The organism is Streptomyces sp. NPDC000878 (genome assembly GCF_053599695.1).
In genome coordinates this window covers 1-55,753 of record NZ_JBSFMT010000065.1, presented here as the reverse complement: position 1 = coordinate 55,753, position 55,753 = coordinate 1, and the positions used below count along the sequence as shown (strand labels likewise).

The 55,753-nt window shown below is 70.3% G+C and carries 55 protein-coding genes and 4 tRNA genes (1 of these 59 cut by a window edge); 37 read left to right on the top strand and 22 right to left on the bottom strand.

What is annotated here, in order from left to right:
* Positions 1-1,021, top strand: partial view of a transcriptional regulator gene (locus tag ACWDR4_RS38690; RefSeq protein ID WP_450415476.1) — the 3' portion only. Its footprint begins 329 nt before the window's first position; only the last 1,021 of its 1,350 coding nucleotides appear in the window; its start codon lies beyond the left edge, outside the window; the stop codon is at positions 1,019-1,021.
* Positions 1,022-1,151: 130 nt separating this feature from the next.
* Positions 1,152-1,691, top strand: coding sequence for an NUDIX hydrolase (locus ACWDR4_RS38685; RefSeq protein ID WP_450415474.1), 540 nt, complete (start codon positions 1,152-1,154; stop codon positions 1,689-1,691).
* A 10-nt stretch (positions 1,692-1,701) separates the two neighbouring features.
* Here the strand turns inward: ACWDR4_RS38685 and ACWDR4_RS38680 are convergent, their stop codons facing one another.
* Positions 1,702-1,959, bottom strand: a complete 258-nt coding sequence (locus tag ACWDR4_RS38680) for a hypothetical protein (RefSeq protein WP_450415473.1) — start codon at positions 1,957-1,959, stop codon at positions 1,702-1,704.
* A 192-nt stretch (positions 1,960-2,151) separates the two neighbouring features.
* A complete protein-coding gene (locus ACWDR4_RS38675; RefSeq protein WP_450415491.1) occupies positions 2,152-3,033 on the bottom strand; it encodes a 3-hydroxybutyryl-CoA dehydrogenase in 882 nt (293 codons plus the stop codon).
* Positions 3,034-3,208: 175 nt separating this feature from the next.
* On the opposite strand from ACWDR4_RS38675, the gene ACWDR4_RS38670 reads away from it, so the two are divergent.
* Positions 3,209-4,456 (top strand): glycoside hydrolase family 10 protein, encoded by a 1,248-nt coding sequence (locus ACWDR4_RS38670; protein ID WP_450415490.1) that lies wholly within the window; start codon positions 3,209-3,211, stop codon positions 4,454-4,456.
* An 89-nt stretch (positions 4,457-4,545) separates the two neighbouring features.
* Here the strand turns inward: ACWDR4_RS38670 and ACWDR4_RS38665 are convergent, their stop codons facing one another.
* Complete coding sequence (locus tag ACWDR4_RS38665; RefSeq protein ID WP_389359070.1) at positions 4,546-4,740, bottom strand: DUF1918 domain-containing protein; 195 nt, start codon at positions 4,738-4,740, stop codon at positions 4,546-4,548.
* Between the two features lie 21 nt (positions 4,741-4,761).
* Complete coding sequence (locus tag ACWDR4_RS38660; protein ID WP_450415471.1) at positions 4,762-5,730, bottom strand: DMT family transporter; 969 nt, start codon at positions 5,728-5,730, stop codon at positions 4,762-4,764.
* On the opposite strand from ACWDR4_RS38660, the gene ACWDR4_RS38655 reads away from it, so the two are divergent.
* Both ACWDR4_RS38655 and ACWDR4_RS38650 read left to right on the top strand, forming a co-directional pair.
* Complete coding sequence (locus ACWDR4_RS38655) at positions 5,729-7,162, top strand: aminotransferase-like domain-containing protein (RefSeq protein WP_450415470.1); 1,434 nt, start codon at positions 5,729-5,731, stop codon at positions 7,160-7,162. The two genes, ACWDR4_RS38660 and ACWDR4_RS38655, sit on opposite strands and share 2 nt — an antisense overlap.
* Before the next feature lie 205 nt (positions 7,163-7,367).
* Positions 7,368-7,955, top strand: a complete 588-nt coding sequence (locus tag ACWDR4_RS38650) for a histidine phosphatase family protein (protein WP_450415469.1) — start codon at positions 7,368-7,370, stop codon at positions 7,953-7,955.
* Here ACWDR4_RS38650 and ACWDR4_RS38645 read toward each other — a convergent pair.
* Positions 7,937-8,401: a DUF6314 family protein gene (locus ACWDR4_RS38645; protein ID WP_450415488.1), complete on the bottom strand. Its 465-nt coding sequence runs from the start codon at positions 8,399-8,401 to the stop codon at positions 7,937-7,939. The two genes, ACWDR4_RS38650 and ACWDR4_RS38645, sit on opposite strands and share 19 nt — an antisense overlap.
* 134 nt (positions 8,402-8,535) lie before the next feature.
* Here ACWDR4_RS38645 and ACWDR4_RS38640 point away from each other — a divergent pair, with 134 nt between their 5' ends.
* Positions 8,536-11,010: an alpha-L-arabinofuranosidase C-terminal domain-containing protein gene (locus tag ACWDR4_RS38640; RefSeq protein ID WP_450415467.1), complete on the top strand. Its 2,475-nt coding sequence runs from the start codon at positions 8,536-8,538 to the stop codon at positions 11,008-11,010.
* A 61-nt stretch (positions 11,011-11,071) separates the two neighbouring features.
* Here the strand turns inward: ACWDR4_RS38640 and ACWDR4_RS38635 are convergent, their stop codons facing one another.
* Positions 11,072-11,731, bottom strand: a complete 660-nt coding sequence (locus ACWDR4_RS38635) for a TMEM175 family protein (RefSeq protein ID WP_450415466.1) — start codon at positions 11,729-11,731, stop codon at positions 11,072-11,074.
* A 144-nt stretch (positions 11,732-11,875) separates the two neighbouring features.
* Here ACWDR4_RS38635 and argC point away from each other — a divergent pair, with 144 nt between their 5' ends.
* From argC to ACWDR4_RS38610, 5 genes are read left to right on the top strand one after another with little or no spacing between them, the layout of a single operon-like run.
* The gene (argC, locus tag ACWDR4_RS38630) at positions 11,876-12,904 is read left to right on the top strand and encodes an N-acetyl-gamma-glutamyl-phosphate reductase (protein WP_450415464.1); all 1,029 of its coding nucleotides are present in this window, start codon (positions 11,876-11,878) and stop codon (positions 12,902-12,904) included.
* On the top strand, positions 12,901-14,052 hold the full coding sequence (gene argJ / locus ACWDR4_RS38625) for a bifunctional glutamate N-acetyltransferase/amino-acid acetyltransferase ArgJ (protein WP_450415462.1): 1,152 nt from the start codon (positions 12,901-12,903) through the stop codon (positions 14,050-14,052). The genes argC and argJ overlap by 4 nt, the downstream gene beginning before the upstream one ends.
* A complete protein-coding gene (argB, locus tag ACWDR4_RS38620; RefSeq protein ID WP_450415460.1) occupies positions 14,049-14,960 on the top strand; it encodes an acetylglutamate kinase in 912 nt (303 codons plus the stop codon). Before argJ ends, argB begins: the two co-directional genes overlap by 4 nt.
* On the top strand, positions 14,957-16,198 hold the full coding sequence (locus ACWDR4_RS38615; RefSeq protein WP_450415458.1) for an acetylornithine transaminase: 1,242 nt from the start codon (positions 14,957-14,959) through the stop codon (positions 16,196-16,198). Before argB ends, ACWDR4_RS38615 begins: the two co-directional genes overlap by 4 nt.
* Positions 16,199-16,219: 21 nt before the next feature.
* On the top strand, positions 16,220-16,756 hold the full coding sequence (locus ACWDR4_RS38610) for an arginine repressor (protein ID WP_389359087.1): 537 nt from the start codon (positions 16,220-16,222) through the stop codon (positions 16,754-16,756).
* An 80-nt stretch (positions 16,757-16,836) separates the two neighbouring features.
* Here ACWDR4_RS38610 and ACWDR4_RS38605 read toward each other — a convergent pair whose 3' ends face one another.
* From ACWDR4_RS38605 to ACWDR4_RS38580, 6 genes are all read right to left on the bottom strand, one after another.
* The gene (locus ACWDR4_RS38605) at positions 16,837-17,574 is read right to left on the bottom strand and encodes an FAD:protein FMN transferase (protein ID WP_450415457.1); all 738 of its coding nucleotides are present in this window, start codon (positions 17,572-17,574) and stop codon (positions 16,837-16,839) included.
* Between the two features lie 43 nt (positions 17,575-17,617).
* Complete coding sequence (locus ACWDR4_RS38600) at positions 17,618-18,751, bottom strand: FMN-binding protein (RefSeq protein ID WP_450415455.1); 1,134 nt, start codon at positions 18,749-18,751, stop codon at positions 17,618-17,620.
* Between the two features lie 19 nt (positions 18,752-18,770).
* Positions 18,771-20,153 carry a ferredoxin reductase family protein gene (locus ACWDR4_RS38595; protein ID WP_450415453.1) on the bottom strand — a complete coding sequence of 461 codons (1,383 nt, stop codon included), beginning with the start codon at positions 20,151-20,153 and terminating at the stop codon, positions 18,771-18,773.
* A 140-nt stretch (positions 20,154-20,293) separates the two neighbouring features.
* The gene (locus ACWDR4_RS38590) at positions 20,294-20,998 is read right to left on the bottom strand and encodes a L,D-transpeptidase family protein (RefSeq protein ID WP_450415451.1); all 705 of its coding nucleotides are present in this window, start codon (positions 20,996-20,998) and stop codon (positions 20,294-20,296) included.
* A gap of 3 nt (positions 20,999-21,001) precedes the next feature.
* The gene (locus ACWDR4_RS38585; RefSeq protein ID WP_450415450.1) at positions 21,002-21,589 is read right to left on the bottom strand and encodes a pyridoxamine 5'-phosphate oxidase family protein; all 588 of its coding nucleotides are present in this window, start codon (positions 21,587-21,589) and stop codon (positions 21,002-21,004) included.
* 144 nt (positions 21,590-21,733) lie between these two features.
* Positions 21,734-22,618, bottom strand: coding sequence for a hypothetical protein (locus ACWDR4_RS38580; RefSeq protein WP_450415449.1), 885 nt, complete (start codon positions 22,616-22,618; stop codon positions 21,734-21,736).
* A gap of 194 nt (positions 22,619-22,812) precedes the next feature.
* On the opposite strand from ACWDR4_RS38580, the gene ACWDR4_RS38575 reads away from it, so the two are divergent.
* The 5 genes from ACWDR4_RS38575 to ACWDR4_RS38555 all read left to right on the top strand — a co-directional run bounded on the left by ACWDR4_RS38575 (position 22,813) and on the right by ACWDR4_RS38555 (position 28,829).
* Positions 22,813-24,006 carry an argininosuccinate synthase gene (locus ACWDR4_RS38575; protein ID WP_450415448.1) on the top strand — a complete coding sequence of 398 codons (1,194 nt, stop codon included), beginning with the start codon at positions 22,813-22,815 and terminating at the stop codon, positions 24,004-24,006.
* A 109-nt stretch (positions 24,007-24,115) separates the two neighbouring features.
* Positions 24,116-25,543, top strand: coding sequence for an argininosuccinate lyase (gene argH / locus ACWDR4_RS38570; RefSeq protein WP_450415446.1), 1,428 nt, complete (start codon positions 24,116-24,118; stop codon positions 25,541-25,543).
* Between the two features lie 157 nt (positions 25,544-25,700).
* The gene (locus ACWDR4_RS38565; protein ID WP_450415445.1) at positions 25,701-26,672 is read left to right on the top strand and encodes an aldo/keto reductase; all 972 of its coding nucleotides are present in this window, start codon (positions 25,701-25,703) and stop codon (positions 26,670-26,672) included.
* Positions 26,673-26,754: 82 nt separating this feature from the next.
* Entirely contained in the window at positions 26,755-27,306 is a 552-nt protein-coding gene (locus ACWDR4_RS38560; protein ID WP_450415444.1) for a TetR/AcrR family transcriptional regulator, read from the top strand.
* Positions 27,303-28,829, top strand: coding sequence for an MFS transporter (locus tag ACWDR4_RS38555; RefSeq protein ID WP_450415443.1), 1,527 nt, complete (start codon positions 27,303-27,305; stop codon positions 28,827-28,829). Before ACWDR4_RS38560 ends, ACWDR4_RS38555 begins: the two co-directional genes overlap by 4 nt.
* Before the next feature lie 65 nt (positions 28,830-28,894).
* Here ACWDR4_RS38555 and ACWDR4_RS38550 read toward each other — a convergent pair whose 3' ends face one another.
* Positions 28,895-29,566, bottom strand: coding sequence for a lysophospholipid acyltransferase family protein (locus tag ACWDR4_RS38550; protein WP_450415486.1), 672 nt, complete (start codon positions 29,564-29,566; stop codon positions 28,895-28,897).
* A 353-nt stretch (positions 29,567-29,919) separates the two neighbouring features.
* Here ACWDR4_RS38550 and ACWDR4_RS38545 point away from each other — a divergent pair, with 353 nt between their 5' ends.
* The 3 genes from ACWDR4_RS38545 to ACWDR4_RS38535 all read left to right on the top strand — a co-directional run bounded on the left by ACWDR4_RS38545 (position 29,920) and on the right by ACWDR4_RS38535 (position 32,322).
* Complete coding sequence (locus ACWDR4_RS38545; protein ID WP_450415441.1) at positions 29,920-31,116, top strand: glycerophosphodiester phosphodiesterase; 1,197 nt, start codon at positions 29,920-29,922, stop codon at positions 31,114-31,116.
* 155 nt (positions 31,117-31,271) lie between these two features.
* Complete coding sequence (locus ACWDR4_RS38540) at positions 31,272-31,778, top strand: RNA polymerase sigma factor (RefSeq protein ID WP_450415485.1); 507 nt, start codon at positions 31,272-31,274, stop codon at positions 31,776-31,778.
* A 46-nt stretch (positions 31,779-31,824) separates the two neighbouring features.
* Entirely contained in the window at positions 31,825-32,322 is a 498-nt protein-coding gene (locus ACWDR4_RS38535) for a GNAT family N-acetyltransferase (RefSeq protein WP_450415439.1), read from the top strand.
* 80 nt (positions 32,323-32,402) lie between these two features.
* On the opposite strand, the gene ACWDR4_RS38530 is transcribed toward ACWDR4_RS38535, so the two are convergent.
* A complete protein-coding gene (locus ACWDR4_RS38530) occupies positions 32,403-32,843 on the bottom strand; it encodes a hypothetical protein (RefSeq protein WP_450415438.1) in 441 nt (146 codons plus the stop codon).
* On the bottom strand, positions 32,824-33,183 hold the full coding sequence (locus tag ACWDR4_RS38525) for a hypothetical protein (RefSeq protein ID WP_450415436.1): 360 nt from the start codon (positions 33,181-33,183) through the stop codon (positions 32,824-32,826). The genes ACWDR4_RS38530 and ACWDR4_RS38525 overlap by 20 nt, the downstream gene beginning before the upstream one ends.
* A gap of 60 nt (positions 33,184-33,243) precedes the next feature.
* Here ACWDR4_RS38525 and ACWDR4_RS38520 point away from each other — a divergent pair, with 60 nt between their 5' ends.
* The 9 genes from ACWDR4_RS38520 (at position 33,244) to ACWDR4_RS38480 (ending at position 45,576) form a co-directional block, all read left to right on the top strand.
* Entirely contained in the window at positions 33,244-33,894 is a 651-nt protein-coding gene (locus ACWDR4_RS38520; RefSeq protein ID WP_450415434.1) for an HAD family hydrolase, read from the top strand.
* Positions 33,895-34,256: 362 nt separating this feature from the next.
* Positions 34,257-35,312 carry a methionine ABC transporter ATP-binding protein gene (locus ACWDR4_RS38515; protein WP_450415432.1) on the top strand — a complete coding sequence of 352 codons (1,056 nt, stop codon included), beginning with the start codon at positions 34,257-34,259 and terminating at the stop codon, positions 35,310-35,312.
* Positions 35,309-36,034, top strand: a complete 726-nt coding sequence (locus ACWDR4_RS38510; RefSeq protein ID WP_450415431.1) for a methionine ABC transporter permease — start codon at positions 35,309-35,311, stop codon at positions 36,032-36,034. Before ACWDR4_RS38515 ends, ACWDR4_RS38510 begins: the two co-directional genes overlap by 4 nt.
* 113 nt (positions 36,035-36,147) lie before the next feature.
* On the top strand, positions 36,148-36,975 hold the full coding sequence (locus ACWDR4_RS38505; RefSeq protein ID WP_450415430.1) for a MetQ/NlpA family ABC transporter substrate-binding protein: 828 nt from the start codon (positions 36,148-36,150) through the stop codon (positions 36,973-36,975).
* Between the two features lie 174 nt (positions 36,976-37,149).
* Positions 37,150-37,788 carry a GNAT family N-acetyltransferase gene (locus ACWDR4_RS38500; RefSeq protein ID WP_450415428.1) on the top strand — a complete coding sequence of 213 codons (639 nt, stop codon included), beginning with the start codon at positions 37,150-37,152 and terminating at the stop codon, positions 37,786-37,788.
* Between the two features lie 129 nt (positions 37,789-37,917).
* A complete protein-coding gene (gene cbiE / locus ACWDR4_RS38495; RefSeq protein ID WP_450415427.1) occupies positions 37,918-39,135 on the top strand; it encodes a precorrin-6y C5,15-methyltransferase (decarboxylating) subunit CbiE in 1,218 nt (405 codons plus the stop codon).
* Between the two features lie 386 nt (positions 39,136-39,521).
* Entirely contained in the window at positions 39,522-43,202 is a 3,681-nt protein-coding gene (gene cobT, locus ACWDR4_RS38490) for a nicotinate-nucleotide--dimethylbenzimidazole phosphoribosyltransferase (protein WP_450415425.1), read from the top strand.
* 257 nt (positions 43,203-43,459) lie between these two features.
* Positions 43,460-44,692, top strand: a complete 1,233-nt coding sequence (cobA, locus tag ACWDR4_RS38485) for a uroporphyrinogen-III C-methyltransferase (RefSeq protein WP_450415423.1) — start codon at positions 43,460-43,462, stop codon at positions 44,690-44,692.
* 65 nt (positions 44,693-44,757) lie between these two features.
* Entirely contained in the window at positions 44,758-45,576 is an 819-nt protein-coding gene (locus ACWDR4_RS38480) for a TrmH family RNA methyltransferase (protein ID WP_105974197.1), read from the top strand.
* Positions 45,577-45,664: 88 nt separating this feature from the next.
* On the opposite strand, the gene ACWDR4_RS38475 is transcribed toward ACWDR4_RS38480, so the two are convergent.
* Positions 45,665-47,074 (bottom strand): protein kinase domain-containing protein, encoded by a 1,410-nt coding sequence (locus ACWDR4_RS38475; protein WP_450415422.1) that lies wholly within the window; start codon positions 47,072-47,074, stop codon positions 45,665-45,667.
* A gap of 196 nt (positions 47,075-47,270) precedes the next feature.
* Here ACWDR4_RS38475 and ACWDR4_RS38470 point away from each other — a divergent pair, with 196 nt between their 5' ends.
* The 4 genes from ACWDR4_RS38470 to ACWDR4_RS38455 all read left to right on the top strand — a co-directional run bounded on the left by ACWDR4_RS38470 (position 47,271) and on the right by ACWDR4_RS38455 (position 49,891).
* Positions 47,271-47,504 (top strand): hypothetical protein, encoded by a 234-nt coding sequence (locus ACWDR4_RS38470; protein WP_081223398.1) that lies wholly within the window; start codon positions 47,271-47,273, stop codon positions 47,502-47,504.
* Positions 47,505-47,744: 240 nt separating this feature from the next.
* The gene (locus ACWDR4_RS38465) at positions 47,745-47,954 is read left to right on the top strand and encodes a hypothetical protein (protein ID WP_053740242.1); all 210 of its coding nucleotides are present in this window, start codon (positions 47,745-47,747) and stop codon (positions 47,952-47,954) included.
* Positions 47,955-48,477: 523 nt separating this feature from the next.
* Positions 48,478-49,464 carry a phosphotransferase gene (locus ACWDR4_RS38460; protein ID WP_450415421.1) on the top strand — a complete coding sequence of 329 codons (987 nt, stop codon included), beginning with the start codon at positions 48,478-48,480 and terminating at the stop codon, positions 49,462-49,464.
* A 130-nt stretch (positions 49,465-49,594) separates the two neighbouring features.
* A complete protein-coding gene (locus tag ACWDR4_RS38455) occupies positions 49,595-49,891 on the top strand; it encodes a TFIIB-type zinc ribbon-containing protein (protein ID WP_450415420.1) in 297 nt (98 codons plus the stop codon).
* Between the two features lie 67 nt (positions 49,892-49,958).
* Here ACWDR4_RS38455 and ACWDR4_RS38450 read toward each other — a convergent pair.
* From ACWDR4_RS38450 to ACWDR4_RS38435, 4 genes are all read right to left on the bottom strand, one after another.
* Positions 49,959-50,027: transfer RNA gene (locus ACWDR4_RS38450), tRNA-Val, on the bottom strand.
* Positions 50,028-50,065: 38 nt separating this feature from the next.
* Positions 50,066-50,137, bottom strand: a tRNA-Val gene (locus tag ACWDR4_RS38445).
* A gap of 1 nt (position 50,138) precedes the next feature.
* Positions 50,139-50,212 (bottom strand) — tRNA-Cys (locus ACWDR4_RS38440).
* 39 nt (positions 50,213-50,251) lie between these two features.
* Positions 50,252-50,324 (bottom strand) — tRNA-Gly (locus tag ACWDR4_RS38435).
* Between the two features lie 155 nt (positions 50,325-50,479).
* On the opposite strand from ACWDR4_RS38435, the gene ACWDR4_RS38430 reads away from it, so the two are divergent.
* The 3 genes from ACWDR4_RS38430 (at position 50,480) to ACWDR4_RS38420 (ending at position 53,278) form a co-directional block, all read left to right on the top strand.
* On the top strand, positions 50,480-51,562 hold the full coding sequence (locus tag ACWDR4_RS38430; protein ID WP_450415419.1) for a chorismate-binding protein: 1,083 nt from the start codon (positions 50,480-50,482) through the stop codon (positions 51,560-51,562).
* Complete coding sequence (locus ACWDR4_RS38425) at positions 51,559-52,380, top strand: aminotransferase class IV (RefSeq protein ID WP_450415417.1); 822 nt, start codon at positions 51,559-51,561, stop codon at positions 52,378-52,380. Before ACWDR4_RS38430 ends, ACWDR4_RS38425 begins: the two co-directional genes overlap by 4 nt.
* A 73-nt stretch (positions 52,381-52,453) precedes the next feature.
* The gene (locus tag ACWDR4_RS38420; RefSeq protein WP_450415415.1) at positions 52,454-53,278 is read left to right on the top strand and encodes a GNAT family N-acetyltransferase; all 825 of its coding nucleotides are present in this window, start codon (positions 52,454-52,456) and stop codon (positions 53,276-53,278) included.
* A gap of 40 nt (positions 53,279-53,318) precedes the next feature.
* Here the strand turns inward: ACWDR4_RS38420 and ACWDR4_RS38415 are convergent, their stop codons facing one another.
* On the bottom strand, positions 53,319-53,864 hold the full coding sequence (locus ACWDR4_RS38415; RefSeq protein WP_450415414.1) for a DsbA family protein: 546 nt from the start codon (positions 53,862-53,864) through the stop codon (positions 53,319-53,321).
* A gap of 127 nt (positions 53,865-53,991) precedes the next feature.
* Here ACWDR4_RS38415 and ACWDR4_RS38410 point away from each other — a divergent pair, with 127 nt between their 5' ends.
* Together ACWDR4_RS38410 and ACWDR4_RS38405 are read left to right on the top strand one after the other, a co-directional pair.
* Entirely contained in the window at positions 53,992-54,519 is a 528-nt protein-coding gene (locus tag ACWDR4_RS38410; RefSeq protein WP_450415413.1) for a hypothetical protein, read from the top strand.
* 220 nt (positions 54,520-54,739) lie between these two features.
* On the top strand, positions 54,740-54,892 hold the full coding sequence (locus ACWDR4_RS38405) for a hypothetical protein (RefSeq protein WP_369034270.1): 153 nt from the start codon (positions 54,740-54,742) through the stop codon (positions 54,890-54,892).
* A 78-nt stretch (positions 54,893-54,970) separates the two neighbouring features.
* Here the strand turns inward: ACWDR4_RS38405 and ACWDR4_RS38400 are convergent, their stop codons facing one another.
* A complete protein-coding gene (locus ACWDR4_RS38400; RefSeq protein ID WP_450415412.1) occupies positions 54,971-55,528 on the bottom strand; it encodes a CGNR zinc finger domain-containing protein in 558 nt (185 codons plus the stop codon).
* Between the last annotated feature and the right edge of the window lie 225 nt (positions 55,529-55,753).

Sequence of the window (55,753 nt, the reverse complement as noted above, 5' to 3'; positions counted from 1 at the left end):
CGAACAGCAGCGCCCGCACATCCTCGGCGCCCCCGCCGTCACCGGCACGCCCGCCGTGATGCCCGTGTGGGAGTGGGAGAACCCGCCCGAGGACGTGGACGTGTCGCGCGGCGGGCGGCACCGGGTCAGCATGGCCGACATCGAGATGCTCCGCTCCGCCCGCGCCCACTACGAGCAGATGTACCGCAAGGCCGGCGGCATAGCGACCCGCACCCGGATCGTCGGCTTCCTGAACGCCGAGACCGCGCCCCTGCTGCGCGGCAGCTACACCGACGCCACCGGCCGCCAACTGCACCGGGCCACGGGCGGGTTGGTGGCCATCGCCGGGATCTGCGCGTACGACTCCGATGCCCATGGGCTCGCCCAGCGCTACTTCCACCAGGCCCTGCGGCTCGCGAAGGCCAGTGGGGACCAGGGACTTGGGGCCTACGTCATCGCACTGCTCGTCAACCAGGCCTTGTTCATGCGGGAGTACCGGCAGGCCGTCGCCTTCGCGGAGGCCGCGCTGCGCGCCGCGGGCAAGCACATCACGCCGGCGCTCGCCTCCGACCTCTACGCGATGCAGGCCAAGGCGTACGCGCACCTGGGCGACGGCAGCAGCGCGCTCTCCTGCATCCGGCGGGCCGAGCAGGCCGCCGAACGCATCCGGCGCGGTTACGAGCCCGACGAGACCGGCTATGTCCAGCCGGGGTTGGTCAACGTCCAGGTGGCTGAGGCGCTGCTGAGCCTCGGTGATCTGACGGCGGCGGGGGAGCACGCGACGGCCGCGGTGGACAACCCGGCGCACGACCGGGGCAGAGTGCACCGGCTCGCGATGCTCAGCCAGATCGAACTGCGCCGGGGCAACGCCGACAAGGCGGTGGCCACCGCGGTGCAGATGGCCGAGCAGGCACGCGGAATGGAGTCCCAGCGGCTGCGCGACAGACTCCGGGCGGTACGCGAACACCTGGTGCGCAACGGCTGCGCGGGCACGGCCGAGGCAGCCGAACTGATCGACGGGGCACTGCGCGTACCGCTCTAGACACTCCTCGCGGAACACCCTTGGCGCGCGGCTTCGTGGGTAGTCGCGCGGTGAGTCGCATTCTGTGCGCCTGCTGTCAGGAGGCTCCTGCTGCCATATTGCCATCTACTCGGCGGAAGGTGGCAGAACCGTGCAGTGGATGAAACAGAACGAACAAACTGTGTATGAAAATCGCTGGTTCCAGGTCAATCTCGCAGATGTCGAGCTGCCGGACGGGCGGCATCTCGACCACTTCCTGATACGGCTGAGGCCCGTCGCCGTGGCCACGGTGGTGAACGAGGCCAACGAGGTACTCCTGCTGTGGCGGCACCGGTTCATCACCGACAGCTGGGGGTGGGAACTCGCGGCCGGGGTCGTGGAGGACGGCGAGGACATCGCCTTCGCGGCGGCCAGGGAGTTGGAGGAGGAGACGGGCTGGCGACCGGGACCCCTGCGGCACCTCATGAGCGTCGAGCCGTCCAACGGGCTCACCGACGCCCGGCACCACATCTACTGGGCCGAGGAGGGTGAGTACATCGGGCACCCCGTGGACGACTTCGAGTCGGACCGCAGGGAGTGGATCCCTCTCAAGCTCGTCCCCGACATGGTCGCCCGCGGGGAGGTCCCGGCCGCCAACATGGCGGCCGCGCTACTGCTGTTGCACCATCTCAGGCTCGGGCAGGACACCTAGATGGCCTTGTTCAGCGTCCTAGTGCCTGCCAGACCGTCACGGCCAGTGCCCCGAGGGCCGTGAGGGCCGCGACGCCCCGCAACGGCCATCGGGCGTGTTCGAGGTGGACGACCCGGTTGGTCAGATCGTCGACTTCCTTGTCCGTCTCCTTCGTGCGATGACTGAGCAGGGCCAGCCCTCCCTCGACGCGCGCGTACGCGACATCGAGGCGGCGGCGTAACTCTGCGAGTTCTCCATGAGCCACGGGATGCTCGGGGTCGGCGGTCACGTGTCCGCTCCTTTCCGTAGTCGTCACATCCCTTGCATGCGCATGATGAGTCAACTCGCCTGGTGGGCGCGTGGGGAGAGTGTGCGAGGGGCATATGCGTGTCCGGCGCGCACACGGTGTGTGAATGCCGCGGGCCCGGCACCTCGAAGGGTGCCGGGCCCGTGCATGCCCAAGTGTGACGCTGGGTGATATTTACGCGTACGTGTAGAAGCCCGAGCCCGACTTCCGGCCCAGCCGGCCCGCGTCGACCATGCGCTGGAGCAGCGGGGGAGCGGCGTACAGGGGCTCCTTGTACTCCTCGTACATCGAGAAGGCGACCGAGGCGACCGTGTCCAGGCCGATCAGGTCGGACAGCTTCAGGGGGCCCATCGGGTGGGCGCAGCCCATCTCCATGCCGTTGTCGATGTCCTCGCGGCTGGCCATGCCCGACTCGAACATCCGGATCGCGGAGAGCAGATACGGGATCAGCAGGGCGTTCACCACGAAGCCCGAGCGGTCCTGGGCGCGGATCGCGTGCTTGCCGAGGGCCTTCTCGGCGAACAGCTGGGCGCGGCCGAGGGTGCCCTCGGAGGTGGTGAGGGCCGGGATCAGCTCGACGAGCTTCTGCACCGGGGCCGGGTTGAAGAAGTGGATGCCGACGACCTGGTCGGGCCGGGAGGTGGCGACGGCCAGCCTCACCAGGGGGATCGAGGAGGTGTTGGAGGCGAGGATCGCGTCCGGGCGGGTCACCACCTGGTCGAGGACCTGGAAGATCTCGGTCTTCACCTGCTCGTTCTCGACGACGGCCTCGATCACCAGGTCGCGGTCCGCGAACTCGCCCAGGTCGGTGGTGAAGCTGAGCCGCGCCAGCGTCTCGTCCCGCTCCTCCTCGGAGATCTTGCCGCGCTCGGCCGCCTTGGAGAGGGAGTTGAACAGCCGGGTGCGGCCGAACTCCAGGGCTTCGCCGGTGGTCTCGGCGACCTTCACGTCCAGTCCGGAGCGGGCGCACACCTCGGCGATGCCCGCCCCCATCTGGCCGCAGCCCACGACTCCGACCCGCTCGATGTCGGTCACATCGTCCCTTTCACTGATCATCTTGACCGGCCGTCCGGCCTGCGCCAAACCTGCACGTTACCTTCGGCGGCGATTGCTCAATTGTCCGGGCCTCCCATGGGAGTCTGACCCGGGACGGGTGCGGACGGTCTGTGACTTGTCCGACACGGCGCATACCGGAGGTACGGAAATGAGTGGGAAGGCGCGGCACGCGCGCATGTCACGGCGGGCGTTCGCGGTGACCGCCCTGTCGACGCTCGTGGTGGGCGGGGCGGTGACGGGAGCCGCGCTGGCCGGTGCGGAGCCGAGCGCGTCGAAGCGTGGCCGCAGGCGGGCGACGGGCGAACTGCGGGGCATGTGGCTGGCCACGGTCACCAACCGCGACTGGCCGTCGAAGCAGGGCCTGACCGCCTCCCAGCAGCGCGCCGAGCTGATCACCCACCTCGACACGGCGGTGAACCGGCGCCTCAACGCGGTGTTCTTCCAGGTCCGCCCCACCGCCGACGCCCTGTGGCCCTCACCGTACGAGCCCTGGTCGCAGGTCCTCACCGGAACCCAGGGCAAGGACCCCGGCTGGGACCCACTGGGCACGGCGGTCGAGGAGGCCCACGCCCGAGGTCTCGAACTGCACGCCTGGTTCAACCCGTACCGCATCGCCAACAACACCGACCCGAGCAAGCTCGTCGCCTCCCACCCGGCGCGCAGGAACCCGGACTGGGTGGTGCCGTACGGCGGCAAGCTGTACTACAACCCCGGGCTGCCGGAGGTCCGCCGCTTCGTCCAGGACGCGATGCTCGACGCGGTGGCGAAGTACGACGTCGACGGCGTCCACTGGGACGACTACTTCTACCCGTACCCGGTCGCCGGCCAGACCTTCGACGACGACGCCGAGTACGCGAAGTGCGGCGGGTCCTTCCCCGACCGGGCCTCCTGGCGGCGCGACAACATCGACAGACTCGTACTGGAGACGGCCGCCCGCATCAAGGCCGTACGCCCCGGCGCCGACTTCGGGATCAGCCCCTTCGGCGTGTGGCGCAACGTGGCGACCGACCCGCTCGGCTCGGACACGAAGGCGGGTGTGCAGACGTACGACGACCTGTTCGCGGACACCAGGAAATGGGTGCGGCAGAACTGGATCGACTACATCTGCCCGCAGATCTACTGGAACATCGGCTTCGCCGCCGCCGACTACGCCAAGCTGCTGCCCTGGTGGGCCGAGACCGCGAAGGGCACGGGCACGAAGCTGTACGTCGGTGAGGCGCTGTACAAAGCGGGCGACCCGGCGCAGCCCGCGGCCTGGCAGGACCCGGCCGAGCTGTCCAGGCATCTGACCCTCGCCCAGGACTACCCCGAGGCGCGCGGGCACGTCTTCTTCTCGGCGAAGGAGGTCGGCGTCGACAAGATCGGCGCCATGGCACGGGTGGTCGCCGACCACTACCAGCAGCCGGCGACGCCACCGCGCTGAGCGCCCCAAAGGGGCGCGGGGAACTGCGCGACCAGCCACGAAGGCGCCGCAGACGACCGACGACCCATCACGGCACTTCAAGCGGAGCGCTAAGCGTCCTTGTCCTTGTGGCGGACCTCGCAGTCGGGGCCGGGGGACATCACTGCCTCGTGGCCGTCCGGGAAGCGGACGCGGTACGGGGGAGTGCCCTCCTGGCCCATGACCTCGACGACTTCCGATACCTGGTCGTGCTGGCCGACCACCCTGCCGTGCTGGACAAGCTGGTCGCCCACGGTTGCGCGCATCTGCGGGTCTCCTCTCGGTTCTCAGCCGCGGGCCCGCTGGGTGACGGCGATACAGACGAGGACGGCCGCCGCCGTCAGCGGAGCGGCCGGCGTCAGCTGCTCGCCCAGCAGCAGGACCGACCACACCAGTGTGAGCAGGGGCTGCGCCAACTGCAACTGGCTGGCCTTCGGAATGCCGATCGCCGCCATGCCCCGGTACCAGACGACCAGGCCGAGGAACTGCGACCCCGCCGCCACCCAGAGCAGCCCGATCACACTGTGCGCGGTGAGGTGCACGGGCTCGTACGTCAGCGCCAGCGCGGCGGTGGGCGCGGTGAGCGGCAGGCTCAGCACCAGCGCCCAGCCGATGACCTGCCAGCCCGGCATGACCCGGGCCAGCCGGCCGCCCTCCGTGTAGCCGGCCGCGCACACCAGCAGGGCGCCGAAGAGATAGGCGTCGGCGCCGGCCAGAGCGCCGCCACTCTGCTGGACGGTGAACGCGAGAACGGCCGCCGCGCCCGCCAGGGCCGCCGCCCAGAAGGCGCGCGAGGGGCGGGAGCCCATGCGCAGCGCCGAGCAGAGGGCCGTCGTCAGCGGCAGCAGACCGATCACGACGGCGGCATGCGAGGTGGTCGAGGTCTGCAGAGCGAGCGTGGTGAGCAGCGGAAAGCCGAGGACGACTCCGGCCGCGACGACCGCGAGCCCCGCCCAGTGCGGGCGGGCCGGCAGCGGCACGCGCAGCGCCAGCAGACAGCCACCGGCGATCAGCGCCGCGAGCACGGTCCGAACGGCCACCAGCGACCACGGGCCGAATCCCTCCAGGCCCCAGGCGGTGGCCGGGAAGGTGAGCGAGAAGGCGAAGACGCCGAGGGCGGCCTGCAGGGTGCCGACGCGGCGGGCGCTGGACTTCTCGGACGGGGGACCCGTGTGGGCACCCGGGGTCTCCGGGGCCCTCGTGCGTCCGTTGACCGCTATCGGAGTCGGTGCGGTAGCGCTATCCTGTGCTCTCATGCAAGAGCGTAGCAGTGTCGGTGAACTGGCGAACAGGCTGCGAGAGGAGCTGAACCGCTACTCTCCTGGTGGAAAGCTGCCGTCTAGTCGCGTCCTGGTAGAGCGCTACCGCGTGAGCCCGGTGACCGTCTCCCGGGCGCTCGCGCAACTGGCCGCCGAGGGCCTGGTCGTGACCCGCCCGGGAGCGGGCGCGTACCGCGCCGGGCCACGCCCCGCCTCCACCCCCGCCGGGGACGCCTCCTGGCAGGAGGTCGCCCTGAGCGCGGACGGCGCCGCCGACCTCGTACCGCGCACGGTGAACGCCTCAGGTGTCGTCATCTCGCTCGCCGCGCCGCCGCCCGGGGTGATCGAGTTCAACGGCGGCTATCTGCACCCCTCGCTCCAGCCCGAGCGGGCGATGGCGGCGGCCCTCTCGCGGGCCGGACGCCGACCCGGGGCGTGGGGCCGGCCGCACCTGGACGGGCTGCCGGAGCTGCGCGAATGGTTCGCGCGGGGCATCGGCGGGGCCGTCACGGCGGCCGAGGTACTGATCACGGCGGGCGGCCAGGCGGCCCTGACGACGGCCCTGCGCGCCCTCGCCCCGCCCGGCGCTCCGGTACTGGTCGAGTCGCCCACCTACCCCGGCATGCTGGCCATCGCCCGCGCGGCCGGTCTGCGCCCGGTGCCGGTCCCGGTGGACGCGGACGGCGTACGCCCGCCGCTGCTGGCCGACGCGTTCCGGGCCACCGGCGCCCGGGTGTTCGTCTGCCAGCCCCTGTTCCAGAACCCGACCGGGGCCGTGCTGGCGCCCGAGCGGCGCGGAGAGGTGCTGCGGATCGCCCGCGCGGCCGGCGCCTTCGTGATCGAGGACGACTTCGTACGGCGGCTGGTGCACGAGGACGCGGCCCCGCTGCCGCGTCCGCTCGCGGCGGAGGACCCCGACGGTGTGGTCGTCCACGTCGGCTCGCTCACCAAGGCGACCTCACCGAGCTTCCGGGTGAGCGCGCTCGCGGCCCGGGGCCCGGTACTGGAACGGCTGCGCGCCATCCAGATCGTCGACACCTTCTTCGTCCCGCGCCCCTTGCAGGAGGCGGCCCTCGAACTCGTCGGCTCCCCGGCCTGGCCGCGTCATCTGCGGGCGTTGTCAAGGGAGTTGAGGGTCCGCCGGGACGCCATGACAACCGCGCTGCTGACGATCCTCCCCCAACTGTCCCTGCCCCACATCCCGTCGGGGGGCTACCACCTCTGGCTCCGCCTTCCCGACGGCACGGACGAGGACGCCCTCGTCGCCGCCGCCCTGCGCGCGGGCGTCGCGATCACCCCGGGCCGCCCCTACTTCAGCGCCGAACCCCCGGCGGCCCACGTGCGGTTGAGCTTCGCGGCGGTCGCGGGGGTGGGGGAGATCGAGGAGGGGGTACGGAGGCTGCGCGGGGCCCGTGACGAGGTGCTCTGAGGAGGCGCTTCGGGGAGGTGCTCCGACGGCGTGCTCTGACGGTGTGCTCCGACGGCGTGTTCTGACGCGGGGCGAGCCGGGAGTGAAGCCCTCGTGGAGTCGACGTAAAGCCTCTGTGGGGATCGGGCGGTGGTCGGCGCGTACCCTCGATAACTCCTGCGTAACGCCCCTTGACCTGCGTTCTTTCCCGGCAGACCATCGCCGCATGCAACTTCGGGTCACGTTCGTCGCCGCTGCGCGCAGCTCCCCGTTGCTCGCCGAGCGCTTCGACGACGACCGGCCGCTGGACCAGGCCGGCTGGGACGAGGTGCAGCGCGCCGCCCACGACCTGGTGCCGCTGGCGGCGGCCGAGCTGCGCTACTGCTCCCCGACGCCCCGCAGCCGGGCCACCGGGGACGCCCTCGGCTACGGGCCGCTCGTCCAACTCGCCCTGCGCGACTGCGACATGGGCCGCTGGCACGGGCTCACCCTCGGCGAGGCGATGGCCCGGGAGCCCGAGGCCGTTGACGCCTGGCTCGCCGACCCGCGCGCCACGCCCCACGGCGGCGAGTCGCTGCTGGACTTCATCTCGCGCGTCGGCGGCTGGCTCGACACCCGGCCCGTCGACGACGGCGGCCGGATCGTCGCCGTGGCCGAGCCCTCGGTCATCAGGGCGGCCCTCGTCTACGCCCTGAAGGCACCGCCCTCGACCTACTGGAACCTCGACGTCCGCCCCTTGTCCACGACCGTCGTCACGGGCCGTGCGGGCCGCTGGAACCTTCGCTTCGAGTTCCCTCAGTCGGCGCGAGCGTAGTCGGTCGTGAGGACCAGGTCCTTGGCCGGGCCCGCCACCCGCCACACCGTCCGCCAGTGGTCCGAGTCCAGAACCGTGAACTCGCCGCGGTAGAGATCGGCCGAGCAGGGGTGGTCGGTGACCCATCGGCCCGAGGTCAGGTCCAGGTCGTGGAACGGGCGGCCGTCCGCGAAGCGTACGTCCGCCGTGCCGGGGGCGGTGCCCGGGAGGAAGCGGAGCGTCCGCTCGGCGGGGCGGGCGACACCCTGCCAGACGAACGTGCCGGACTCGTGGTGGAGCAGGCCCCCTTCGTCCAGCGGGCTGAACGTCGTGGTCCCGGTGAAGGTCCCCTCGTCCGTGTCGTCTGCCGTGTCGTCCGTGCCCGCGAGGTCCCGCACCGTCCGCTCCGCTCGCCAGCTTCCCGCCAGATAGAGCAGTGCATCGGCTACTGGCCGGAACTCGCCCATGTCGCCGCCCTCCCCGAGAGTTTCGAGTTCCGTGCGATCCATTGACGCACTTCAGTCACATACCTATCTTGCCGTTCGAAGTGCTGATCGTTGTCCGATATCCCGAACTGTATCGACAGAGCCGCGGAGTATCCATGTCACGCACACGCACCCGCTGGAGACTAGGTCTCACGGCCACCGCACTCCTGGTGGTCTCGGCGGTCGTCCCCGCCCCGGCCAACGCCGAGGACGTCACCGACTACGCCATCACCGTGGACCCGGCGGCCAAGGGCGCCAAGATCGACGACACGATGTACGGCGTCTTCTTCGAGGACATCAACCGCGCCGCCGACGGCGGTCTGTACGCCGAACTCGTGCAGAACCGATCCTTCGAGTACTCCACCGCCGACAACCGCTCCTACACGCCCCTCACCTCCTGGGCGGTCGGCGGTACGGCCACGGCGGTCGGCGACGACGGGCGCCTGAACGCCCGTAACCGCACCTACCTCTCCCTGGGCGCAGGCTCCTCCGTCACCAACTCCGGCTACAACACCGGGATCAGGGTCGAGGACGGCAAGAAGTACGACTTCTCCGTCTGGGCCCGTGCCGACCAGGCCGGCACGCTCACCGTGTCCCTCACCGACGCCGGGGGCGTCCTCGCCGAGGCCCGCCAGGTCGAGGTGAAGGGCGGCTGGGCCAAGTACCGGGCGCGGTTCACGGCCACCCGCTCCAGCACGACCGGGCGGCTGACGGTCGCGACGGACAACTCCGTTGCCCTGGACATGATTTCGCTGCTGCCCCGGGACACGTACAAGGGGCACGGGCTGCGCAAGGACCTCGCCTCGAAGATCGCCGCGCTCGACCCCGGCTTCGTGCGCTTCCCGGGTGGCTGTCTGGTCAACACCGGGTCCATGCAGGACTACAGCGAGGCGTCCAACTGGGAGCGCAAGCGTTCGTACCAGTGGAAGGACACCGTCGGCCCGGTCGAGCAGCGCGCGACCAACTCCAACTTCTGGGGATACAACCAGAGTTACGGGCTCGGCTACTACGAGTACTTCCAGTTCTCGGAGGACATCGGCGCGATGCCGCTGCCCGTCGTCCCGGCGCTGGTCACCGGCTGCGGGCAGAACAAGGCCGTCGTCGACGAGGCGCTGCTGAAGCGGCACGTCCAGGACACGCTCGACCTCATCGAGTTCGCCAACGGCCCGGTGACCAGTGAGTGGGGGCGGAAGCGGGCGCAGATGGGCCACCCGAAGCCCTTCCACCTCACCCACATCGAGGTGGGCAACGAGGAGAACCTGCCGAACGAGTTCTTCGCCCGCTTCACCGAGTTCCGGACCGCCATCGAGGCCAAGTACCCGGACATCACGATCATCTCCAACTCCGGTCCGGACGACAGCGGTTCGACCTTCGACACCGCCTGGAAGCTCAACCGGGACGCCGACGTCGACATGGTCGACGAGCACTACTACAACAGCACCGACTGGTTCCTCCAGAACAACGACCGCTACGACTCCTACGACAGGAACGGCCCCAAGGTCTTCCTCGGCGAGTACGCCTCCGGCGGCAACACCTTCAAGAACGCCCTCTCCGAGGCCGCGTTCATGACCGGCCTGGAGCGCAACGCGGACGTCGTCAAGCTCGCCTCGTACGCCCCGCTGCTCGCCAACGAGGACGCGGTGCAGTGGCGCCCGGACATGATCTGGTTCAACAACCACGCGTCCTGGGGATCGGCCTCGTACGAGGTGCAGAAGCTGTTCATGACCAACGTCGGCGACCGTGTCGTCCCCACCACCGCGACCGGCACGCCCTCGGTGAGCGGCCCGATCTCGGGCGCCGTCGGCCTGTCGACGTGGGCGACCACGGCGGCGTACGACGACGTGAAGGTCACCGGCGCGGACGGCACGGCGCTGCTGAGCGACGACTTCTCGGGTGACGCCGCCCAGTGGACCCACACCGGGGGCGGCAGTTGGACGGTCGAGGACGGGCAGTACGTCCAGACGGATGTCGCCGCCGAGAACACCATGGTCTCCGCGGGCGACCCCGCCTGGCACGACTACGACCTCCATGTGAAGGCCACCAAGAAGTCCGGCAGGGAGGGCTTCCTCGTCGCCTTCGGCGTCAAGGACACCGGGAACTACTACTGGTGGAACCTGGGCGGCTGGAACAACACCCTGTCCGCCGTCGAACAGGCCACGGACGGCGGCAAGTCGACGCTCGTGTCCAAGGCAGGCTCGATCGAGACGGGACGTGCGTACGACATCGACGTCAAGGTGCGCGGCCGTCAGGTCACCCTCTCCCTCGACGGCCAGGAGTGGGGCAGCTTCACCGACGACAAGCCGGCCGAGCCGTTCCGTCAGATCGTCACGAAGGACGCGAAGACGGGTGACCTGATCGTCAAGGTCGTCAACGCCCAGGCGGCGCAGGCCCGTACGACGATCGACCTCGGCCGTACGAAGGTGAAGTCCAAGGCGGCGGTGACGACGCTGGCCGCCGCGCCGGACGCGGTGAACAGTGAGACGGCTACTCCGGTCGCGCCGGTGAGGTCGACCCTCACGGGCGTCGCGAGGAAGTTCACGTACACGTTCCCGGCGAACTCGGTCACGTTCCTGCGGATCAGGAAGGGGTGAGGAAGGGGTTGTTTGTCGGGCGCGGGCGCGTTGTGGCTTGTCGCGCAGTTCCCCGCGCCCCTTAAGGACGCCCCTCGCACCCGGCGATATCAGGGCCTCGCTGGGAGTGGTGGCCGAGGACGTAGTGGGCCGGGATGAGTGTGAGCCAGGACCACATGGCTGCTTCCGTGTTGACGAAGGCCAGGGGAATGGACAGGCCGAAGATCAGAACGCTGGAGCCGAGTTGGGCGGTGAAGCGGCGGCGGGCCACCGCGGCGGATGATGCGGGCGACGGGTGCACTCGGCGTTGAGTGAGCAGCAGCAGGGTCGCGTGCACCGCGTGGATCGCGGCCATGGCACCCGCGTACAGGGCGACGGCTTCGGGTTGGGAGGCGTACGCGGCCAGGAGTCCGGTGGGGAAGGGCAGCAGCGCGACCAGGCCGAGGCCGAGCAGGATCAGACGGGTGACCATGACCGTCTCGACGGGCAGGCCGACGAGGATACGTCGGTGGTCACGCCAGAATCCGGCGATGAGGGTGAAGCTGAGCGCGAAGGCGCCGAGGCTGGGCATCGCATCGCGCAGGGCCTGGTGGAACGCGGCGTCGTCGAGATGAGCGGGGACCGCCACGTCGATGACGAGCAGGGTCATGGCGATGGCGTATATGCCGTCGGACAGGGCGATCAGGCGTGCCGCGCCCGGGGCGTTCTCGGGTGTGTGCGCATCTGCCACTGGCTGCGTCATGTCGACGACAGTAGGGCGTTCTGCCCTTGCCGTAACGGAACCGATTCCGCTCTCGCTGCCTCCGGGCCGGCTCGCATACTGATCCACGGTATTGCATAAACGTGCAGCGAAACGTATAGTCATGCCATCTAGGAGGAGGGTTTCATGGCAGTACGTGTGGCGGTGGCCGGAGCGAGTGGGTACGCGGGCGGGGAACTGCTGCGTCTGCTCCTCGTGCACCCCGAGGTGGAGATCGGCGCCCTGACCGGTAACTCCAACGCCGGGCAGCGGCTCGGCGCACTGCAGCCGCACCTGCTGCCGCTGGCCGACCGGGTGCTCCAGGAGACCACCCCCGACGTGCTTGCCGGGCATGACGTCGTTTTTCTTGCCCTTCCCCACGGGCAGTCCGCCGCTGTCGCCGAGCAGCTCGGCCCGGACGTCCTCGTCGTCGACATGGGCGCCGACTTCCGGCTCCATGACGCGGCCGACTGGGAGCGGTTCTACGGCTCCGCGCACGCCGGGACCTGGCCCTACGGCCTTCCCGAACTGCCGGGTGCCCGCGCCGCGCTGGAGGGGTCCAAGCGCGTCGCGGTGCCCGGTTGCTACCCGACCGCCGTCTCGCTCGCCCTCTTCCCGGCGTACGCCGCCGGGATCGCCGAGGCCGAGGCCGTGATCGTCGCCGCCTCCGGGACCTCCGGCGCGGGCAAGGCCGCCAAGACGCATCTGCTGGGCAGTGAGGTCATGGGGTCCATGTCGCCGTACGGCGTCGGCGGCGGGCATCGGCACACGCCCGAGATCGTCCAGAACCTCAGTGGCGCCTCCGGTGAACCCGTCGCCGTCTCCTTCACGCCCACCCTCGCCCCGATGTCCCGCGGCATCCTCGCCACCTGCACCGCAGCCGCCAAGCCCGGTGTGACCGCCGAGTCCGTGCGTGCCGTCTACGAGAAGGCGTTCTCCGACGAACCGTTTGTGCACCTCCTCCCAGAGGGGCAGTGGCCCGCCACGGCGTCCGTCTACGGTTCCAACGCCGTTCAGGTGCAGGTCGCGTACGACGAGTCCGTGCGCCGCATCATCGCGATCAGCGCCATCGACAACCTGACCAAGGGCACCGCGGGCGGTGCCGTCCAGAGCATGAACATCGCCCTCGGGCTCGACGAGACCACCGGGCTTTCCACGATCGGAGTCGCACCGTGAGTGTCACGGCAGCCAAGGGATTCACGGCGGCTGGTATCGCCGCCGGGATCAAGGAGAACGGCAACCCGGACCTGGCCCTCGTGGTCAACAACGGGCCCCGCCTCGCCGCCGCCGGCGTCTTCACCTCCAACCGCGTCAAGGCCGCGCCGGTGCTGTGGTCCGAGCAGGTGCTGAAGGGCGGGATCGTCTCCGCCGTGGTGCTCAACTCCGGTGGTGCCAACGCCTGTACGGGTCCCAAGGGGTTCCAGGACACCCACGCCACCGCCGAGAAGGTCGCGGACACTCTCGGGCTGAACGCCGGAGAGGTCGCCGTCGCCTCCACCGGACTCATCGGGCTGCTCCTGCCAATGGACAAGCTGCTCCCCGGAGTTGAGGCCGCCGCCGGTCAACTCTCCGAGCACGGTGGTGAGAAGGCCGCCATCGCCATCAAGACCACCGACTCCGTCCACAAGACGGCCGTCGTCAGTAAGGACGGCTGGACCGTGGGTGGCATGGCCAAGGGCGCGGGCATGCTCGCCCCCGGTCTCGCCACCATGCTCGTCGTCCTCACCACGGACGCGGACGTCGACAGCGAGCAACTGGACAGCGCGCTTCGCGCCGCCACCCGCACCACCTTCGACCGCGTCGACTCCGACGGCTGCATGTCCACCAACGACACCGTGCTGCTGCTCGCCTCCGGCGCCTCCCAAGTCACCCCCGCCCACGAGGAGTTCGCGGAGGCCGTACGCGCCGTCTGCGACGACCTCGGGCAGCAGCTGATCCGGGACGCCGAGGGCGCCAGCAAGGACATCAAGGTCGAGGTCGTGGGCGCGGCCAGCGAGGACGACGCCGTCGAGGTCGGGCGCTCCATCGCCCGCAACAACCTCCTCAAGTGCGCCATCCACGGCGAGGACCCCAACTGGGGCCGCGTCCTCTCCGCCATCGGCACGACCCGAGCCGCCTTCGAGCCGGACCAGTTGAACGTCGCCATCAACGGCGTGTGGGTCTGCAAGAACGGTGGCGTCGGTGAGGACCGCGACCTCGTCGACATGCGCTACCGCGAGGTCCACATCGTCGCCGACCTCGCCGCCGGCACCGAGACCGCCACCATCTGGACCAACGACCTCACCGCGGACTACGTCCACGAGAACAGCGCGTACTCGTCATGAGCACCACGCGGAAGCACACCGCCCTCCCCAAGGCCAGGATCCTCATCGAAGCGCTGCCCTGGCTGACCCGCCACAACGGCCGCGTCGTCGTCATCAAGTTCGGCGGAAACGCCATGGTGGACGAGGAGTTGAAGGCCGCCTTCGCCCAGGACGTCGTCTTCCTGCGCCAGGCGGGCCTCAAGCCCGTCGTCGTGCACGGCGGCGGCCCGCAGATCAGCGCCGCCCTCGACAAGCACGGCATCGTCAGCGAGTTCAAGGCGGGCCTCAGGGTCACCACCGAGGACGCCATGGACGTCGTACGCATGGTGCTGGCCGGGCAGGTCCAGCGGGAGCTGGTCGGGCTGCTCAACCAACACGGGCCGCTCGCCGTCGGGTTGACCGGCGAGGACGCGCACACCATCACCGCCACCAAGCACCAGCCCGAGATCGACGGGGAGTTGGTCGACATCGGGCGGGTGGGCGAGATCACCGCGATCGACACGGGCGCGATCGAGGCACTGCTCGCCGACGGCCGTATCCCGGTCGTCTCGTCGATCGCCCGTAGCCAGGACGACGGACATGTCTACAACGTCAATGCTGATACGGCGGCTGCGGCACTCGCTGCTGCGCTGGGCGCCGAGACTCTCATGGTCCTCACGGACGTCGAAGGTCTCTATGAGGACTGGCCCAACAGCGACGAGGTGATCAGCCGCCTCACCGCTTCCCAACTGGAGAAGCTGCTGCCGGAGTTGAGTTCCGGCATGGTGCCGAAGATGGAGGGCTGTCTGCACGCCGTGCGCAACGGCGTCACCACCGCCCGGGTCATCGACGGCCGGGTCCAGCACTCGATCCTGCTGGAGATCTTCACGGACGAAGGCATCGGCACGATGGTCGTGCCCGATGCGGAAGAAGAGGGGGATGTCGTATGAACGCCGGCCAGGAGCTGGATGCCAGTCAGGAACTGAGCGCCAATCAGGAACTGACCGCGCGCTGGCAGGGCGCGCTCATGAACAACTACGGCACCCCCCGGCTGCCCCTCGTCCGTGGCGCCGGCAGCACCGTGTGGGACGCCGACGGCAAGGCGTACGTCGACTTTGTCGGCGGTATCGCCGTCAACGCGCTCGGCCACGCCCACCCGGCGATCGTCGAGGCCGTCTCCACCCAGATCGCCTCCCTCGGCCATGTCTCCAACCTCTTCGTCGCCGAACCGCCCGTCGCGCTCGCCGAACAGCTGATCCAGCGCTTCGGCCGGGACGGCAAGGTGTTCTTCTGCAACTCGGGCGCCGAGGCCAACGAGGGCGCCTTCAAGATCGGCCGGCTGACCGGACGCACACACATGGTCGCCACCGAGGGCGGCTTCCACGGGCGGACCATGGGCGCCCTCTCGCTCACCGGCCAGCCCGGAAAGCGGGAGCCGTTCGTGCCGCTGCCCGGTGACGTCACGTACGTCCCGTACGGCGACGCGCAGGCGCTGGCCGCCGCCGTCACCGACGAGACGGCCCTCGTCATCATCGAGCCGATCCAGGGCGAGAACGGCGTCGTGGTCCCGCCCGTCGGCTATCTCAAGGCCGCGCGCGCCATCACCGCCGCCACCGGCGCCCTGCTCGTCCTCGACGAGGTGCAGACCGGCATCGGCCGTACCGGGCACTGGTTCGAGTACCAGGCCCACGAGGGCGTCCTGCCCGACGTCGTGACGCTGGCGAAGGGCCTCGGCGGCGGGCTGCCGCTGGGCGCGACGGTCGCCTTCGGCCGCGCCGCCGACCTGCTCCAGCCGGGCCAGCACGGTACGACGTTCGGCGGCAACCCGGTCGCCTGCGCCGCCGGACTCGCCGTACTGGAGACCATCCAGGCCGAGGGTCTGCTCGACAACGTCAAGCGGCAGAGCGAGAAGCTGCGCGTCGGAATCGAGGGCACCGACGGCAGTTCGTGCCACCCGATGATCGACTATGTCCGAGGCGCGGGCCTCCTCCTGGGTATCGTGCTCAAGGAGCCCCTCGCGCCCCAGGTGCAGCAGGCGGCTCAGGACGCCGGGTTCCTGGTGAACGCGCCCGCTCCCGATGTCGTACGGCTCATGCCGCCGTTGAACATCGGTGACGCCGAGGTGGACGCGTTCCTCCAGGCACTTCCCGGGGTTCTCGACGCGGTTGCCGTTGACGGGAAGGACTAGTCGGGGAATGAGACGACGACGATGACGCAGGCGCAGGATCACGACCACGCGGGGCCTGCCGTACCGCAGACCCGCACCGCACGCCACCGCCGGATCGTGGACATCCTCAACCGGCAACCGGTGCGGTCGCAGAGTCAGTTGGCGAAGCTGCTTGCCGATGACGGGCTGACCGTCACTCAGGCGACGCTGTCCAGGGACCTGGACGAACTGAACGCGGTGAAGATCCGCAACAACGACGGCGATCTCATCTACGCGGTGCCCAGTGAGGGCGGGTTTCGTACGCCTCGGGCGCCGCTGGGGGAGTCGGCGAAGGAGGAGCGGATGCGGAGGCTGTCCGCGGAGTTGCTGATCTCCGCGGAGGTTTCTGCGAATCTCGTGGTTCTGCGGACCCCTCCGGGGGCTGCGCAGTTCTTGGCCTCGGCGATTGATCAGGCCGAGCTACACGACATTCTGGGGACTATTGCCGGGGACGACACGTTGCTGTTGATCAGTCGGGATCCCCTGGGGGGACAGGCGTTGGCTGATCATTTGTTGGCGTTGGCTCAGAAGAACCACTGAGGGGCCATTAACTGTTGTGTGTTGGGTGCGGGTTCGCTGTGGCTTGTCGCGCAGTTCCCCGCGCCCCTAGGTGGGACCCCTCAGCCCAGTCTTCTTGCCAGGCCCCCTGTGCATCTGACCTCGTCGCCCGCCGTTATCAGTAGCGCCTCTACGTCCGGCAGGGACTCCAGCCAGCGCAGTGCCTGCCGTGAGCCCATGGCGAAAGCCGCCGTCGCCCAGGCGTCCGCCCACGTCAGTTTCGGGGCCACCACCGTCACCGCCACCAGGTCCGTCACCGCCGACTTGCCGGTGCGGGGGTCGACTATGTGGGCGCCGCGCTCGGCGGTGCCGGAGGTGGCCACCGCCAGCTCGTCGGTGCCCGCCGCCGAGACCACGGCCGCCAGGCCGCCCGGGCGGAGGGGGTCCGACACGCCTACGCGCCAAGGGCGTTGGGGGCCCGGCGCGCCGCACAGCTGGACGTCTCCGGCGCCGTTGACGCTGACGCCGCTCACCCCGGCCGCCATCAGGCTTCTGGCCGCGCGTTCCGCCGCCCAGCCCTTGACCAGGCCGGTCGGGTCGATCTGGCCCCGGTAGGTGTGGCTGAACCACCCCTCGCTGACCCGCTCCGCCTCGGCGCACAGGTCGAGCACCTCGGCGACCTCCGGATCGCAGTCGGCGACGGAGATCTCACCGCGGGCGAGCCGGGAGATCTGGCTGTTCTCCCGGTAGGTGCTGAACACTTCGTTGACCTTGTGCAGCCCGGCCACGGCCGAAGCCAGCGCCAGCTCGACCGCACGGGGGTCCCCGCCGCGGACGTCGAAAGAGAAGACGGTCCCCATGACCTCCTCCGCATGACGCACCGCGGCGGGAGCTTCGGCAGGATCAACCACCGGCCTGGTCCAGGGCCGACTGCAGGGACTCCTTGTAGCCCGCGCTCGTGTAGCTGGCGCCCGACACCGCGTCGATGTCGCCGTCGCCCGCGGCCAGCGCCGCGTCGTTGAGCTTCGGGATCGCGTCGCCGGAGATCTGGTCGCTCCGGCCGCCGCTGGGCGCCTGCACCGCCGACGCCGACGTGATCTTGCCGTCGGTCAGCGTGACCCGGACCTGGACCGGGCCGTACTCGGTCTGGACGACGCTTCCGGTGAACGTACCGCCGCCGTTGGAGGTCGCTCCGCCTTCCGCAGCGGCGTCCGCGGGCGGGGCACTGGTCTCGGCCGGCGGGGCACTGCTCTCCGCCGCGCCCGCTCCCGCGTCCGATTCCGCGGGGACCTTGTCCAGGGCGGACTGGAGGGACGTCTTGTACCCGGCGCTGGTGTAGGAGGCGCCCGAGATCGCGTCGATGTCCGCGGTGCCGGCGGCCACCGCAGCCGCGTTGAGCTTGGGGATGGCGTTGCCGGAGATCGTGGTGCTCTGGCCACCGCTCGGAGCCTTGACGGCCTCCGCCTTGGTGATCTTGCCGCCGGCGACCGTGATGCGGACCTGGACCTGGCCGTACTGCGTGTCGACCGCGTCGCCGATGACCGTGGCGGCCTGGGCCGTGCCACCGCCCGCGGCGGCGCCCGTGCCCGCGCTGGCCTTGTCCAGGGCGGACTGGAGCGACTTCCCGTAGCCCGCGCTGGTGTAGCTGGCGCCCGAGATCGCGTCGATGTCGGCGGTGCTCGCGGCGACCGCTTCCGCGTTGAGCTTGGGGATCGCGTTGCCGGAGATCGCGGTGCTCTGACCGCCGCTGGGGGCCTTGAGGGCCTCCGCCTTGGTGATCTTGCCGCCGGCGACCGTGATGCGGACCTGGACCTCGCCGTACTGCGTGTCGACCACGTCGCCGGTGAAGGTGCCGTCCTTGGCGGTCGCACCGCCCTGGGCCGATTCCTGGGCCGCCGACGTCTGCTGGGGCAGAGCGCCGGCCGCCTGCGCGGACCCTGGGTCCGACGACGGCTTCAGCGTCAGCAGCAGCACGATTCCGGAGACTGTGGCGGCGCTCGCGAGCATGACACGCCGAAAGGGGTGACTCTTCTTCATCGCTCCTGGCTCCCGTCGCTCACATCTCGAACGACTCGTGGTGGATACGGCGCGCCGGAACACCCGCGCCGCGCAGTGCCTCGTAGACCCCCTGCGCGAAGCCGGGCGGCCCGCACATGAAGACGTCGTGCTCGTCGATGTCCGGCAGCTTCCGGCGCAGCGACTCCGGCGAGATGTCCGGGCGCTCTCCGTCGGGGCTGTTGACGGCGTACATGAGACGGGCGCCGCGCTCGTTGGCGATGGTCGCCAGCTCGTCCCACAGGGCCAGGTCCTGGGTGCTGTTGGCCCGGTAGAGAAGGGTGAGGTCGCCCGCCGCGCCGGGCAGGGTCTCGAACAGGGCGCGCATCGGGGTGATGCCGACGCCGCCCGCGACCAGCAGCACCTTGCCCTTGCTGCGCTTGGACGCGGTCAGGGCGCCGTACGGACCCTCGGCCCACACGCGGGTGCCGGGCTCCAGGTCGCGCAGGGCCGAGCTGTGGTCGCCGATCGCCTTCACGGTGATCCGCAGCATGTTGGGGCGGGGTGCCGCCGACAGCGAGTACGGGTGCGAGCTGAACCGCATCCCGGGGGCCAGGAAGCGCCAGCGGAAGAACTGGCCCGACTCCGCGCCCATCCGGTGCAGCTTCTTGCCGCTCATCAGCACGGACACGATGCCCGGGGTCTCCTCGATGACCGCCTCGACCCGCAGCCGGTGCCGCATGTTCAGCCGGATCGGCGTGAGGACGCGGTACCAGACGACCAGCGCGGTCACCGAGCCGTACAGCGCGTACCAGGCGGTCTTCGCGGCCGGCTCCACGACGAACTCGTTGCCCGTGGACAGCTGGTGCCAGAACGTCAGGAACGTCGCCGCGTACGTCAGCAGGTGCACGTGGTACCAGAGGTCGTACGGGATCATCCGCCGGACCGGGCCGATCGAGATGAGCCCGATGAACACCAGCACGCCCGTGCCGATCGCCGCTTTGCCCATGTCGGGCAGCTGGTTCACCGAGTCGACCGTCTGCTGGACGATGTCGCCGAACGTGTTCCCGGCCTGGAGGGCGTACCCGTACATGATGAGGACGACGTGCGCCACGACCAGACAGAGCGTGTACCGGCCGCTCATCGAGTGCCAGCGCGCCACCCGGTCCGAGCCGACCCGGCGCTCCAGCGCGGGCACCCGGGCCATCTGCAGCACAACCAGTGCCATCAGATAGCCGCCGAGCAGACCGGTGATCCGGCCCGCCGCGATGACCTGGGCGGTGGTGTCGGCGAGGGAGGGGGTGTTGCTCCACCACAGCCAGATCACTCCGGCCGCGCCCGCCGCCACGGCGAGCAGCAGCGGGACGGCGGGGGAGCGGCGGGGTCGGATGCGGCGCATCGTCTGGCGCCGCGCGGCACGTCCGCCTTGGATCGTGGTGGTCACGGTTCCTCCGTGGGACGGGGTCTAGTCGAGAGGCTTGGCCCCTTGGCCCTTCCATACGTGCCACGACCGCTGAGTGTTCAGTGACGCACGGAGTCCACAGACAACAGGTGTGACGGCCGGTAACATCCGCCCGGTGAAGCTCAGTAGCGGGTGATCGCCGTCGGCCCGCTCGCCGTGCCGATCGCGATGTGCGGCCGGCGGCCCGGCTCGGCCCACGCCAGGATCGTCCGCATCGCCGCCACGGACACGGACACACAACCGGCGGTCGCCCCACGCCCGTTGACGTGCAGGAAGATCCCCGCACCACGCTTCCGCACCGGCTTGGCGTAGTTGAAACCGATGACGTACGCGTGCGCGTACTGCTGCGTGTACGAGATCAGGTGCTCGGACTCGGTGGCACGGCAGTGGGCGGGGCGGGGCTCGGTCCAGCGGTTGTAGGAGCGCGAGTCGTTGTCCTGGCACCACCAGGAGTTCTGCCGCACGGGCCGGTACGTCACCTCGGTACCGCCCGGCGCCGGCTTGATGCCGAAGGCGTACGGGAGGTCGTACAGCCCGGTGGGAGTGGTGTTCGTGCCCTGCTTGCGGGAGCCGCCCTCGACGAGCCCGTTCGCACCGAAGCGGGCGGTCGCGGAACCGGCCTTCGTCCATGTCCCGTCGCGCAGGTCCCACCAGGTGACCGTGCCCGAGGTCGCGTCGGCGCGCGGCGCCTGAGCCGTGATCAGCTGCGTGCCGCCGCCGGTGTCGGCCATCCGCGCGGGCAGCGGCGGCGCGGCCGTGGGAGGGACACCGGCGGCGAGCACGAGAAGGGACGCGGACGCGAGGACGACGGCGGCTCCGGGACGCATGGCTCAGACGGTACTGGGCGGGAGCGGCAACGGCAGCCCCGGTAGTCCGTCCAGGCTCGTCGCGATGTGGTCCTTCTTCTCGAAGTAGGCGCTCAGCGAGGCGTCGTCCTCGCGCGCGAACCGCCTGCCGTGCAGATCGCGGTCGCCGTCGTACGACATGAGGGGCACCGCGTAGCCGCAGCTGTCCCGGACGACCTCGGCCCGTACGACGATGACCGCCCGCAGCCCGTGATCGGTGGGGTCGATGTCCGGGAAGCGGGCGAGGAGTTCGGGGAAACGCGGGTCGTCACGGAAGACGGGCTCACCGCGGCCGTGCACCCGGACGATGTTCGGCGGGCCCTGGAACGCACACCACATGAGGGTGATCCGGCCGTTCTCGCGCAGGTGGGCGACGGTCTCGGCGTTGCTGCCCGCGAAGTCGAGATACGCGACGGTCAGCTCGTCGAGGATCACGAAGGAGCCCTTGAGGCCCTTGGGGGAGAGGTTGACCGTGCCGTCGCCGGAGAGCGGGGCGGTCGCCGTGAAGAAGAGGGGCTGCGCCTCGATGAACGTACGCAGCCGGCCGTCTATGCGCTCGTAAGTCTTTCCCATGACTAACTATTGTCGGGGAAAGTCGTTCGTCTGTCTAAGGGTTATGTCCGGCCGAGAGTTCTGGTGATGATGTCTCTGCGGCTGAACAGGACCACGGCCGCCCCGGCCGGCGCTTGCAACGGGGCGGCCGTGGTCCCTGTCACGTCACTTGGTGAGCGTGCAGGCAGCCAGGGAGTCGAGGCCGGCGGGCTTCTCGGCGGTGCGGCCGATGGCGGTGGCGATGCGGTTGACGACGGCGATGCGCTTGTCCTCCAGCGGGCCGAGGATGGCGTTCTGGACGAAGTTGGCGCCGCCCTGGCCGACGGTGTCGATGAGGCGCTGGTTGGCTTCGTCGATCTGGGTCTGGAGGAGCGTGAGGTTGCGGTCGACCTCGGCCTGCGCGGTGGCCGGGATCGCGGGCAGCTGCGACGCGACGTCCGGGCAGCTGATGGTCCCGACGCCGGCCGCGTCCTCGCCGGTGTCGCCCGCGCCGGCCTCCTCGCCCGCGCCCGCCTCTTCCGTGGCTTCGTCGGTCGGCTCCACCGTGGCCTCTTCGCCCGCGCCCGCTTCCTCGCCGGCGCCCGCTTCCTCCTCCGCGGCGCCGCCCGCGCCGAGGGTGCAGGGGGCGAGCGCTTCGAGGCCGGCGGGCTTCTCGGCGGTGCGGCCGATGGCGGTGGCGATGCGGTTGACGACGGCGATGCGCTTGTCCTCCAGCGGGCCGAGGATGGCGTTCTGGACGAAGTTGGCGCCGCCCTGGCCGACGGTGTCGATGAGGCGCTGGTTGGCTTCGTCGATCTGGGTCTGGAGGAGGGTGAGGTTGCGGTCGACCTCGGCCTGCGCGGAGGCGGGGATCGCGGGCAGCTGCGACGCCACGTCCGGGCAGCTGATCGTGCCAGGATCCGCCAGCGTCTTGGCGCTCGTGGTGTTGCTCTTGGACGTTTCCCCGGCGAGGGCCGAGCCCGCGACGATCGCGCCGGACAGTGCCACTGCGGCGGCGCCACCGATGAACGCGACGCGACGCTTGTTGTACTTCGGAAGAGCCCTGGACATGCGGATGCCTCACTCGGGTCGGGGGTTCGTCGTTTACAAACGCGGCGCCTGCGTCCGGCGAGAGGTACGGGTAAGCGGTTTCGCGCGTTCAAAGACTCGTCAAACATCGATGGGAAAATTTTCCGAGATTGACGAATCATGCAGAGTCCTGCATACTCATGCATGTCAGCGAATGCACTGTGAGGAGAAAACCCGTGACCGAGCGCGTCGTACTCGCCTACTCAGGCGGACTGGACACCTCCGTCGCCATCGGCTGGATCGCCGAGGAGACGGGCGCCGAGGTCATCGCCGTCGCGGTCGACGTCGGCCAGGGCGGCGAGGACCTGGACGTCATCCGCAAGCGCGCCCTCGCGTGCGGCGCCGTCGAGGCCGAGGTCGCGGACGCCAAGGACGAGTTCGCCGAGGAGTACTGCCTCCCGGCGATCAAGGCCAACGCCCTCTACATGGACCGCTACCCGCTGGTCTCCGCCCTCTCCCGGCCGACGATCGTCAAGCACCTCGTCGCCGCCGCCCAGAAGCACGGCGCGACCACGGTCGCCCACGGCTGCACGGGCAAGGGCAACGACCAGGTGCGGTTCGAGGCCGGCATCGTGGCCCTCGCCCCCGACCTCAAGTGCATCGCCCCGGTCCGTGACTACGCGATGACCCGCGACAAGGCGATCGCCTTCTGCGAGGACAAGCAGCTCCCGATCGCCACCACCAAGAAGTCCCCGTACTCCATCGACCAGAACGTCTTCGGGCGCGCGGTCGAGACGGGCTTCCTGGAGGACATCTGGAACGCCCCGATCGAGGACATCTACGAGTACACCTCGAACCCGGCCGAGCAGCGTGACGCCGACGAGGTCATCGTCTCCTTCAAGGAGGGCGTCCCGGTCGCGATCGACGGCAAGCCCGTCTCCGTCCTCCAGGCGATCCAGCAGCTCAACGAGCGGGCTGGCGCCCAGGGCATCGGCCGGATCGACATGGTCGAGGACCGTCTCGTCGGCATTAAGTCCCGTGAGGTGTACGAGGCTCCGGGCGCGATCGCCCTGATCACGGCCCACCAGGAGCTGGAGAACGTCACGGTCGAGCGTGAACTGGCCCGCTACAAGCGGCAGGTCGAGCAGCGCTGGGGCGAGCTGGTCTACGACGGCCAGTGGTTCTCCCCGCTCAAGCGCGCCCTGGACGGCTTCATCAACGAGGCCAACCAGCACGTCAACGGCGATGTCCGGATGACCCTGCACGGCGGTCGCGCGGTCGTCACCGGTCGGCGCTCGGACACGTCCCTCTACGACTTCAACCTCGCCACGTACGACACGGGCGACACCTTCGACCAGGCCGCGGCCAAGGGCTTCATCGACATCTACAGCCTGTCGTCGAAGATCGCGGCGAAGCGGGACCAGGCGTAACCGATACCGTTGTTGCCACCGCCTCCCCTCCGTACGGGTGGGGAGGCGGTCGCACATCCGGAACGTCCATCCGGAACCCGAGAGCGACACCCTTCGAGGAGCAACGCAAGTGAGCAGCAACAGCGGTGACGTACGGCTCTGGGGCGGCCGTTTCGCCGACGGTCCCGCCGAGGCCCTGGCCAAGCTGTCCGCGTCCGTCCACTTCGACTGGCGGCTCGCGCCCTACGACATCGCCGGATCGCGTGCCCACGCGCGCGTGCTGCACAAGGCGGGCCTGCTCACGGACGACGAGCTGACCCGCATGCTGGCCGGCCTCGACCAGCTCGAAGCGAACCTCGCCGACGGCACCCTCGTCCCCACGATGGCCGACGAGGACATCCACACGGCCCTGGAACGCGGTCTGCTGGAGATCCTCGGCCCCGACCTCGGCGGCAAGCTCCGCGCCGGCCGCTCACGCAACGACCAGGTCGCGACCCTCTTCCGCATGTACCTGAGGGACCACGCCCGGACGATCGGCGGCCTGATCGCCGACCTCCAGGACGCGCTGATCGGCCTCGCGGAGGCCCACCCGGACGTGGCGATGCCGGGCCGCACCCACCTCCAGCACGCCCAGCCGGTCCTGTTCGCCCACCACGTCCTGGCCCACGTACAGCCCCTGTCCCGGGACGCGGAGCGCCTGCGCCAGTGGGACGAGCGCACGGCGGTGTCCCCGTATGGCTCGGGAGCCCTGGCGGGCAGCAGCCTCGGCCTGGACCCGGAGTCGGTGGCGAAGGACCTGGGCTTCGAGCACGGCAGCGTGGCGAACTCGATCGACGGCACGGCGTCGCGCGACTTCGTGGCGGAGTTCGCGTTCATCACGGCGATGATCGGGATCAACCTCTCCCGAATCGCCGAGGAGATCATCATCTGGAACACGAAGGAGTTCTCCTTCGTGACCCTGCACGACGCGTTCTCGACGGGTTCGTCGATCATGCCGCAGAAGAAGAACCCGGACATCGCGGAGTTGGCACGCGGCAAGAGTGGCCGCCTGATCGGCAACCTGACGGGCCTCCTGGCCACCCTCAAGGCCCTCCCGCTCGCGTACAACCGCGACCTCCAGGAGGACAAGGAGCCGGTCTTCGACTCCTGCGACCAGCTGGAGGTCCTGCTCCCGGCGTTCACCGGCATGATGGCGACGTTGACCGTCCACCGCGACCGCATGGAGGAACTGGCCCCGGCCGGCTTCTCCCTCGCCACGGACATCGCCGAGTGGCTGGTCAAGCAGGGCGTCCCGTTCCGGGTGGCCCACGAGGTAGCGGGCGAGTGCGTCAAGGCGGCCGAGGCGGACGGCGTGGAACTGGACGGCCTCACCGACGACCAGTTCGCCAAGATCAGCGCCCACCTCACCCCCGAGGTCCGCACGGTCCTGAACGTCCCCGGCGCCCTGGCCTCCCGCAACGGCAGGGGCGGCACGGCCCCGAGCGCGGTGGCGATCCAACTGGCAGAGGTGAAGAAGAACGTGGCGGCACAGCACGAATGGGCAACAGCGAAGCACTGAAGGGCCGCAGGCCCCTTCAGGGGCGCGGGGAACTGCGCGAGCAACCACAACGCACCCGCACCCGCCGTACTACCGCACAACCCACCCCATGAGGCGAAGGTCATCAAGGGTTACGTTGGTCAGGAACCGTACCGGATCCGACCGAACGGAGCCCGCGATGCCCTTCGCCCGACTGGCCACAGCGACAACCCCCACCTGCCACCTCGGACTGGGCCTCGCCGCAGTAGCCCGCCCCGGCTACATCACCCTCAACCGAGACGAAGACCTCGGAGAGAACCGCAGCGTAGACACCCTCCGCACCCGCACCCACGAACTCCTCGACGCCGCCTACGCCCAGGGCGTCCGCTACTTCGACGTGGCCCGCTCCTACGGCCGCTCGGAGGAGTTCCTCGCGGACTGGCTCAACAAGACCCCCGGCCGAAACGACGTAGTCATCGGCAGCAAGTGGGGCTACACCTACACCGCCGGCTGGACCACAGACGCCGAACAGCACGAGGTCAAGGACCACAGCCTCCGGACGTACGAGCGTCAGCGCGCCGAAACCGACCACCTGCTCGGCGCCCGTCTGGATCTCTACCAGATCCACTCGCTGACCCCCGAGAGCCCGGCCCTGTCCGACAAGGAACTCCACGCGCGCCTAGCGGAGGCCGCCGCGCAGGGACTGACCGTCGGCTTCTCCACCAGCGGCCCCGCCCAGGCCGACACGATCCGCGCCGCCCTGGCGGTCACGGTCGACGGCGAGCCCCTCTTCCGCACGGTCCAGTCGACGTACAACGTCCTGGAGACCTCCGCCGGGCCCGCCCTGGCCGAGGCCCACGACGCCGGACTGACGGTGATCGTCAAGGAGGGCATGGCCAACGGCCGCCTCGCCGCCGGACAGGCACCGGACACCGTACGGACGATCGCCGAGGAGACAGGCCTGGGCGCGGACGCCGTAGCCCTCGCACTGGTGCTGAGGCAGCCGTGGGCAGGAGTCGTACTCTCCGGCGCGGCCACGGCCCCCCAGCTCGCCTCGAATCTGCACGCGGCGGTCGTCGACCTCGACGAGGACCAGCTGACGCGCCTGGCCGCGCTGGTGGAGGAGCCGCGCGCGTACTGGGAGCGACGCGGACAGCTGCCCTGGCACTGAAAACCCCTGGTCGGCAGGGCAACCCTGATACACACGCGCTTCTGATGAGACAAAGATGTCTCATATGGCCTATGATTGTCTCATGGCCTTCGACCGCGAACACCTGCTGCGCAGCGCAGCCGCCCTGCTCACCCGGAAGTCCACGTCCACCATGGACGAGGTCGCCAAGGCGGCCGGAATCAGCCGGGCCACGCTGCACCGCCACTTCGCCGGGCGGGACGTCCTCGTACGGGCCCTCGAAGAGCTGGGCATCCAGGAGTGCGAGGCGGCTCTGACGGCCGCGCGACTCGGCGACGGCACCGCACAGGAGGCCGTCCGCCGCATGGTCGGGGCACTCGAACCCGCCGCCGGACTGCTCGCGTTCCTCTACACCGAGAACCAGCTGTTCGAGGGCGAGGAGCAGAACGAGGGCTGGGCCAGGATCGACGCGGCGATCGCCGCCCTGTTCCGGCGCGGCCAGCAGGGCGGCGAGTTCCGCATCGACCTCACCCCGGCCTGGCTCACCGAGGCGCTCTACGGACTGATGGCCTCGGGCGCCTGGGCGGTGAGCGAGGGCCGGGTCGCGGCCAAGGACTTCACCCACATGATCGTCGAGCTGTTGCTCGGCGGTGCGCTACGGAGAGAGGAATCATGACCAGCACCCTGCAGCCGGCCCACGCGATCGAGGAAGGGAGGCGTCCGGGCCGTTGGCTCGCGCTGTCCGTCCTTGTGCTGGCCGTGCTGCTGGTGGCCGTCGACGCGACCGTTCTCGGTCTCGCGACCCCCTACATCAGCGAGGACCTGAAGCCGTCCGGCACCCAGTTGCTGTGGATAGGCGACGTCTACTCGTTCGTCATCGCGGGCCTGCTCGTCTCCATGGGCAGCCTGGGCGACCGCATCGGCCGCAAGCGGCTGCTGCTCATCGGCGCGACCGCGTTCGGTCTGGTGTCGGTCCTCAACGCCTATGCGACGACACCGGAGTTGATGATCCTGGCGCGGGCGCTCCTCGGTGTCGCGGGCGCGACCCTGATGCCGGCCACGCTCGCCCTGATCCGCAACCTCTTCCACGACCGGCGCGAACGCAGCCTCGCGATCGGCATCTGGGGAGCAACAGCCTCCGCAGGCACCGCAGTTGGCCCAGTGGTCGGCGGTTTCCTGCTCGAACACTTCTGGTGGGGCTCGGTCTTCCTGATCAACCTGCCCGTGATGGTGGTCCTCGTCCTCGTCGGCATCAAGCTGCTCCCCGAGTCCCGCAACCCGGCGCCGGGCCCGTGGGACCTGCGAAGCGTCGTCCTGTCGCTCGTCGGCATGATCGGCATCGTCTACGGCATCAAGGAAGCGGCGTCACACGGCTTCTCGTGGCCGGCACTGGGCGCGGCAGCGTTGGGCGCCGCAGCCCTGCACGCCTTCGTACGCCGCCAACTGACCCTCCCCACACCCCTGTTGGACATGCGCCTGTTCCGCGACCGGGGCTTCAGCGGAGCAGTACTCGCGGACCTCCTGACCATCCTCGGCCTCTCCGGGCTGGTGTTCTTCCTGTCGCAGTACCTGCAACTGGTGCAGGGCCGGGGGCCGTTGGAGGCGGGCCTCGCCGAACTGCCCGCAGCCATCGGCGCGGTGGTGGCGGGTCTGCTCGCCGGTGCGGCTGCCCGGCGCTACTCGGTACGGGCCGTGGTCTCGGGCGGCCTCGCGGCCATAGGCCTGGCCCTGGCCACGCTCACCGTCGTGGACCAGTCCACGGGCTACCCACTGCTGGGCTCCGCGCTGCTGGTGGTGGGCGTGGGCGCGGGCCTCTCGTTCACCGTGACGTCCGACGTCATCCTGGCGAGCGTCCCCAAGGAACAGGCGGGCGCGGCAGCCGCCGTATCGGAAACAGCGTACGAACTGGGCGCCGCCCTGGGCATCGCCCTACTCGGCTCGATCGTCACAGGCATGTACAAAAACTTCCCCGCCCCGACGGGCACACCCGCCGAGGCCCACGAATCCCTGGGCGGCGCGGTCGAAACGGCGGCGGGCCTGCCGGCGCCCACGGCGGAAGCATTGCTTCACGCGGCCCGCGAGGCCTTCACAGACGGCATCGCGTTGGCGGCGGGCGCGGGTGCGCTGGTGCTACTGGCAGCAGCGGGAGCAGCTTGGGTACTGCTGCGAGGTCAACAACTGGAGGGGCGGGAGGTATAAGGGGCGCGGGGAACTGCGCGACAAGCCACAACGCACCCGCACCCAACAACCAACCCGCAAAACCCCTACGCGGCCTTGGCCTTGGTCGCGTACATATCCACGTACTCCTGCCCGGACAGCCGCATGACCTCAGTCATCACCGAGTCCGTCACGGCCCGCAGCACATACCGATCCCGATCCATCCCCTCGTACCGAGAGAACTCCATCGCCTCACCAAACCGCACAGTGACCCGCCCCGGCCGGGGCATCCCCGCCCCACCCGGCTGCAACTTGTCCGTGCCGATCATCGCGAACGGCACCACCGGTGCCCCCGTCATCAGAGTCAGCCGGGCGATACCGGTACGCCCCCGGTAGAGCCGCCCGTCGGGCGAGCGCGTGCCCTCGGGGTAGATCCCGAACATGCGCCCCTCCTCCAGCACCCGACGCCCCGTCATCAGCGCCGCGACACCGCCGTTGGCCCCGTCCCGGTCCACCGGGATCATGCCGACGCCGGTGAAGAACCAGGCCATGAGGCGGCCCTTCAGGCCCTCACCGGTGACGTACTCGTCCTTGCCGATGAAGACGACCTGGCGGTCGCAGACCAGCGGCAGGATCATCGAGTCGATGAACGTGAGGTGGTTGCCGGCCAGGATCACCGGGCCGTCCCCCGGAATGTGCTCCATGCCCTCCACCCGTGGGCGGAACATCAGGCGCATGATCGGTCCGAGCAGTGCCTTGATGAGCGCGAAGCGGGACAACGGGCCCTCCGGTGTGAAGGTATTCGGCATAAGTCTGTGCAGGTGAGGACGATACTCGCGCCTCGGGGGGTAGTGCACATCGGGTTCACCGAGTACTTACGCACTGTTGACCCGCGTTTACCTGCGGTGGCGCACTGTTGCGGGCGGGTGACGGACCGCCACGAATGTGACGGAGATCGCGTGTCGCCCGTACCGGACACACTGTGCGCCTACCCGCAGAGCCCGCGTCGATGCCGACATCCCGTGTCATCCGTTGTCGTCCGCGTGTTCCGCCCGAGGCCTCCCTGTCGTCATGTACACACACCTACGATCGGTCCGTTTGGACAGATGACGGTGCGGCAGGAGAGGCGCTCATGGGCACGCTGGAGTCGAACGGACATGCGCAGGGGGAGTCGACGGGGACGGGGCGGCGGACGCTGCTCGGAGCCGCGATGCTGGGTGCGGGCGGCGCGGTCCTGGGGCTGCCCGGCACGGCGGGAGCCGACGCCCGGCAGGCCGGACACGACGCGAAGCACGGAGGCGGTGGCTTGAAGGGTCTGCCCGTACCGACGATCATCGGCCACCGGGGTGCCAGCGGCTACCGACCCGAGCACACCCTCGGGTCGTACCAACTGGCCCTCGACCTGGGCGTGGACATCGTGGAGGCCGGTGACCTGGTCCCCACCAAGGACGGCCACATCGTCTGCCGCCACGAGCCCGAGATCGGCGGGACGACCGACGTCGCCGACCACCCGGAGTTCGCGAGCCGCAAGGTCACCAAGGTCCTGGACGGCGTCTCCCTCACCGGCTGGTTCACCGAGGACTTCACGCTCGCCGAGCTGAAGACGCTGCGCGCGATCGAGCGCATTCCGGCCAACCGCCCGCACAACACCCTCTACAACGGCCGCTGGGAGATCCCCACCTTCGAAGAGGTCCTGCGCTGGCAGGACGAGCAGACCCGCAAGCGCGGCAAGCAGGTCTGGATCTACCCCGAGACCAAGCACCCCACCTACTTCCGGGCGCTCGGCCTGGGCCTGGAGGAGCGCGTCGCGAAGCTCCTGAAGAAGCACGGCAAGGACAGGAAGAACTCGCCGGTGATCATCCAGTCCTTCGAACCGACCAGCATCCAGCGCCTCAACCGGCTCGTCGGCAACCCGCTCGTCGTCCTGCTCTCGGCCGCGAACACCAGCCCCTGGGACTTCGTCACGAGCGGCGACCCGCGCACGGTCGCCGACCTGATCAAGCCGGCCGGCCTGCGGGAGATCGCCTCGTACGCCCAGGGCATCGGCCCGACCCTCGACCTGGTCATCCCGAAGGACTCGAACGGCGCGCTCACCTCACCGACCGCCCTGGTCGCGGACGCGCACGCGGCGGGCCTGATCCTGCACCCGTACACCATGCGCAACGAGAACCCCTTCCTGCCGACGAACTTCCGCAAGGGCACGGACGCGGACGCCTACGGAGACGCCTTCGGCGCGTACCGCACGTACTTCGCGACGGGCATCGACGGCGTCTTCACGGACAACCCGGACACGGGCGTACTGGCCCGCGCGGACTTCGTGAACGACTGAAGAGAACAGAACCTGAAGGACAGAAGAGAACAGAACCTGAACGACTGAAGAGAACGGAGAACGGGCCTCGTCAACGGCTGAGCGCCCGGCCCCGATTGGGGTGACAACCGGCCGCTCCGGCAACCTCCCGCCGGAGCGGCGGCGTCGTGCCGCATATGACCCACGACATTGTTTCCGCCCTGCGCCCCCTGCTCGCCGCCGAGGCCTCGGCGGAGGCATATGCCTACGGCGCCGAGCCGAGCGACCTGGAACAGGCCGTCTGGCTCCGCCTCCTGGAACGCCTCGACTCCGACGGGCCGCCGGCCGACCCGCAGAACTGGCTCCGCCGGGCCGTCCGCTCCGAGGCCCGCCGCAACCGCCGTACCGCCCGCGTCGAACGGCCGTACGGCGACCAGCCCGCGGCCGACGACCGTCCGGGCCCCGAGCAGCTCGCCCTCACCGCCGCCCGGCACCGCGCCCTGCGTGACGCGGTCCGCCGGCTGCCCGGCCGCTGCCCGAGTCTGCTGGAGGCCCTGCTGTCGCCGAAGGACCTCACCTACCGGGAAATCGCGGGGGAGTTGGGTATCTCACAGGGCAGTCTTGGTCCGGAACGTTCCAGATGCCTGGGATGTCTCCGCCGATTGCTGACGCCGGAGGTTGCGGCCCGCGAAGCACGGGGATAGGAGTGAGGAGCAAACGACTGAACAGGTGAGCGGGAGGCGTGCACACATGGGCATGAGCGTGACCATCTCGGTGGCGACCGAACGGGACACGGAGCAGATCTTCCGGCTGCAGTACCTGTGCTTCCAGAGCGAGGCCGCTCTGTACGGCAACTACCGGATCGATCCGCTGGTCCAGACCCTGGACTCCGTCCGGGAGGAAGTCGGCGCGGACTGCGTCTACGTGGCGCGGCTGGGCGAGGAGGTGGTCGGCTCGGTGCGCGGCACCCCGAACCCCGACGGCACGGCGTCCATCGGCAAACTCTGCGTCCACCCCCGCCTCCAGGGCCACGGCATCGGCGCCCGCCTCCTGCGCGCCGCCGAGTCGGCCCTCGCGGAAGAACGCGGCGCGAAAAGGTTCCGCCTCAGCACGGGCCACCGCAGCGACGCGGGCCTGCGCCTCTACCGTCGAGTCGGCTACGAAACGGTAGGCACCGACAAGGGCAACGACGGCGTCCCGATGATCGTCCTGGAAAAGCAGGCGGGAACATACGCGGCAACTGCTTAACCAGGGTTCACAGGGGCGCCCCACAGGGGCGCGGGGAACTGCGCGACAAGCCACACACGGCCGTCAGTCGCGCAACAACCTCAGCCCGCATCCCCCTCGGGCGACCGAGCCTTACGCAACCAGTACATCGCGGAGATCGGCAGCAGTACGGGGATGAACAAGTACCCCATCCCAAAGTCGGACCACACGGTCGAGTCGGGAAACGCGGACGGCTCGACCAGGGTCCACGTACCCACGATCAACACCCCGGCAAGTTCGGCGGCGCAGCAGACGAACGCCGCCCTACGCGCCCTCTCTCCACCCCGCACCAGCGAGTACGTGATGAACCCGTACACCACCCCGGCGACAGCCGACAGCGAGTAGGCAAGCGGCGCATGCCCGAACTCGGTCGAGATCTGCACCGCGGACCGCGACACCGCACCGACGACCATCACGCCGTAGAGCCACACGAGCAACGTGCCCGGCCCACTGATAAGCCGCGACCTCTCCGCCGTGGCCATCTCACCCTCCCCAGATGTCATACAGCCGCACCTCCAGCACAGCCAGCACCACTCCGCCGGCGGCAACCGTCACAGAGCCCCACCGCGTCCGCTCCGTCAGCGACATGAACCCCGTCACCGGCACACACGCCAGCGCGCCCAGCAGATATGCCACGAAGATCGTCGTACCCTGCTCCGGCTTCTCGCCCCGGGCGAGCTGGACGATGCCGACCACCAGCTGGACCACGGTGAGCAGGGTGACCACGCCCATACCGATGAAGTGCCAGTCCTTGGTGGGCTGATCGCGGTACGCGGCCCAGCCGCACCAGGCGGCGAGCGCGAGGGCGGCGACGGAGGTGGCGACCGTCAGGGCATCAAGCATGCCGCCGACCCTATTACGGCCGAAAAGGGCAGGTGCCGTCGGCCCCGTAGGGTCGAGGCCATGACGATCCACGCTGACGCCCTCCTGTTCGACAACGACGGCACCCTCCTCTCCTCGCTCGCCTCCGTAGAGCGCTGTTGGAACCGGTGGCGCGAGGAGTACGGGATCACCGCCGAGGCGTTCGCGCAGGTCGGACTGCACGGGCGGCCGGCCGCCGAGATAGCCGCCGATCTGCTGCCCGCCGAGGCCGTGCCCGGCGCCGTCGCCCGGATCGAACAGCTGGAGGTGGACGACGTACCGGGCGGTGGCGCCGTGCTGCTGCCGGGGACGGCGGAGTTCCTCGCCTCTCTCCCCGCCGACCGGTGGGCCGTCGTCACCTCCGCGACCCGGCGGCTGGCCGAGGCGCGCCTCGACGCCGTCGGCATCCTGCCCAAGACGCTGGTCACCGCCGACGACGTGACGCGCGGCAAGCCCGACCCCGAGCCCTACCTCCTCGCCGCCCGGCAACTGGGCGTCGACCCCGCCCGCTGCGTCGTCTTCGAGGACGCCCCCGCCGGGCTCCAGGCAGGCCGCGCCGCCGGGATGACCACCGTGGCGTTGGCCACAACTCACGAGGCGCGTGAACTGACCGCCGATCTGGTCGTCGACGATCTCTCGGCCCTGTCGGCGCTGGTCACCGCCGCCGGTGTGGAGATCCGGGTACGTGGCTGATACACGTCCACGCCTGTCCATATTCCGGACAGGCGTGGACGGACGTTCTTGGCCGTGTCCATACGTCTGCTTTACTGATCGCATGACCACTACGAGCAGCCGCATCCTTGCGACCGAGGCGACCCTGACGCCCGGTGCTCGTTGTATGTGTCGAATGTGCGCCTTCTAGAGGGCCCCCGCACCACCTCTGAGCCTCGCGCCCCGAAGCGAGCCGCCGTGGCATGTCCGTACGCCGTCGTCGTATGACTCCTCCGAGTTCATGCAGACACCCGGCATGTACGTGACGCCCCGAGCCGCGCACAGCCTCTCCCCGTGTCCCGGGCACACCCACGCCCGCGCACTCGACAGTGACGGAAACCCCTGTGATCACCACGTCCGGCCTCACGAAGGTCTACCGCTCACGCGGTCGTGAAGTCACCGCCCTCGACGGCGTCGACCTGCACGTCCGCGAAGGCGAGGTGTACGGCGTCATCGGCCAGTCCGGCGCCGGCAAGTCCTCGCTCATCCGCTGCGTCAACCTCCTGGAACGCCCCACCGCGGGCACCGTGAGCGTCGACGGCCACGACCTCACCGCCCTGGCGGGACGCGGACCCCGGGCGGGCCGGGAACTGCGCCGGGCGCGCAGCCGGATCGGCATGGTCTTCCAGCACTTCAACCTGCTCTCCTCCCGGACCGTCCAGGACAACGTCGAGCTGCCCCTCGAAATCCTCGGTACGTCGGGGAAGGAACGGTCCCGCAGGGCGCTGGAGCTGCTCGACCTCGTTGGCCTCTCCGACAAGGCCAAGGCCTACCCCGCCCAGCTCTCCGGCGGCCAGAAGCAGCGCGTCGGCATCGCCCGCGCCCTCGCCGGCGACCCCAAGGTGCTGCTCTCCGACGAGGCCACCAGCGCCCTCGACCCGGAGACCACCCGCTCCATCCTCCAGCTGCTGCGCGACCTGAACCGGCAGTTGGGGCTCACCGTGCTGCTCATCACGCACGAGATGGACGTCGTCAAGTCCATCTGCGACTCGGCCGCCCTCATGGAGAACGGGCGGATCGTCGAGTCCGGCACCGTCAGCGAGCTGCTCGCCACCCCCGGCTCCGAACTGGCCGCCGCGCTCTTCCCGGTCAGCGGCGACGCCTCCGGGGACGACCGCACGGTCATCGACGTCACGTTCCAGGGGGACGCGGCCACCAGGCCCGTCATCTCGCAGCTCTCCCGTACGTACAACATCGACATCTCGATCCTCGGTGCCGCGATGGACACCGTCGGGGGCAGGCAGGTCGGCCGGATGCGCATCGAGCTGCCTGGCCGCTACGAGGAGAACGTCGTGCCGATCGGCTTCCTGCGCGAGCAGGGCCTGCAGATCGATGTGGTCGAGCGGTCGGAACAGGCAGTGGTCCAGGAGGCCCTGTTGCTGAAGGACGGTGCCAAGTGACCTGGTCGGAGATGCAGCCCCTGCTGGAGCAGGCGTGTTGGGACACCCTCTACATGGTCGGCTGGTCCACACTGATCGCCGTCGTCGGCGGCCTTCCGCTGGGCATCCTGCTGGTCCTGACCGACCGCGGTGGACTCCTCCAGAACGTCCTCGCCAACAAGGTCATCGGCCAGGTCGTGAACATCGCCCGCTCGATGCCGTTCATCATCCTGATGGTCGCGCTGATGAGCTTCACCCGGGCCATCACCGGTACGACGATCGGCCGCGAGGCCGCCATCGTGCCGCTCGCCATCGGCGCGATCCCGTTCTTCGCGCGCCTCGTCGAGACGGCTGTCCGCGAAGTGGACCACGGGCTCGTCGAGGCCGTGCAGGCCATGGGCGGCAACACCTGGACCGTCGTCCGCCGGGTCCTCGTACCCGAGTCGCTGCCCTCGCTGATCTCGTCGGCCACCACGACCGTCGTCGCCCTCATCGGCTACTCCGCGATGGCCGGCACGGTCGGTGCGGGCGGTCTCGGCGACATCGCCATCCGCTACGGCTTCCAGCGCTTCGAGAACGGCCTGATGTGGATCACCGTGGCGATCCTCGCGGTCGTCATCTCGGTCATCCAGTTCGCCGGTGACTACGCGGCCCGCAGGCTGCACCGGCGCGGCGGCGGCTCCGGCGCGGAGCCCAGGCTCCGGCTCCTGAAGGCCAAACCCAAGCTCGGCAAGGCCGCCTGAAGGCTGCCCGACAGCCGCCGGGCGACCTCTCCCACCACCCCCACACCCACCCGCAGATGTCCCCGTACCACCCATCACGGGGACAGCCACACCCACATGGAAAGGCACTTTTCGTGCGTAACGCCACAAAGTTCACCGTTGCCGCCCTCGCCGCCGGAGCCCTCACCCTGGGTCTCACCGCCTGCGGCTCGGACAAGGACTCCGCCTCCGACACCAGCGGCCCGCTGGTCGTCGGCGCGAGCACCGTCCCGCACGCCGAGATCCTGAACTACATCAAGGAGAACCTGGCGCAGAAGGCGGGACTCGACCTGGACGTCAAGGAGTTCACCGACTACGCCACGCTGAACCCGGCGACCGAGGACGGGTCGGTCGACGCCAACTACTTCCAGAACCAGCCGTACCTCGACGAGTTCAACGAGAAGAACGGCACGGACATCGTGCCCGTCGTCACGGTCCACCTGGAGCCGCTCGGCCTCTACTCGAAGAAGCTCAAGAGCGCCGACGAGCTGAAGAGCGGCGCCACCATCGCCGTCCCGAACGACACGGTCAACGAGGCGCGGGCCCTCAAGCTCCTCGACGCCAACGGGATCATCACCCTCAAGGACGGCGTGGGCAACGACGCGACCCCCAACGACATCGCCGAGAACCCCAAGAAGATCGAGTTCAAGGAGTTGGAGGCAGCCCTGACCCCGCGCTCCCTGGACGACGTCGACGCCGCGGTGATCAACGGCAACTACGCCCTCGAAGCGGATCTGTCGCCCGCGAAGGACGCCCTCGTCTCGGAGTCTCCCAAGGACAACCCGTACGGCAACTTCCTCGCCGTGAAGAAGAGCAACGAGGGCGACCCCCGGGTCGCGAAGCTCGCCAAGCTCCTCACCACTGCCGAGGTCAAGAAGTTCATCGAGGACAAGTACGAGGGTTCTGTGATCGCGTCCTTCTGAAGATCCTTCAGGCACTCCTTGTCGCACACCTTCTGACGGTACTTACCGACACGTACGGGGTCCGCTCCCTCACCGGGCGTGGACCCCGTGATGCGGTCGCGAGGCCGCATGCTGCATGCTGGGCAGTTCAACAGGCCGTGCAGGTTTGAAGGTTCGAAGGCTATGGAGCGGCGCATGACGAGCACCTTCCCCAACATCTCCATCAGCACGGACCGGTTGGTACTGCGCCCTCTCGACGAGGACGACATCCCCGCGCTCGCCGAGATGATGAACGACGAACAGGTCGCCGCCTGGACCGACGTCCCCCAGCCCTTCACCGAGGACGCGGCCCACACCTGGATCACCGAGTACGCGCCCGCCGAACGCACCGCAGGCCGCGGCCTCGACCTCGCCGTCACCGAGTTCCTCACCCAGCGCCTGGTCGGCGTCGTCCAGCTCACCAGGACCGACTGGCACATCCGGTCCACCGAACTGTCGTACATCATCGCCCCCTGGGCGCGCGGCGAGGGCTACGCCTCCGAGGCCGCGCTCGCCACCTCCCAATGGGTGCTCGGCGACCAGAAGTTCGAGCGTGTCGAGCTGCGCACGGCCGCCGACAACACCGCCTCCCAGCAGGTCGCCCAGAAGATCGGCTGCATCAGCGAGGGCGTCCTGCGGGGCGCCTGCATAGCGCACGTCCGTACCGAGGACGGCACCTGGACCGACGTACGCACCGACTTCATCGTCTGGAGCCTGCTGCCCGAGGACCTCGAAGGCGCCGGTGAGGAACTGGCCGACAACAGCGGTTTCACGTCGTACTCCGACTGGAACTGAACCAAGGGGACGCCACCGGATACGACGGGCACAACGGGGTACCCTCACGGAGCCCCGAGACGGCCGACTCCCCGCAGGACGACACCGTGTTCCCCGAAGACCCGCGCGAACCCTCTGGAGACTGACGAGATGGCCGACCGGGTCACGGTGATCGGCTGGGACGGCTCGCCCCTGACCGCCACGGCACGCTCCGCCCTCGGCGCCGCCACGCTGGTGGCCGGCGCGGCCCACCATCTGGCGCTCCCCGAAGTCCCCCCGGCCGCCGAACGCATCCGCCTCGGCAGCGTCGCCCTCGCCGCCCGCCGCATCGCCGGCCACCGCGGCTCCGCCGTCGTCCTCGCCGACGGGGACCCCGGCTTCTTCGGCGTCGTACGCACCCTGCGCAACCCCGAGTTCGGCCTGGAGGTCGAGGTCGTCCCCGCTGTGTCCTCGGTGGCCACCGCGTTCGCCCGCGCCGGCATGCCCTGGGACGACGCCGAGGTCGTCGTCGCCCACCGCCGCACCCTGCGCCGCGCGGTCAACGTGTGCCGCGCCCACACCAAGGTCGCCGTCCTCACCTCACCCGGCGCGGGCCCCGCCGAACTCGGCCTGCTCCTCGACGGGGTCCACCGCACCTTCGTCATCTGCGAGGAACTGGGCACCGAGCGCGAGCAGATCACGGTCCTCACCTCCGACAAGGCCGCCGACCGCGCCTGGCGCGACCCGAACGTCGTCATCGTCATCGGCGGCTCGGCCGCGAGCGGCGACGGCGGCTGGATCGCCGGCCGCGACCCGGCGGCGGGCCCACGCGGCTGGGCACTGCCCACCGAGGCGTACGGCCACGGCGCCACCGAGTACGCCGAGGGCGAGACGGAGCTGCTGCGGGCCGCGCAACTGGCCCGCCTCGGGCCGCGCGTGGGCGACCTCGTCTGGGACATCGGCTGCGGCAGCGGCGCCTTCGCCACCGACGCGGCCCGCAGCGGCGCCGCCGTCATCGCCGTCGACCGGAACGTGGAGGCCTGTGCTCGCACCGACTCCGCCGCCCGCCGCTTCGGCGTCCAGCTCCAGATCGTGCGCGGCCAGGCCCCGCACATCCTGGAGGACCTCCCCGAGCCCGACGTCGTCCGGGTCGGCGGCGGGGGAGCGGCGGTGGTCTCCGCGGTCGCCGACCGGCGCCCGCAGCGCATCGTCACGCACGCGGCGACCCGCGACGCCGCCGAACTCATCGGCCGCGACCTGACCGAGCACGGATACGAGGTGGAGTGCGCCCTCCTCCAGTCCGTCGAGCTGGACACCCGGGCCTGGACGGAGAAGGAACGGAGCGTCGCGTTCCTGCTCAGCGGAGTCCTGCCCGACCGCGCGGCCTGACGTCGATTGCGGTCCCGTGATCCTGTTGTCGTACTGCGCGCGGTAGGCTGGCCGACCGTTGCACTGCACTCGGTGGCCCGGCACTTCGTAGCCCAATGTCCGGAAAGCACACCCGTTTTGGGGTGAGTGTGGTACGGCGGAACCGGTAGGGCGCGCAACGTGGCGCAGTCCACAGCGGGCCGTGGCGGATCAAGCTGCCGCTACGGCGGAACGGCCGCAAGAATGCCTGTTGATGGCGACAATGCCAGTTAATGGCTTTGTCGCCTTTCTGAGGCGGGTCGTTCGTGCCGCTGGGCACGCATGCTCGTTCTTCACTACGGGGCGATCGGTGCGCCGTTCCGGGTGAGCTGGTCGTAGAAGCACTAACCGATGGGCGAGGGGTTCGCATGACCGACACCGGCCAGGTCCCGGCCGAGGGACTGCCGGAGAACGCAGGCATGGTGGAACAGCCGGGCGTTCCCGCGCACGGTGCGTACACCTACCTCTCCGAGACCACCGCCGAGGACGAAGACCTCCTGCTGCTCCCGGGCGCCCAGAGCGCATGGGGCAACGAGGTCGCCCCGCCCGCCCCCGCTCCCGTCGTCGAGGCCGTGCACGAGCCGGGCCCGCACGAGACCGGTGGCCGCGACAGCGGCTCGGTCGACCTGAGCGCCGTCCGCCTCGCGACCCAGACCCCCACCTCTCAGGCGACGGCTCCGATCTCGCCCCGCCGCCCGCTGCACCTCGGCCCGCCGACCCCCGACGCCTCCACGAGCCCGGTCCGCTCCCTTGCCGACCGCGGCCCGGCGGGCATGCCCGCACCTGTACGCCAGTTCGGTACGCCGGTACAGGTCCCCGGCCCCGAATACCTGGACGCGCCTCCGCTGCTCGCCGACCCGGCCCCGCAGGGCGCGGCTCCCTGGGGCGCCCAGGCCCAGACCCAGGCCCACGCGGCGGTACAGGCCGCGCCGGCCCCGCTGGTCGCCGAGGGGGCGCACCTCGCGGAAACGGTTGCTCCGCTTCTGTCCGACACCCCGGCCCCGGAGCCGCTGCCCGAGCTGCCGGACGCCGTACCGACGCCCCAGGAGGCGACTCCGGAGACCGCGTACGAGACGCCCGAGCCTCCGGAGGACGCGTACGCGGGTCAGGGCTCCGAGGCTTTCGAGAACACTGAGGCTGCCGCGTACGCCTTCGAGGTGCCCCCGCTCCCGGAGCCCCCCGTGGCGCCGCCCGCCGCAGTCGAGGCCCCCGAGGCCGGCGCCGTCTTCCCGGCGGCCCCGGTCGCCCCCGAGGTGGCGCAGGCCCCGCTGGAGACCGAGGGTGCCGTGCCGCAGCCCGAGGACGCCCAGATCGCCGTACCGGAGGCGGAACCCGTACCGGACGTGCAGGTCGTGCCGGACGCACCGGTCGTGCAGGTTGTCGCGGACGCGCAGGTCGTGCCGGACGCCCCGATGGTGCCGGAGGCGCAGTTCGCCCCTGAGGCCCACCAGATTCCGGCCCAGCCCGTCACCCCGCACCTCGCCCCGCAGGTCGCCCCCGAGAGCGAGCCGCAGGCGGTGGACGCCGGTGCTCTCGTCGAGACCCCGGGTGTCCCCGTCGAGGCCCCGGGTGTCCCCGTGGCGGAGTTCGCGTCCGCGCCCGCTGCGGAGGAGCCCCCGGTCGTCCACCTTGCGGACCCGGCGTCTCAACTGGCGGACGTCGCCGCGCAGGTGACGGAGGCCGCCCCGCTCGCAGAACCCCACTACGAGGCCGTACCGGCGGAGGCGCCCGCGCCCGTGCTGGAGTACGCCGAACAACCCCCTGTCGAGCCGCAGCCCGTCGTGGCCGCAGTCGCGGAAGCAGCGGAAGTACAGGCAGGTGCCCCCGAGGCACCCGAAGCCGTAGCCGCACCGACCGCGCCCCTGCCCGCCGCGCCGGAGCCCGTGGCCGCCCACGCCGAGGAGCCCACCCCGTTCGCCGAGCAGCAGGTGGCCGAGCCGCAACTGCCGGCTGAGCCGGTAGGCCACTTCGTCCCGGAAGACGGCACCGTGCCCACCACCCCGCACCTGGCCCCGACACCCCCGCACGCCCTTGTCCTCCCCCCGGAGGACGAACCCGCGCCCGAGTCGGAGCCCGCTCTCCAGGCAACGCAGCCGCAACCGGAACCAGAACAGCCCACGGAGCCCGAGGGCCCGGAACCCCTGGCTCCCGAGCCGGCGGTGGCACTCGTGGCCGTGGCCGACGAGCCCGAAACCGTCCCCGACCCGGATGCCGGACAGCCGGCACAGCAAGCGGAGGACCTGGACACCAGGGCCGCCGACCAGGAAGAGGGCGAAGAGGGCACGGCCGTGGTGGAAGACGTACGAGAGTCCACCGGCCCGGCCGCTCCCGGCTACGACGACGCCGAGCGCGAGGCCGTGCTCAAGGTGATGCGCGAGCGCCGGGACATCCGCAACGGCTTCCGCAGCGACCCGATCCCGCACGACGTACTGCTGCGCATCCTGGAGGCGGCCCACACCGCGCCCTCCGTCGGCCACTCGCAGCCGTGGGACTTCGTGGTGATCCGCTCGGCGGAGACCCGCGCCACCATGCACGAACTGGCCGTGCGGCAGCGCGAGGCGTACGCCAAGTCGCTCCCCAAGGGCCGCGCGAAGCAGTTCAAGGAACTGAAGATCGAGGCCATCCTCGACACCCCGGTGAACATCGTCGTCACCGCCGACCCGACCCGCGGCGGCCGGCACACCCTCGGCCGCCACACGCAGCCGCAGATGGCCCCCTACTCCTCCGCGCTGGCGGTCGAGAACCTGTGGCTCGCGGCGCGCGCCGAGGGCATCGGCGTCGGCTGGGTCAGCTTCTTCGACGAGCGCGAGATGGTCCGCGCGCTGGGCCTCCCCGAACACCTGGAGGTCGTGGCGTACCTCTGCGTCGGCTACGTCGACGAGTTCCCGGAGGAGCCCGAACTGCTGCAGGCGGGCTGGTCCAAACGCCGCCCGCTGTCGTGGGTCGTGCACGAGGAGACGTACGGCCGCCGCGCGCTGCCCGGCGAGGAGCCGCACGACCTGCTCGCCGAGACCGTCGCCAACATCCGCCCGCTGGACGCCAAGGCGCTCGGCGAGGCATGGGAGCGGCAGAAGCGCATGACGAAACCGGCGGGCGCGCTCGGCATGCTGGAGATCATCTCCGCACAGCTGTCGGGCCTCTCCCGCATGTGCCCGCCCCCGATCCCGGAACCCGCGGCTGTCGCGATCTTCGCGGGCGACCACGGGGTGCACGCCCAGGGCGTCACCCCCTGGCCGCAGGAGGTGACCGCGCAGATGGTCGCCAACTTCCTCGGCGGCGGCGCGGTCTGCAACGCCTTCGCCAGCCAGGTGGGCGCCGAGGTCTGCGTGATCGACGTGGGCGTGGCCTCGGACCTGCCCGCCACCCCCGGTCTGCTGCCGCGCAAGATCCGCGCGGGCACGTCCGACATGACGACCGGCCCCGCGATGACCCGCGAGGAGGCCAAGGCGGCCATCGAGGTGGGCATCGAGACGGCCCGCGACCTGGTGGCGGCCGGCAACAAGGCCCTGCTCACGGGTGAGATGGGCATCGCGAACACCACGGCGTCGGCGGCCCTGATCTCGGTCTTCACGGACACCGACCCCGCCGAGGTCACAGGCCGGGGCACCGGCATCAACGACGAGACCCTCGCCCGCAAGACCGAGGTCGTCCGCCGAGCCATCGACCTCCACCAGCCGGACCCGGCCGACCCGATCGGCGTCCTGGCGGCCATCGGCGGCTTCGAACACGCGGCCATGGTCGGCCTCCTCCTCGGCGGCGCCTCACTCCGTACGCCGGTGATCCTGGACGGCGTCAGCGCCGGCGCCGCCGCCCTGGTGGCCCGCGCGATCGCCCCCGAGGTCCTGGCCGCGTGCATCGCGGGTCACCGCAGCGCGGAACCGGGCCACGTGGCGGCCCTGAACAAACTGGGCCTGCGCCCCCTGGTCGACCTGGACCTCCGCCTCGGCGAGGGCACGGGCGCCCTGCTGGCCCTGCCCCTGGTCCAGAGCACGGCGAGGGCGATGCACGAGGTGGCGACGTTCGACTCGGCGGGAGTAACGGAGAAGTAGGGCCACTTTTCGGCGGGCGCCGAGGCTGTGGGCAGTCGTTCCGCTGGGGCGGAACGGGTGGGCACAGCCGACCACGGACCCGCACGGACGGGGGCGCAGGGGCAGAGCCCCCGACTTCGGGAAGGGGCGGGCTTGGGGAAGAGAGAACCCCACCCCGAGCCCCGACCCCGCCCGCACCGTAAAATGCGCACGTCAGGGCCCGAGCCAAGACCCCATGGCCCCGATCAGAACCACCCCCGACAGGGAGCCGCACCCCCATGGCCGAACACCCCGCCTACCCCGTAGGCCTCCGCCTCACCGGCCGCCGAGTGGTGGTCCTGGGCGCAGGTCAGGTGGCCCAGCGCCGCCTCCCCGCCCTCATCGCGGCAGGCGCGGACATCCTCCTCGTCTCGCCGGAGGCAACCCCCTCCGTGGAGGCGATGGCGGACGCGGGCGAACTCACCTGGGAGCGCCGCCCCTACGCGGACGGCGACCTCGCGGACGCCTGGTACGCCCTGATCGCGACCAGCGACACCCAGGCCAACGCCCAGGCTTCGGCCGAAGCCGAACGCCACCGCGTCTGGTGCGTCCGCTCCGACGACGCCGACGCGGCGACGGCCTGGACCCCGGCCACCGGCCACAGCGAGGGCGTCACGGTCGCCGTCCTCACCACGGACGCCAAGGGCCGCGACCCCCGCCACACCGCCGCCATCCGCGACGCGGTCGTCGAGGGCCTGCGCGACGGCACGCTCGTCGCGCCCCACCACCGCACCCGCGCCCCCGGAGTCGCCCTGGTCGGCGGCGGCCCCGGCGACCCGGACCTGATCACGGTCAGGGGCCGCCGCCTGCTGGCAGAGGCCGACGTCGTCATCGCGGACCGCCTCGGCCCGCGCGACCTCCTCGCCGAACTGCCCCCGCACGTCGAGGTGATCGACGCTGCGAAGATCCCGTACGGCCGTTTCATGGCCCAGGAGGCCATCAACAACGCGCTGATCGAACACGCCAAGCAGGGCAAGAGGGTCGTACGGCTGAAGGGCGGCGACCCCTACGTCTACGGCCGGGGCATGGAGGAGGTCCAGGCGCTGGCCGAGGCGGGCATCGCCTGCACGGTCGTCCCCGGCATCTCCAGCTCGATCTCGGTACCGGGCGCGGCCGGCATCCCGGTCACGCACCGCGGGATCGCCCATGAGTTCACGGTGGTCAGCGGCCATGTCGCCCCCGACGACGAACGCTCCCTCGTGGACTGGCAGTCCCTGGCGAAGCTGACCGGTACGCTCGTCGTCCTCATGGGCGTCGACAAGATCGGCCGGATCGCGGAGACCCTGGTCGCGCACGGCAAGTCCCCGGACACACCGGTCGCCCTGGTCCAGGAGGGCACGACAGCGGCCCAGCGCCGAGTGGACGCGACCCTCGCCACGGTCGCCGAGACGGTCCGTACGCAGGACGTGAAGCCGCCCGCGGTGATCGTGATCGGCGCGGTGGTGAACGTCGGCCCGGAGACATTGCTGTAACCCCCGGTAACACAATCCGTTCCCAGCCGTTGGCACCGCACCCAGGACAAGGCAGTATCACCCCTGTGGCCGATCTCATCACCGTCGAGGATCCCGACGACCCACGCCTGCACGACTACACGGGCCTGACCGACGTCGAACTGCGCCGCAAACGCGAGCCCGCGGAGGGCCTTTTCATCGCCGAGGGCGAGAAGGTCATCAGACGCGCCAAGGACGCCGGTTACGAGATGCGCTCGATGCTCCTGTCCGCCAAGTGGGTCGACGTCATGCGCGACGTCATCGACGAACTCCCGGCCCCGGTGTACGCGGTCAGCCCGGAGCTGGCCGAACGCGTCACCGGCTACCACGTGCACCGAGGCGCCCTCGCCTCCATGCAGCGCAAACCCCTCCCCACGGCGGACGAGCTTCTGCAAACGGCGCGCAGGGTGGTGGTGATGGAGTCGGTCAACGACCACACCAACATCGGCGCGATCTTCCGCAGCGCCGCCGCCCTCGGCATGGACGCGGTCCTGCTCTCCCCGGACTGCGCGGACCCCCTGTACCGGCGCAGCGTCAAGGTCTCGATGGGCGCGGTCTTCTCCGTCCCGTACGCCCGCCTGGACACCTGGCCCAAGAGCCTGGACTCGGTCCGCGAGGCGGGCTTCACACTCCTGGCCCTCACCCCCGACGAGAAGGCCAAGACCCTCGACGAGACCGCGCCGCACAAGATGGACCGCGTAGCCCTGATGCTCGGCGCGGAGGGCGACGGCCTCTCCACCCAGGCCCTGGTGGCCGCCGACGAATGGGTCCGCATCCCCATGGCCCACGGAGTCGACTCCCTCAACGTGGGCGCGGCAGCAGCGGTCGCCTTCTACGCGGTGGCAACGGGCCGCCCCCAACCCTGAGGCGACAACCCCGTGAGGTGACGCGCCCTTTTAGGGGCGCGGGGAACTGCGCGACCAGCCCCCACCGGGCCCGCAGACAAAGAACCGCCTATCCAGCGGAGTGCGGTTGCACCTGCTCGTACCGTTGCTGCTGCCGACCCCCACCGCTGTCGTCCCCAAGCCCACGACTGGGCCCCTGACACCCCTGAGCCGCCGCAATCCCAAGGGCAACCAGCAGCGTCACCACGACGAACACGAACAACCGCTGCCGCAGCAGCCGCGGATTGGCGGGCCGCCGCCCGGTCCCCGTACCCCGCGGAGCCGGCCGCCCGGTGCCACTCCGCGACCCGGGACGGTTCCCGGAACGGGTCGTGTTCCGTGAGCCGGGAACAGGCCGAGCCCCGGAACGGGACGAGGACTGGCCGGTGCCACCGCGTGAAACCGGGCCACCCCGCGAGGGACTGTCCCCCCGAGGAACACCGCCCCCGCCCCGGGACGGCACAGCCCCACGAGCCCCCGAGGCAGGCCCCTGAGGACGTCGCTGAGGCTGAGAAGGGCCCTGCGACTGCGAGTGGGGCTGAGTCTGATGGTGATACGGAGGCCGCTGATCCGGATAGCTCTCGGTGAGCCGCCCGGTCGGCCGCTCCGCCTCGGCGGCACGCTGCGCGGGCGGCCGTACGTCCGCCATACCCTGCGCCTCGCGCGCCGCGATCTCCTTGAGCCGCAACGACAGTTGGAGCGTGCTGGGCCGCTCCTCCGGATCCTTCGCCAGACACGCCCGTACGAGGGGTGCCAACGCGTCCGGAACACCGTGCAGGTGGGCCTCCTCGTGCACCACCCGGTACAGCATCACCTCGGAACTGCCGTGCCCGAAGGGCGAGTCGGCCATCGAGGCGTACGCGAGGGTGGCACCGAGCGAGAACACGTCCGTGGCCGGAGTGACGGCCGCCCCGCGCACCTGTTCGGGCGCGAGGAACCCGGGCGAACCGACCGCCGTACCGACGTGAGTGAGAGTCGAGGCCCCAGTCGCCCAGGCAATGCCGAAGTCGATGATCCGAGGCCCCTTCGGGGACAACAGAATGTTGGACGGCTTGAGATCCCGATGAACGACCCCGGCCTCGTGCACGGCAACGAGCCCCTCGGAGAGGGCCGCACCGATCGAAGCGACGTCGGCGGCGGTCAGCGGCCCCTCGTCGACCACCTTGTCGTGCAGGGAGGGCCCGGGCACGTACTGCGTGGCGAACCACGGCCGGTCCGCGTCCAGATCGGCGGCGACGAGCCGCGCCGTGCACCCGCCCCTGATCCGCCGCGCCGCCGACACCTCACGCGCGAACCGGGACCGGAACTCCTGATCCTCCGCCAGATCGGGCCGGATCACCTTCAGCGCGACCCGCTGCCCCCGCTTGTCGGAGCCCAGGTAGACGACGCCCATCCCGCCCGCGCCGAGCCGTCTGTGAAGCCTGAACGAGCCGACGACGCGCGGGTCCTCGCGCCTCAGGCGCATCATCGCCATGTTCATCCCCGCTGCCCGGTCCGTTTGACGAGCGACAGCTTACGTTTCCCCGGCCGGGTGCGCGCAGAGGCCGCGCCCTCTCGTCCCGATGGATTGTCAGTGCCGGGTGGGAGACTTGAGAGGTGGTCAGGGAGCGCGCGAACAGGGCGGCTTGACGGCGCGTGTGATCCCAACCACCCGTCACAGAAGGGGGATTGGACCCGTGAAGGGTGACCGCGTGGAGATAGTCGTGGATGCCGGGGACACGACACGTACGTATGAGGTGGTGGCCAGCAGGGCGGGCCGCCGGGTGGAGACGGCGGTACGCCGAGGTGTGGTGGAAGTGAGCGAAGTCACCCGAAGCGGATCAGTCGTCCGCACGGCCCGCTTCATGGCGACCCGAGTCCTGGCACTGGTCGAGCAGCCGGTACCGAGGGAGGACAGCTCGGAACAGTAAGGGGCACACCGGGCACCCCTTCCGGGAAGACCCTGAGACCTAGGACTCCGTCTCCACCCAGAGGAGTACTCCGCAGGTCACGGGTCATCCTCCGGGAGGCCCGGCAATCGGTACGAGGGCATGACGACCGGTACCCGTCCGCAGCCTAGATTTGAGGTCAAGCGGCGGGTGCAGCACTCGTCCCCCGAGGTCAGACACCCGCCGCTGCCAACCAACAAGAGAACGGTCAGGAGAGGGACCATGGCCCACACGGCATCGCGGACGGCGCTCCGCACCCAGGGACGCAAGGCGTACGTCGCCGCGTTCCGCCCGCGCCGACAGGGCCAGCGCCACCCACTGGTGGCAACAGCAATGGTCCTCCCCCTGGCAGCCCTGCTCGTAGTCGTCTTCGGCGGCTGGGAAGCAGTGGTCACACAAGCGTCGTCCGTGGGAGTGATGCTGGGGCGCTGAGCGGCGACCCCAGGCCCGGAAGAGCGGTCCGGGCGGGGACATCCACCCATGAAACCCCGTGGGGACGGGGGTGCGGCGGACGGCAAAAAATGCCCGCGCAGCTGGGGAGCTGCGCGGGCATTGCTTTTCCCCGGTTTTTGAAGCGCCGGAGAGGATCCCGCAGCCCGCCCGGCACCCTCCAGTCCGTCCGGCGTTTGAGGACAAGCGCGTCCAGCGCGACCTTCCCACCCACCCGCCTCCGCCCTCCCAGCGCAGGCCCGCACCACCCAGCCTGTCCGGCGATTGCGGACGAGTCCGTCCAGCGCGAGCTTTTGCCCACCCACCCCGCCGCACTTCACCACCCGCCCGCGCCCCCACCCAGCCTGTCCGGCGTTTGCGGACGAGGCCGTTCAGGCCGACAGCGGGGGTCTGGGGGCGCAGCCCCCAGGGATGGGACGGGTAGGGGCGGCGGGGGCGAAAAACACCCCACCCCAGCCCACGCCGTACCCTCACGACCAGACCCGCACCGCGCCCAGGGAGCCCCGTGACAGCCACCCCCTTGCTCTCCGCCCTCACCGCACGAGCCAAGGCAAAGGCCCACACACGCAAGGCCCCCAACACCTGCCCCTGCGGAGCAGACACCCTCGCCGACCGCCCCGACGGCACCGTCGTCCGCCACGCCGACACCGTCGCGAAGGCCCACGCCCCGGACACGGACCCCACCGACCTCACCGCCCGCCTCACCACGGCCTCCCACCTCCCCGGCATCCTCCTGCCCCCACTCACCCCCACCCCCGCCGACCTGCACGGCAGACTCGTGACGTTCTGGCCGTACGGCACCCCCGTCGACCCGGAGGACCCGGACGCGGCCCCCTGGGAAGAGGCAGCCACCCTCCTCGCCCGCCTCCACCGGACCCCCGCCCCACCCGGACTGCCACCCATGCGCGGCCCGGCCAAGGCGGCCCGAGCGATCGCCCGCCTCCGAGCCACCGCCCCCCAGCCGGCCACCGAACCGGTCCTGCACGCCTGGGCAGCCCTGCCGCCCTGGGCCAGAGCCGAGGCCCCGATGCAGGACCTCCCAGCCCACCCAGCCAACCCAGCTCTCCCCGGCCAACCAGCCCCCACAACCCTGTGCCACGGCGACCTCCACCTGGGCCAACTCGTACGCCACCCCGCCCCCCACGGCCCCTGGCTGCTGATCGACGTGGACGACCTCGGAGTCGGCACCCCCGCCTGGGACCTGGCCCGCCCGGCCGCCTGGTACGCCTGCGGACTGCTCCCACTCGACGAGTGGACCCGCTTCCTGACCGCCTACCGCACGGCGGGCGGCCCGGCCGTCCCCGCCGACGGCGACCCCTGGCCCGCCCTGGACATCGCCGCCCGAGCCCTCACGGTGCAGACGGCGGCCCTGGCGATCGTCAAGGCGACGGAGGCGGACCGCCCACTGGACGACGTACAGCAGGCCGTTGTCGACGCATGTGCCCGGATGGGTTCCGTACCACCCGAGTTGGCCCACGAATACGCGAAGTAGGGTGCAACCGCACGGAGCCGGACAGAGTCTGTCCAGGCGAGAAGCGAATCAGGATCAAGAACCAGAACCAAGAGCAAGAACCAGAACCAAGAACAAGAAGCAGCACCGACCGGCAGGAGTTGAGCCGAGCATGCAGTGTCCGAAGTGCCACGCCCCGATGCACACGTACAACCGCAACGGAGTCCAGATCGAGCAGTGCAGCGGCTGCCGGGGGATATTCCTCGACTACGGCGAGCTGGAGGCGCTGACCCGCGTGGAGTCCCAGTGGGCGGGCCCCGCAGCGCCACCGCAGGCCCCGCAGGCCTACCCCGCCGCTCCGGCACCCGCCTGGGGCGCCCCGCACGGCGGCAGCCACCACGGCGGCCACGGCGGTCACTACGGCGGCAAGCGCCACAAGAGCTTCGGCCACATGCTGTTCTCCAGCTGACCGGAACCACTCCCGGAACCACGAAGAAGCCCCCGACCGTACAAGACGGTCGGGGGCTTCTGCTCTGTGGACGATACTGGGATTGAACCAGTGACCTCTTCCGTGTCAGGGAAGCGCTCTCCCGCTGAGCTAATCGCGCGGGGACCCTTGCGGATCAAGGTCCTTGCGGACCAGTGGACGATACTGGGATTGAACCAGTGACCTCTTCCGTGTCAGGGAAGCGCTCTCCCGCTGAGCTAATCGTCCTTGGAGGTGGAGACGGGATTTGAACCCGTGTAGACGGCTTTGCAGGCCGTTGCCTCGCCTCTCGGCCACTCCACCAGGAGTGCGGGGGTTCGGGAAGATCCCCCTCTTCCTGCGAGCGGACGACCAGGTTCGAACTGGCGACCTCAACCTTGGCAAGGTTGCGCTCTACCAACTGAGCTACGTCCGCATGTCGTTTCGGTACGCTCTCGCGTCCCGGCGACGAGTTGAACTCTAGCGGATTCCGGGGCCAGTACAAAAACGCGTTTGTGCAGCGTGCTGGGGTGTGCCTGGTCGAAGACAAGGTCAGGGCACCCGCAGGACACCCGCCATAGACTCGGCGGTGTGTCCGATCTCGCTCCTCTCGCCCGCTTCGGCGGCCTCGTCGCCACCGGCCTCCTCGATGTCACCAGCGATCCCGCGGCCCTCGACTCCACCGGTTTCTGGGCCGTGTCCGCGGACTACGAGGGCCGCCTGACCTGCGCCCGCTTCCGGGACGTACGACGGGACGCACGAGAGGAGCCGGCGCCCGCGCCGAGTCCGGCACCGGGGGAGTGGCGGGGCCCGGCCGCCGGTGACTGGACGTCGTCCCTCGACCGCGCCGCGTACACCGCGGGCGTACGCCGTATCCGCGAGCACATCGCCGCCGGCGAGGTCTATCAGGCGAACCTCTGCCGTGTGCTGTCCGCTCCCATCGCACCGGACGCCGACGTGGACGCACTCACCTCCCTGCTCGCCCACGGCAACCCCGCACCGTACGCAGGAACGATCCGCCTGCCCGCGCACGGCGTCGAGATAGCCACCGCGTCCCCCGAACTCTTCCTCCGCCGCGTCGGCCGGACCGTCGAGTCGGGTCCGATCAAGGGCACCGGACGCACCGAGGCGGACCTCCTGGAGAAGGACTACGCCGAGAACGTGATGATCGTGGACCTGGTCCGCAACGACATCGGACGCGTCTGCGCGACGGGTTCGGTGACCGTCCCCGAACTGTGCGTCGTCGAGAAGCACCCGGGACTGGTCCATCTCGTGTCGACGGTACGAGGCGAGCTGCCCCCGGACGCCGGGTGGCCGGAGCTGCTGGCAGCGGCCTTTCCGCCCGGCTCGGTCACCGGCGCGCCCAAGTCGAGCGCCCTGCGGATCATCGACGCCCTGGAGACGGTGCCCCGGGGCCCGTACTGCGGCGGAATCGGCTGGGTCGACGCGGACCGGGGGACGGGCGAACTCGCGGTCGGCATCCGCACGTTCTGGATAGACCGGGCCGAGGGCCTGCTGCGCTTCGGCACCGGAGCGGGCATCACCTGGGGATCGGACCCCGAGGCGGAGTGGCGCGAGACCGAACTGAAGGCGTCCCGACTGCTCGCGGTAGCGTCGGGAATGTACTCGGGAGAGTACGAGGCGAGCGGAAGTGGAAAGGAACCGTTGACGTGAAGCTATGGCTCGACGGAGGGCTGCAGGACATCGAGACCGCCCGCGTCTCCGTGTTCGACCACGGGCTGACCGTGGGTGACGGCATCTTCGAGACGGTGAAGGCGGTCGACGGGCGGCCGTTCGCGCTCACCCGCCACCTCGATCGGCTGACCCGCTCGGCCCGCGGCCTCGGCCTGCCCGACCCCGACCTCTTCGAGGTCCGCCGCGCCTGTGCGGCCGTACTGGACGCCAATCCGATGCCGCTCGGCCGGCTGCGCATCACGTACACCGGCGGCCACGGCCCCCTCGGCTCCGATCGCGGGGAGCACGGCCCGACCCTGGTCGTCGCCGTCGGCGAGTCCGCCCGGCGCCCCGACACGACCGCCGTGATCACGGTCCCGTGGACGCGCAACGAACGCGGCGCCGTGACCGGCCTGAAGACCACCTCGTACGCCGAGAACGTCGTCGCCCTCGCCAGAGCGCGCGAACAGGGCGCGTCCGAGGCGCTGTTCGGCAACACGGTCGGCCAACTGTGCGAGGGGACGGGGTCGAACGTCTTCGTCGTCCTGGACGGCGAGCTCCACACCCCGCCGCTCGCCTCCGGCTGCCTCGCCGGCATCACGCGCGCACTCGTCGTCGAGTGGACGGGCGTCAAGGAGACCGACCTGCCGCTGGACGTCCTGGAACACGCCGACGAGATCTTCCTGACCTCCACCCTGCGGGACGTACAGGCCGTGCACCGCGTCGACGACCGCCAACTCCCGGGCACACCGGGCCCGGTGACGGCCAAGGCGATGCGGGTCTTCGACGAGCGGACGGGCGACGACCTCGATCCCTGAGCGAGGCGCAAGATCGAGGAAAGCCTCATAAACGAGGCTGACGTCAGCCTCGTCAGCGGGTAGAACACCCCTGATGACCACCACCCTGCGGCCGACCGAGCCGCTGCAGCGCGAGGCCGACGGGGCGCGTGCACGCCGTTACCAGGTGTGCGTGAACAGCCGTCCCGTCGGTGCGATCCACCTCGGCACCGACCCCGCTTTCGGGGACTCGGTGGCGAAGATCCTGGACCTCCGTATCGACGAACGCGACCGACGGCGCGGCCGGGGCACGGTGGCCGCGCTCGCCGCGGAGGAGGTGGCGCGCGGCTGGGGCTGCCGGCGTGTCGAGGCGGCCGTCCCGGGCGACGTACCGGCGGCACTGCGGCTCGCGACCGCGCTCGGCTATGTGCTGCGCAACCGCCGTATGGACAAGGCGCTCGGCGCCGCTCCGCCCGAACTGCCCGCCGGGAGCCGTGGCCGGCCCATGACGGAGGCCGAGTTCGTGGTGTGGGAGGCGGCGGGCAGGCTGGACTACGCGGAGAGCTGGATCGCGCGGGGAGTGCCCGAGGCGGAGGCGCACGCCAAGGCGAAGCAGGACTACGAGCGGATGCTGGCGCAGGGTGTGGCCAGCGAGGGCGTGACACTCAGCGTCCTGGAGCACGAGGGCACCCGGGTCGGCACCCTGTGGCTGGGCTCCCGCGAGGGCCGGGCCTTCGTCTACAAGGTCGAGGCCGACGCGGAACACCGGGGCAGAGGCCACGGCCGCACCCTCATGCTCCTGGCCGAGGCCCAGTCGATCACGGCCGGCCGGCCGGCCATCTCCCTGAACGTCTTCGCGGGCAACACCCCGGCGGAACGGCTCTACGAGTCCTTGGGGTACGAGACCATCACCCACCACATGTACAAAGACCTGCTGTAGGCCGACGCTCAGGGAGGCGATTCGACGGTTGCCGCTGGTGTCAGGCCTCCTGCTGCCCGGCCAGCAGCCGGTCCACGATGCCCTCGATCCGCTCCCGCAGCCCCTCCTGGCTCTTGCCCCCGTCGAGACGCTCACCGGCGATGACGTACGTCGGCGTGCCGGTCACGCCGATGGCCTTGCCCTCGGCCTGGTCGGCGTCGACGATCAGGATGTGCCGGCCGTCGATCAGCGCGGTGTCGAACTCCTCGGCGTCCAGGCCGAGTTCACCGGCCACCTCGACCAGGAAGGGTTCGCCCCTACGGTCCAGCTCCTCGACCCGGCCGAGCACGGCCTCGACGTACGGCCATGCCTGCCCCTGCTCCGCCGCCTCCTCGGCGGCCTGCGCGGCGGCGAAGGAGTCCTTGTGCTTCTCCAGCGGGAAGTGCCGCAGCCGCAGCTCCAGCCGGTCGCCGTAGCGGGCCCGCAGGGCGCGTACGTCGTCCAGGGCGGCGCGGCAGTCCGGGCACTGGAGTTCGCACCAGACCTCGAGGACGGGGGCGGAGGCTGGGGCAGGAGTGCCGGCGGGCACGGGGGAGGAGTCGCTCATGGGCACCAGTTTCCCAGCCGGGGCCGTGGCCGTCGTACGAGGGGACCGGGACCTGTGGAGGAGACGACCCGGAGATGTCCCTGATGTCGGGCCCGGGCATGGCATCCGAGGGTCCGGGCGGTGCAGGATGGAAGGGACGAAGCGCACCTGTGCGACCGAACCGTGCACCCGTGCGACCGAACCCTGCCTGGAGGACCGGATGATTGCCGAGACCGTCTGTTCCGCCGTCTCCGCGGCCGGCCTGGGCATCGCGGTGGTCACGGCGTACCGCAAGCGTTTTCTCGCGGCAGCTCGTATCGCCGCCTACTCGCTGGTTCCCGTCGGCCTGGTGATGACCGGGGTGGTCGGCTGGCTGGCCGATACCGCCTTCAGCCCCACCGCCTGGGCGGGCTTCGGTGTGCTCGGTGGCGCCTGGTTGCTCTTCGTGACCACGCGCGCGGTGGAGCGACGCAGGGGTGGCGGCCGGCAGGAACGCAGAGAAGCGCAGGCCGCGCACCGTGCGGCGGTGGCCCCGGCGGCCTCGGCGCCCTCCCTGGGGCAGGCGCGGGGCAAGGCCTCCCGCCCGGCGGCCCAGCCCACGGCCAAGCCGCGCGGCGGTGGCGCCGGGGACGACTTCAGCGACATCGAGGCGATCCTGAAGAAGCACGGCATATGACGATGCACGGCACATGGCGAAGCGCGGCGACTGGCGTAGTGATGACGTAGTCGTGGCGTAGTGGTGGCGTACTGAAACGACACAATCGGCCGGGAGGTGACGGAGGTCGCTCGGAAGCGATCATGACCCGCTGCGGACATTACGGAATTCGGCGAACTACCGCACATTCCGGGTGTGTTGATCGCGTAGAGGGTCTCGGCTGCGTCATCATCGCGACGAGATGCTGGACACAACGCAGAGCGAGGCCGCGCCGCCGAATGACGAGCCGCGCGGGTGCCTCTTCGCCCTTTCCCAGCCACCGCTGATGATCTTCCTTGCGGTGATCGGGTGTCTGCTGCTCATGGCTTCGTTGCATGATCTGCTGTTGCTATGAGCTGTACACGCCAGTCCCCGGCGTCACCCGCCGGGGGCTGCGTCAGCACCAAGTCTTCTATGCCGAGCCTTCCGCCCGTCAGCCCGCCGACTCCTTGCGGCGCGCCCGGTAGGCCGCCACGTGGAGCCGGTTTCCGCAGGTGCGGCTGTCGCAGTACCGCCGGGACCGGTTGCGGGAGACGTCGACGAAGGCCCGCCGGCAGTCCGGGGCCTCGCAGCGCCGCAGCCGTTCCTGCTCACCGGCGACCACGAAGAACGCGAGGGCCATCCCGCAGTCGGCGGCGAGGTGGTCGGCGATGGACGCGCCGGGGGCGAAGTAGTGCACGTGCCAGTCGTAGCCGTCGTGGTCGGTCAGTCGGGGCGTGGTGCCCGCCGCGGCGACCAGCTCGTTGATGAGCGCGGCGGCGGTCCGGGCGTCCTGGGCCGCGAAGACTCCGGCGAACCGGCCACGGATCCTGCGGACGGCGGCGAGATCGATCTCCGACAGGGAGCCGACTTCGCTTATCTCGTGCTTTCGTACGAAATCTTCGAGCGCGTCGGCATCGGGCAGCCCGTCCGTCGTGTCGTCGTCCGGCACGGTGTTCACCAGATCGACCACGGTGTCGAGGGCGCACCGGGTGTCGTGGGTGATCAGCACGTTGCTCTCCCTGGCCTGCCTGGGCGGTCGGGCGGGCACCCGCCCGCCGATGCTGGCCGATGGTAATGGCTCAGAGCGACCGAGGTGGCCGTCGGCCTTGGGGAGGGGCGGGGGAGGGAGAGGCGGTCACCCGCGAAAGGGCAGGTTCTTCAGTCGCACGGGCCTGTCGACCAGTCCAGCACCAGGCCCGTCCGCCACGAAGAGTTTCCTGATCAGTGAGCCGAC

Bases quoted from the DNA above. Each gene is read 5' to 3' on its own strand.
- ACWDR4_RS38585 (WP_450415450.1), bottom strand. From the start codon at position 21,589: ATGGGAAAGACTTACGAGCGCATAGACGGCCGGCTGCGTACGTTCATC.
- ACWDR4_RS38525 (WP_450415436.1), bottom strand. From the start codon at position 33,183: ATGCTTGATGCCCTGACGGTCGCCACCTCCGTCGCCGCCCTCGCGCTC.
- ACWDR4_RS38650 (WP_450415469.1), top strand. From the start codon at position 7,368: ATGCAACTTCGGGTCACGTTCGTCGCCGCTGCGCGCAGCTCCCCGTTG.
- ACWDR4_RS38530 (WP_450415438.1), bottom strand. From the start codon at position 32,843: ATGACATCTGGGGAGGGTGAGATGGCCACGGCGGAGAGGTCGCGGCTT.
- ACWDR4_RS38675 (WP_450415491.1), bottom strand. From the start codon at position 3,033: ATGATCAGTGAAAGGGACGATGTGACCGACATCGAGCGGGTCGGAGTC.
- ACWDR4_RS38580 (WP_450415449.1), bottom strand. From the start codon at position 22,618: ATGTCCAGGGCTCTTCCGAAGTACAACAAGCGTCGCGTCGCGTTCATC.
- cbiE (WP_450415427.1), top strand. From the start codon at position 37,918: ATGGCCGACCGGGTCACGGTGATCGGCTGGGACGGCTCGCCCCTGACC.
- argC (WP_450415464.1), top strand. From the start codon at position 11,876: ATGGCAGTACGTGTGGCGGTGGCCGGAGCGAGTGGGTACGCGGGCGGG.
- ACWDR4_RS38605 (WP_450415457.1), bottom strand. From the start codon at position 17,574: ATGGGGACCGTCTTCTCTTTCGACGTCCGCGGCGGGGACCCCCGTGCG.
- ACWDR4_RS38540 (WP_450415485.1), top strand. From the start codon at position 31,272: ATGACCCACGACATTGTTTCCGCCCTGCGCCCCCTGCTCGCCGCCGAG.
- ACWDR4_RS38565 (WP_450415445.1), top strand. From the start codon at position 25,701: ATGCCCTTCGCCCGACTGGCCACAGCGACAACCCCCACCTGCCACCTC.
- ACWDR4_RS38600 (WP_450415455.1), bottom strand. From the start codon at position 18,751: ATGAAGAAGAGTCACCCCTTTCGGCGTGTCATGCTCGCGAGCGCCGCC.
- ACWDR4_RS38520 (WP_450415434.1), top strand. From the start codon at position 33,244: ATGACGATCCACGCTGACGCCCTCCTGTTCGACAACGACGGCACCCTC.
- ACWDR4_RS38405 (WP_369034270.1), top strand. From the start codon at position 54,740: ATGCTGGACACAACGCAGAGCGAGGCCGCGCCGCCGAATGACGAGCCG.
- ACWDR4_RS38665 (WP_389359070.1), bottom strand. From the start codon at position 4,740: ATGCGCGCAACCGTGGGCGACCAGCTTGTCCAGCACGGCAGGGTGGTC.
- ACWDR4_RS38670 (WP_450415490.1), top strand. From the start codon at position 3,209: ATGTCACGGCGGGCGTTCGCGGTGACCGCCCTGTCGACGCTCGTGGTG.
- ACWDR4_RS38415 (WP_450415414.1), bottom strand. From the start codon at position 53,864: ATGAGCGACTCCTCCCCCGTGCCCGCCGGCACTCCTGCCCCAGCCTCC.
- ACWDR4_RS38640 (WP_450415467.1), top strand. From the start codon at position 8,536: ATGTCACGCACACGCACCCGCTGGAGACTAGGTCTCACGGCCACCGCA.
- ACWDR4_RS38410 (WP_450415413.1), top strand. From the start codon at position 53,992: ATGGAAGGGACGAAGCGCACCTGTGCGACCGAACCGTGCACCCGTGCG.
- ACWDR4_RS38465 (WP_053740242.1), top strand. From the start codon at position 47,745: ATGGCCCACACGGCATCGCGGACGGCGCTCCGCACCCAGGGACGCAAG.
- ACWDR4_RS38655 (WP_450415470.1), top strand. From the start codon at position 5,729: ATGCAAGAGCGTAGCAGTGTCGGTGAACTGGCGAACAGGCTGCGAGAG.
- ACWDR4_RS38590 (WP_450415451.1), bottom strand. From the start codon at position 20,998: ATGCGTCCCGGAGCCGCCGTCGTCCTCGCGTCCGCGTCCCTTCTCGTG.
- ACWDR4_RS38555 (WP_450415443.1), top strand. From the start codon at position 27,303: ATGACCAGCACCCTGCAGCCGGCCCACGCGATCGAGGAAGGGAGGCGT.
- cobT (WP_450415425.1), top strand. From the start codon at position 39,522: ATGACCGACACCGGCCAGGTCCCGGCCGAGGGACTGCCGGAGAACGCA.
- ACWDR4_RS38615 (WP_450415458.1), top strand. From the start codon at position 14,957: ATGAACGCCGGCCAGGAGCTGGATGCCAGTCAGGAACTGAGCGCCAAT.
- ACWDR4_RS38420 (WP_450415415.1), top strand. From the start codon at position 52,454: ATGACCACCACCCTGCGGCCGACCGAGCCGCTGCAGCGCGAGGCCGAC.
- ACWDR4_RS38475 (WP_450415422.1), bottom strand. From the start codon at position 47,074: ATGAACATGGCGATGATGCGCCTGAGGCGCGAGGACCCGCGCGTCGTC.
- ACWDR4_RS38635 (WP_450415466.1), bottom strand. From the start codon at position 11,731: ATGACGCAGCCAGTGGCAGATGCGCACACACCCGAGAACGCCCCGGGC.
- ACWDR4_RS38500 (WP_450415428.1), top strand. From the start codon at position 37,150: ATGACGAGCACCTTCCCCAACATCTCCATCAGCACGGACCGGTTGGTA.
- ACWDR4_RS38535 (WP_450415439.1), top strand. From the start codon at position 31,825: ATGGGCATGAGCGTGACCATCTCGGTGGCGACCGAACGGGACACGGAG.
- argB (WP_450415460.1), top strand. From the start codon at position 14,049: ATGAGCACCACGCGGAAGCACACCGCCCTCCCCAAGGCCAGGATCCTC.
- ACWDR4_RS38610 (WP_389359087.1), top strand. From the start codon at position 16,220: ATGACGCAGGCGCAGGATCACGACCACGCGGGGCCTGCCGTACCGCAG.
- ACWDR4_RS38660 (WP_450415471.1), bottom strand. From the start codon at position 5,730: ATGAGAGCACAGGATAGCGCTACCGCACCGACTCCGATAGCGGTCAAC.
- cobA (WP_450415423.1), top strand. From the start codon at position 43,460: ATGGCCGAACACCCCGCCTACCCCGTAGGCCTCCGCCTCACCGGCCGC.
- ACWDR4_RS38545 (WP_450415441.1), top strand. From the start codon at position 29,920: ATGGGCACGCTGGAGTCGAACGGACATGCGCAGGGGGAGTCGACGGGG.
- ACWDR4_RS38560 (WP_450415444.1), top strand. From the start codon at position 26,755: ATGGCCTTCGACCGCGAACACCTGCTGCGCAGCGCAGCCGCCCTGCTC.
- ACWDR4_RS38455 (WP_450415420.1), top strand. From the start codon at position 49,595: ATGCAGTGTCCGAAGTGCCACGCCCCGATGCACACGTACAACCGCAAC.
- ACWDR4_RS38645 (WP_450415488.1), bottom strand. From the start codon at position 8,401: ATGGGCGAGTTCCGGCCAGTAGCCGATGCACTGCTCTATCTGGCGGGA.